We start from the raw sequence: 56705 nt of genomic DNA on the forward strand, positions 1-56705 counted from the left end.
GTGGGCGGTGGTGCTGGTGCCCGTCGTGGTCCTGGCGATGGTCGCCGGGCTGCTGGCACCGCGGCCCGGACGGGGCCGCCGCCTCGCGGTAGTGGCCGGCGTGGGCGTGCTGACCCTGCTGCTCCTGGCGGCCGTCTACTGGGAGAGCCGCGCCGCGATCGCCGCCTCGGCGGACACCGTCTACCCCGGCACCCGGGTGCTGACCGGGACGGCCGCCGCCGTGCAGTCGCTGTTCGGGGCGACCCACCTCGGGGTCCTCGCCGACGGCGTGACCGTGGTCGGGTCCAACGCGTCGGAGATCTCCTCGGCCTTCCTCGTCGCGCTCGTGCCCGCGCTCCTGCTGCTGGTGCGCGGCGTGCAGTGGCGGGTGCCCGGCCACCGCTGGGCCGTGGTCGCGGTCGCCGCCTCGACCGGGTGGTGGGCGCTCTGGACGATGCTCGACTTCGGGACCGTGGGCTCACGCCTCCCGCTCGTCAACATGGTCCCGCCGGCACGGGACGCGCAGGTGCTCGGTCACCTCGCCGTCATCCTCCTGTGCCTCGTCCTGCCGGGCGCGGCGGAGCGCGGCACCCGCACGCTCGCGGTGGTCGCGGCCGGGGCCGCCGCGCTCGTGTCCGGCTACGCCGGGTCCGTCCTGCGGGTGCAGAACCTCCCGGACATGTCGCTGGCCACCGTCTGGGTGGCTGCCGGGGGAGTGGGAGTGGTCGTCTTCCTGCTGACCCGGTGGCCCCGCCACGCGGCTGGTTACGTCCTCGGCGGAGCACTCGCGTTCTCCCTGGTGTGGGACGTCAACCCGGTGCTCGTCGGGCTCGGCGACCTGCGCGGCACCGAGGTCGCCCAGCAGATGGAGCAGGACGGGGACGCCGCCCGTGCGGACGGGGGCGTCTGGGCCTCGGACCACTACTCGGTCGACGCGCTGATGATGGCCACCGGCGTCCCGGCGTTCTCCGGGCGCCAGATGTCCGGGCCCGACCCGGAGGTCTGGGGCCGCCTCGACCCGGGCCGGGAGCACGAGGAGGTGTGGAACCGTGGCGGGGCCTACATCTGGTTCTCGTGGTCGGGCCGTGACGAGCTCGAGTGGACCAACCCGACGCCCGACGTGATCCACGTCGCCGGCTCGCCCTGCGTCGTCGCGGAGCGGCTGCCCCGGCTGACGACCGTCGTGGCCAAGCGCGAGCTCGACCTCGACTGCCTGCGTCCCGAGCGCACCTTCGACTGGGGCGGGGAGCCGCGCTGGGTCTACTCGGTCGAGGAGCGGGCCGGGCGATAGCCTGACCCCGCCATGCCCCGACAGGATCCTCCCCAGCAGCCACCCCCGGTCCAGCGCCTCCGCGTCCGCTACGCCAAGCGCGGCCGGCTGCGGTTCACCAGCCACCGCGACTTCTCCCGCGCGTTCGAGCGCGCCGTCTTCCGCGCGCGCATCCCGATGGCCTACTCGTCCGGCTTCAACCCGCACCCGCGCATCTCCTACGCCGGCGCCTCACCCACGGGGGCTGCGAGCGAGGCCGAGTACCTCGAGCTGGCCCTCGCGGAGGTGCTGGTCCCGGCCGAGGTGCACGAGCTGCTCGACGCCTCGCTCCCGCCCGGGCTCGATGTGCTGGCCGTGGTGGAGTCGCCGGGCGGCTCGCTCTCCGACCGGCTCCAGGCCAGTCGCTGGCGGATCGAGGTCGACGTACCCCGTCCCGACGCCCAGCGCGCGGTGGAGGCGTTCCTCGCCGCTCCGGAGGTCACGGTCGAGCGGATGACCAAGCGCGGTCTGCGCAGCTTCGACGCCCGCGGGGCCGTGTCGTCGCTCGCGGTCGTCGACGCGGCCGAGGGGGCACAGACGACCGTCGAGCTGGTCCTGCGGCACGGGGAGCCGGCCGTGCGGGCCGACGACATCCTCTCGGGGATGACGCGGCTCGGCGGGCTGGACCCGGCCGGTCCGGCGCTGCTGACCCGGCTCGACCAGGGTCCCTACGACGAGGCGACGGGCGAGGTGGGCGACCCCTTCGCCAGCTGAGCCTCCAGCGCCCGACGCACGGACGCCGCGACCGAGTCCCACGCCCAGGTGCTGTGGGCCTGCTCGGCGGTGGCCGACATCGTCGCGGCGTAGCGCTCGGTGTCGCGGGCGAGGTCGACCGCCTCGGCGAGGGCGCCGTCCCACTCGTGATCGCGGGCCAGCCGCCCGGTCACCCCGTCGGTGATGGCGGCGTCGAGCGACGGCGTGTGCGACGCGACCGTCCACGTGCCGACCACGGCGGCCTCGAAGAACTTCAGGTCCGACTTGCAGACGTTGAAGGCGTTGTGCTGGAGGGGCGCGACGTTGACCTCCACCTCCGCGATCGAGTGCTGCAGCTCCACGTAGTGCATGAACGGCACGAACTCGATGCGGTCGCGGAACTCCTCCAGCGGTCCGACGTCGTCGAGGAACCCGGCGATCCGGACGTCCACGTCGGGGTCGCGGGCGAGCAGGCGGGCCAGCGCGGGCGCGGCGACGGTGAAGTCGCGCACGTGCGAGGGGGTGCCGCTGAAGTAGCCGATGGTCACCGGGCCCGTGCGCCGGTAGCCGGACGACTGCTTGGCCTCGAGGAGGGTGCGGCTGTACTCCTGCTGCACGCGGTTGAGCACGTTGGGCACCACGTGGACGTGCTCGAGGGGCAGGTGGCGGGCGAGCTCGGCGCGGAGCGTCTGGTTGGTCGTGAACGCGCCCTCGCACAACCCGAGCGTGGCGTTGAGCCGCCCCATGTAGGAGAACCAGACGTCCCAGTCCAGGCTCACCGTGGCGTCGCGCCCCAGCGAGTCCATGACGAGGCCGGCGTAGGAGGTGTCGAACACGAGGTCGTCGGTGTCGAACAGGAGGGGTAGGCCGGCGCGCGCGGCCGTCGCGGCGAGGCGTCGCACGTTGCCGCCGTAGCGGTGGCGGGCGAGCACGATCGCGTCGAGCTGCGGCACGACCGGGAGCACGGACGGGATGTCGTCGTCGCTGAACCAGCCGGCGCCGACCACGCCGTCGGGGTCGCTGTTGACGGCCTCGACCACGTTGGCCACGCGGTAGCGGAAGGTGCTGGTGTCGGGCTGGCCGTAGAACCAGGCCACCTTCACGTCGCCGTCGAGCATCCGTCCCACGCGCTGCGTGACCGTGCTGTCCCACAGCACCGGCAGCGGTCCGGTGGGACGGGGGAGGTCAGCGAACATCGCCGGACCGCATCACGGCGGCGAAGCGCTCGACGAGGGCGTCGACGGTGGGGGCGAGGCTCGTCGTCCAGTCGCGTTCGATGGAGTCGGCCCGCAGGTTGGCCGCCCGCTGCTCCCGGTCGTCGGACAGCGCGAGCAGCCGCTGCATGCCCTCGAGCAGCCCGTCGACCGTGGCCGGGGCGGTGAGGATGTTGGCCGAGTAGTCGCTCAGGTCCTGCTTGCTGCCGTGGGTGTTGGTCAGCACGGGGACGCCCGCGGCGGCGAGGTCGAGCGGCGGGTAGGACGGGTGGGGCGTGTCCATCAGCACCAGCGCGGCGTCGATCGTGTGCACGAGCGCCTGGTAGTCGAGCCAGTTGAGGCCCTCGACGACGAGGGGCCTGGTGTCGCGCGGGAAGGTCAGGTCGGGCGTGCGGCGTCCGACGAGGTACAGCTCCCACTCGTCGGGGTCGAGGACGCCCTGCTCGACGGCGCGGGAGAGGACGGTGCCGCCGCGCCAGAAGAGGTTGCGGGCGTTCTCCGGGCGCGAGTAGAAGAAGAGCCGCCGCTTGCCCTCGGGCCGCGGGGCCAGGCCGGCGCCGTCGCGCGGCAGCCCGCCGGGGAAGGCCGGGGTGAGCGCGATGGCCTCCTCGGCCAGGTGCGGGTAGTTGTCGGGTGACCCGAGGTGGTCGAGCAGCCGCTGGGTGTTGACGACCACGGTGAAGCCGCGCTCGCCGAGGGTCTCGCTGCACATCAGTCGCTCGTCGCCGAAGGCGTAGAACATCCGCTCGTCCTCCTGCAGGAGGTAGAGCACCTGCTCGCGGGGGACCGTGCTGCCGAGCGTGGCGCGGGTCGTCCACCACGAGGTGGTCATGACGATCTCGTCGTCGGCGACCGCCAGCTCGGCGTCGCCCGACACCGGGACGTACGCCGTCTCCAGCGCGCCCTCGAGCCGGACGCCGGACGCCTGCTCGAGGGTGGCGACGACGCTCGGGTCCGGGGCCTCGGTACGGGTGGCGATGCGGAGGGTGGCGCCGAAGCGGTTGGCCAGCAGGATCGCGAGGATCACCGAGGTGCCGACGCCGCCGAACAGGCTGGACGGCCCCACGCTGTCGGTCAGCACGGTCACCCGCGGCGTCACCGACGTGAGGTGGGCGACCGGCAGCGGCGCGAGCTGCGCCCACTGCTGGGCGAACAGGCTGTCGAAGTAGGGCTCGCGCAGCCGGCCGCGGGGCGCGATCCGTCCCTCGTGCCGTCCGAAGCGCAGGTAGTGCAGCAGCGGGTTGGCGCCGCTCTTGGCGACGTCGACGTTCTGGCGCTGGTAGCCGGTGGTGGAGAACAGCTCGCTGGGGTCGTCGCCACGACGGGCGCCGAAGCGGAGGTAGTGGCGGACGAGGTCGGCGTCCTCGGGCAGGTCGGGGTGGAAGTGCCGGTAGTAGTCGGGGTCGAACAGGCCCGACTCGACGATCAGTGCGATGTCGTCGGCCAGGGGGTTCATGCTCCTGCCCTCCGCCCGGCCGATGCGCAGGTAGTGCACCAGCGGGTTGATCTTCGCCGCCGCCACCTCCGGGTTGCGCTGGAGGTAGGAGCGCGACGAGAAGGCCGCCGACGGATCCTTGCCGTTGAAGCCGCCGCGGGTGAGGTAGTGCTGGACCGGGTCCTTGCCCTGCTCGCGGAGCTTGGGGAGCTGCTGGAGGTAGAACTCCTCGTCGAACAGCTCGGACTCGCGCAGCAGGTCGGCGTCGCTGACCTCGCGTCGGTGGATCTTGCGCTCTGTCGTGGCCAACTCGGGCGTCCCCCTGCTGAGGATGTGGTGCGGACGTGGTGAGGATCGGACGGTGCATCCGGATGCCCGGGGAGCATATCGGCGGACCCCGGCACGCCCGGCCGCCGCGCGCCTTGGGGTCGGAGGCGGGCGGTGTGCGATACTCGCCACGTTCGACGCCCTGACCACCGTCGGGATCCGTCGAGCCGACGACGTTCTCGCCGGCCGCACCAGCGGTCGGCACCCCGGGTGGGTGGACGTCACCGGACCGCGACGCGGCCACAGGAGTCGGTGACAGCGACTCGCGTGGCCCGGCGACCGCGGCGGGTGGCGCACCGGCCGGCCGGAGACGCACCCGCGGAGGGGGTCGCCGCCACAGAAGCTTTGCGTCCCACTGATCGCCATGCGAGAGGGGCGGACGCCGTACCGGCACCGTCACGGTGCCCGAGGAGCACCACATGCTCAGTGATGACCAGCCCGACCAGCCCGAGCGCACCGAGTCCGGGTCCGCCACTCCAGAGGCGGGGAACGAGCCGACCGCGGACACCTCGCCCGCCGCGCCCGTCGTGACACGTCGTACGCGCAAGGCACCCGCCAAGAAGGCGGCTGCCGCACCGGCCGCCGCCGCCCCCGATCCTGCTCCCGCGGCCGGCGACGCCGACGAACCCGTCGTCCGCAAGACCGCCTCCCGCCGGGCGCCTGCCAAGAAGGCGCCGGCGCGCAAGAGCGCCGCGAAGAAGGCCGCCGCGACGCCTGAGCCCGACGCCGTTGAGCCCCCCGCCGTTGAGCCCCAGGCTGCCGACGTGACCGAGGACGCCCCGGCACCCGCGAAGAAGGCGACGGCGCGCAAGTCCGCCGCGAAGTCCGCCGCGAAGGCGCCTGCCAAGAAGGCGGCCGCCAAGCGGACCAGCGCCAAGAAGGCCGCCGCAGCACCCCAGCCGGAGGTCGCGGAGACCGCTCCGGCCCCCGAGTCCGACGCCGGTCACGCGGTGCTGTTCCAGGCCCCGGTCGTCACCACGACCACTCGCCGCACGCGCAAGAAGCCCGCGGCCGCCCCGGTCGAGGCCCCGGTCGAGGCCCCGGTCGAGGCCGACGAGGCCGACGAGGCCGACGAGGCGGCCTCGGAGACTCCGGCACCCGCCAAGAAGGCCGCGGCGAAGAAGTCGGCGGCGAAGAAGTCCGCCGCCGAGAAGCCTGCCAAGAAGTCCGGCCGGAAGGCCGCCCAGACGTCCGTCGCCGAGACGACCGACGCGACGGACTCCGAGGAGGACGAGGACGGCACCGCTCTCGTCGCCGACACCTCCGAGGCCCCGGACGCCGACGCCCCCGACACCTCGGAGTCGGAGGACTCCGACGGCGAGGGGGAGGGCGGCTCCGGTCGCCGTCGTCGCCGCCGCGGCGGTCGTCGTCGCCGCAAGTCCGGTGAGGGCGGCGAGGGGGAGGGCGACTCCGACACCGGGTCCGCCGACACCTCCGACGACACCGCGGAGGCCTCGACCTCCGGCCCGACGGACGGCGACTCCCAGGCGTCCGACGGCAACGGCGAGGGTTCCTCGCGCCGTCGCCGCCGTCGTCGCCGCGCCGGCGAGGAGGGCTCGTCCGACGACGGCGACCCCAACACCGTCACGCGGGTGCGCAAGACGCGCTCCGCCGAGGACCAGATCACCTCGGTCCAGGGCTCCACCCGCCTCGAGGCCAAGAAGCAGCGCCGCCGCGAGGGCCGCGAGGCCGGCCGTCGCCGGGCGCCGATCGTCAGCGAGGCCGAGTTCCTCGCCCGCCGCGAGGCGGTCGAGCGGGTGATGGTCATCCGCCAGCGCAAGGACCTCACGCAGATCGGCGTGCTCGAGGACAAGGTCCTCGTGGAGCACTACGTCGCACGCAAGTCCCAGACCTCCCTCATCGGAAACGTCTACCTCGGCCGCGTGCAGAACGTGCTCCCCTCGATGGAGGCCGCCTTCATCGACATCGGCAAGGGCCGCAACGCGGTCCTCTACGCCGGTGAGGTCAACTGGCAGTCGCTCGGCCACAAGGAGGGGCAACCGCGCAAGATCGAGTCGGTGCTCTCCAGCGGTCAGATGGTCCTCGTGCAGGTCACCAAGGACCCGGTCGGCCACAAGGGCGCCCGCCTGACCAGCCAGGTCAGCCTCGCCGGACGCTTCCTCGTCTACGTCCCGGACGGCACCACGTCCGGGATCTCCCGCAAGCTGCCCGACACCGAGCGCAGTCGCCTCAAGACGCTCCTCAAGCAGATCGTCCCCGACACCGCAGGCGTCATCGTGCGCACCGCGGCGGAGGGTGCCAGCGAGGAGGAGCTGACGCGCGATGTCGAGCGCCTCAAGGCTCGCTGGGAGGACATCGAGAAGAAGGCGACCCACAAGGGCTCCGGCCCGCAGCTGCTCTACGGCGAGCCCGACCTGACCCTGAAGGTCGTGCGCGACCTGTTCACCGAGGACTTCGCCAAGCTCGTCATCGAGGGTGACGACGCCTGGGAGACCGTCCGCGGGTACGTCGACTCGGTCGCTCCCGACCTCGGCGAGCGCCTCGAGAAGTTCGAGCGCGGCGCGACCGGCGGCGACGTCTTCGCGACCTACCGCATCGAGGAGCAGATCCAGAAGGGGCTGGACCGCAAGGTCTGGCTGCCCTCGGGAGGCTCGCTCATCATCGACCGCACCGAGGCGATGACCGTCGTCGACGTCAACACCGGCAAGTTCACCGGGTCCGGGGGCAACCTCGAGGAGACGGTCACGAAGAACAACCTCGAGGCGGCCGAGGAGATCGTGCGTCAGCTCCGGCTGCGCGACATCGGCGGCATCATCGTCGTCGACTTCATCGACATGGTGCTCGAGTCGAACCGCGACCTCGTGGTCCGCCGCCTCGTCGAGTGCCTCGGTCGCGATCGCACCCGGCACCAGGTCGCCGAGGTGACCTCGCTCGGCCTCGTCCAGATGACTCGCAAGCGCATCGGCACCGGGCTCGTGGAGGCGTTCAGCGAGAACTGCGAGCACTGCCACGGCCGCGGCGTGGTCATCAAGGACCAGCCGGTCGACCCCGACGCACGACCCGACGACGGCGAGGGCCGTCGGGGGAGCCGCAGGCGCGGTCGCCGCGGTGCGGGCAACGAGGAGCCCGGCACCGGCAACGAGGGCGGCAACGCCAAGGTTGCCGAGCCGCACCACGCCCCGTCGCACGCCCCGTCGCCCAAGGACGTCGCCGCGATGGCACGGGCCGACCGGGCGGCCGAGGAGGCGTCGAGCGAGGCTCCCGCCGAGGCGACGCCTGAGGCTCCGGCCGCGACGACCTCTGAGGCGCAGGTCGAGGCTCCGGCTGAGGCGGCGCCCGAGGCTCCGGTCGAGGCGGCGCCCGAGGCTCCGGTCGAGGCGGCGCCCGAAGCTCCGGCCGAGACGACGCCCGAGGCTCCCTCGATCGAGCCCGAGAAGCCGAAGGTGGTCACGCGCACGCGTCGCCGCTCGGCCAGCCGTCCCGCCGGCCCGCCGTCGGGCGTGGGCACCGTGCCGGCCACGGGCGTGGTCGAGCCCGGGACCGCGGGCCTCGAGGCCGGGGCCGGCACGCCGGCGGTCGACGGAGCTGCTCCGGACGACACGTCGTCCGGCGGTCCGGGCGAGGCCCCGGTCGTCGAGCACGTCCCGATCAAGAAGAAGGGCTCACGCAAGCGCTGAGCCCGCGGGAGAGGGTGGCCGACCTCGTTTTGCCCGGTCGGCACCCGATCCCGTAGTCTTGACCCTCGGTGTTCGACGCACCGATTCTGCGCGCCCGCCACGCGGCGTACTCGCCCGACCAGGCGGTGTCGTGCGCAGTCCCGAATGTTTTCTTACCTGTAGTTCGTATCGAGGAGAGTGACTCGCCGTGTACGCAGTCGTGCGCAGTGGCAGCAAGCAGCAGAAGGTTGCCGTTGGCGACGTCATCGAGATCGACGCGATGGCCGCCGCGGGCGACACCCTCACCCTTCCCGTGGTGATGGTGGTCGACGGCGACAAGGTGACCGCGACCGGCCTGGACAAGGCGAGCGTGACCGTCGAGGTGACCGGCCGCACCAAGGGCCCGAAGATCATCATCCAGAAGTACAAGAACAAGACCGGCTACAAGAAGCGCCAGGGTCACCGCCAGAAGTACACCCAGGTCAAGGTCACCGACATCTCCCTCTGAGCACTCGCTCGAGGTCGACTCTTCATTCCCAAAGGACTGGACAATGGCTCACAAGAAGGGTGCTGCGAGCACCAAGAACGGTCGTGACTCCAACGCGCAGCGCCTCGGCGTGAAGCGCTTCGGCGGCCAGGTCGTCGGCGCCGGCGAGATCATCGTCCGCCAGCGCGGCACGCACTTCCACCCGGGCACCGGCGTGGGTCGCGGCGGCGACGACACCCTCTTCGCCCTGCAGGCCGGCGCCGTCGAGTTCGGCACCCGCCGCGGTCGCAAGGTCGTCAACATCACGCCCGTCGACTGAGCTCGCGAAGTCGACACACGGGCGGGAGATTGAGGAGAGCTCGGCTCAGGTCCGAGCTTGCGAGGAGCTGAGCGACTCGTCTCGAGATCCGCCTCATCACCACTGGGCGTCCCTTCTGGGGCGCCTTTTGTGGTTTCAGCACCACCAACAGCAAGGAATCCCATGGCCATCCCCACGTTCGTCGACCAGGCCACGCTGCACCTCGCGGCGGGCCGCGGCGGCAACGGCGTCGCCTCGGTCAAGAGGGAGAAGTTCAAGCCCCTCGGCGGCCCCGACGGCGGCAACGGCGGCCAGGGCGGGTCGATCATCCTGCAGGTGGACACCAGCGTCACCACCCTCGTCGACTACCACCACAGCCCCAAGCGCCGTGCGGAGAACGGCGGTCAGGGCGCCGGTGACCACAAGAACGGCGGCAACGGCAAGGACCTGGTCCTGACCGTCCCCGACGGCACCCTGGTCAAGGACGCCGACGGCCACGTGCTCGCCGACCTCGTCGGGCACGGGACGACCCTCGTCGTCGCCCAGGGCGGCCGCGGTGGTCTCGGCAACGCCGCCCTCGCCTCCTCCAAGCGCAAGGCGCCCGGCTTCGCCCTCCTGGGTGAGCCCGGGGACGAGCTCGTCGTACGCCTCGAGCTGAAGGTCGTCGCCGACATCGGCCTCGTCGGCTTCCCGAGCGCGGGCAAGTCGTCGCTGATCGCCGCGATCTCGCGGGCCCGGCCCAAGATCGCCGACTACCCCTTCACCACCCTCATCCCCAACCTCGGCGTCGTCACCGCGGGCGAGACCACCTTCGTGGTCGCCGACGTGCCCGGCCTGATCGAGGGTGCGGCCGAGGGCCGCGGTCTCGGCCACGACTTCCTGCGCCACATCGAGCGCTGCTCCGCGCTGGTGCACGTCATCGACACCGCCTCCATCGAGCCCGGGCGCAACCCGCTCGACGACCTCGACGTGATCGAGGGCGAGCTCGCCCGCTACGGCGGCCTCGAGGACCGGCCCCGGCTGGTGGCCCTCAACAAGGTCGACGTCCCCGACGGCCAGGACATCGCGGACATGGTGGTCGAGGAGCTGCGCGGTCGCGGCCTGCGGGTCTTCGAGGTCAGCGCCGCCTCCGGAGCCGGGCTGCGCGAGCTCACCTTCGCGATGGCCGAGATCGTCGAGGCATCGCGGGAGGCCGCGCCGGCGGCCGAGGCGGAGCGCATCGTGCTGCGGCCCCGGCCCGTCGACGGCGGCGACGACTTCACGGTCGTCGCGACCGACGAGGGGTGGCGGGTGCGCGGCACCAAGCCCGAGCGCTGGGTGCGCCAGACCGACTTCAGCAACGAGGAGGCCGTGGGCTTCCTGGCCGACCGCCTCAACCGCCTGGGCGTCGAGCTCAAGCTCGCGAAGATGGGCGCCCAGGAGGGCGACGCGGTCCTGATCGGCCCCGACGACAACTCGGTGGTCTTCGACTTCAAGCCCAGCATCGAGGCCGGTGCCGAGATGCTCGGCCGACGCGGTGAGGACGAGCGGTTCCGCGAGGACCGGCCGGCCCGCGACCGGCGTCGCGACATCGCCGAGGCGATGGAGACCAAGTCGGAGGAGGAGGCCCGCGCCGACGTGGCCCGCCGTCTCGACGAGGAGCGCCGGACGAAGGGCCCCAACCGCAGCTCCGGCAGCTCCGGCGTCGGTCCGATGGCCTACGAGATCGGCAGCAAGGACGACCCCGACTGGGACGGCAGTGACGACTGACCGCTCGGCCACGCGAGGGAGCCTGGTCGACGGTGCCCGTCGCATCGTCGTCAAGGTCGGCTCGTCGTCGTTGACCACCGCCGCCGGGGGGATCGACCCGGCACGCGTACGGCAGCTGGTGGAGGTGCTCGCCGCCGCCCGCGGAGGCGGAGCCGAGGTGGTGCTCGTGTCGTCGGGGGCCATCGCTGCGGGACTCGCCCCCCTCGGGCTGAAGCGTCGCCCCCGTGGTCTCGCCGCCCAGCAGGCCGCCGCGTCGGTGGGACAGGGGCTGCTCGCGCACCGCTACCAGGAGGAGTTCGCCCGGCACGGCATCGTCACGGGCCAGGTGCTGCTCACCGTCGACGACGTCACCCGGCGCGCGCACTACCGCAACGCCCACCAGACCTTCGCCAAGCTGCTCGAGCTCGGTGTCGTGCCGATCGTCAACGAGAACGACACGGTCGCGACGTCGGAGATCCGCTTCGGTGACAACGACCGGCTGGCGGCGCTCGTCGCCCACCTCGTGCACGCCGACCTGCTGGTGCTGCTCTCCGACGTCGACGGCCTCTACGACGGCCCGCCGTCGCGCCCCGGCGCACAGCTGGTCCCGGTGGTGAGCTCCGAGGACGACCTCGAGGCGGTGACCGTGGGGTCGGCCGGTGCCGCCGGTGTCGGTACCGGCGGGATGACCACCAAGGTCGACGCGGCCCGGATCGCGACCGGTGCCGGCATCGACGTCGTGCTGACCTCCGCCGACCAGGCCGCGGCCGCGCTGTCCGGCGCGGACGTCGGCACCCACTTCGAGGCGACCGGCAAGCGCCGCCCCACCCGGCTGCTGTGGCTGGCGCACGCCACGTCGGGTCAGGGCACGCTGTCGCTCGACGAGGGGGCTGTCCGCGCGATCGTCGAGCGCCGCGCCTCGCTGCTCCCGGCCGGCATCACCGCCGTGGGCGGGGCGTTCGTCGCCGGTGACGCGGTCGACCTGGTCGACCCCGACGGCACGGTGGTGGGCCGCGGACTCGTGAACTTCGACGCCGACGAGCTGCCTGCCCTCCTCGGCCGCTCGACCCGGGAGCTGAAGCACGCGCTGGGGACGGCGTACGAGCGCGAGGTCATCCATCGCGACGACCTCGTCGTGCTCTAGGGCGGCGGGCGCTCAGCCGAAGACGCGGGGCAGTTCGAGCACGGCGGCGAGGCGCTCGGCGTACGGCGTGCGCTGGGCGGGCGTGACCCATCGCGCATCGCGACGGCCACCTGCTGCGTGAGGTCCCACACGGCGTGACCGGCCTCGGTGGGGATGCCGTAGAGGTTCTCGTGGTGCGCGCGCGGGATCACCAGCACGGCGCCGTCGTTGGCCGGCCACCACTTCGGGGAGATCCGGGCGTAGGCGTGCTCCGTCACGGCCACCACGTCGGCGGGCCGGTTGCGCTCGTCGTGCACGCCACGCTGGATGAGGCAGAAGGGACAGTCGTAGCCGGCGCGCTCGTGGGTGCGCACGGCCGACACCCTCCCACGGGTAGCGTCGGCGCATGGCCGACCAGCGCGAGCCCCTTCACCGGACTCCCGAGGAGGTGGCCGAGGACGAGCACTTCTACCGCTGGTACGGGGCGTGGGCACCGCTGGACCCGGACGGCCTGATCCGCTTCATGGCGGGCTTCGACCGGCCGTGGTGGATCGTCGGCGGCTGGTCCGTGGAGGCGTTCACCGGCCACGCCCGCGAGCACGAGGACGTGGACCTCTCGATCCTCGCCTGCGACCTCACCGCCTTCCGCGAGCACGTCGGGGACGACTGGAACCTGTGGAGCAACCACGGCGGCACACTTCGGCCCTTCAACGACCGCCACCGCGAGGTGCTCGACGTCCGGAGCCAGGTCTGGGTCCGGCGCAGTGCCGCTGACCCGTGGATCATCGACCTCGTCATCACGCCCGACCAGGACGGTCTCTGGACGAGCAAGCGCGATCCCGACCACGTGGCCCCGGTCGACGACGTGACCTGGGTGGCCGGCGACGGCGTGCGCTACCTGCGTCCCGAGGTCACCCTGCTCTACAAGGCCGCGCTGCACCGGCCCAAGGACGACCGGGACCTCGAGGTGACGTGGCCGCTCCTGGACCCGGCGCCGCGCGAGTGGCTGCGCGCGTCCGTGGGCCGGCTCTACCCCGGGCACCCCTGGCTGTCGCGGATGGCCTGAGGCCTCAGGCGGCCCTCGCCCAGGCGAGCGCCTGCGCGCTGAGCTCCGTGGTCGAGAGCCCGAGCTCGCGGCGCACGACGCCCTCGGTCTGGGACCAGGAGAAGATGCGGGCCGTGCGGAAGGTGCGGACGAGGTCCCACAGCGCGGCCTCGCCCCTCGTAGTGGCGACGTAGTCGCACACGACCGCCGCCAGGTTGTAGCTGAGGGTGGGGTCGTCCCGGTAGAAGCTCCTGGTCGGCTCGAGCGTGCGTGCGGACGCGGTGCCGAGCTGGTGGGCGGCGATCCGGCGACGCTCGTCGACGGGCACGGTCGAGCGGGCGACGTACTCCGCGACGCCCTCCATCAACCAGACCGGGGAGCGGTCGTCGGTGGGTCCCAGCGCGACGTGCGCCAGCTCGTGGCGGAACACGAGGCCGCGCGCGAGGACGTCACCGACGACGGTCGGGTTGACGGCGAACCGGTAGGCGGCGACCGGGCCGTCGGGGCGCGCCAGCACCGGGAACGCCACGCCGGCGGTCTGGTCGACGGACATGCCGCTCATCTCGGCGATGGCGGTGGTGTCGGAGGTGCCGTACGCGACGTAGCGCCCCGGCCAGTCCGGGAAGTGACGCCTGACGACCGCCGTCGCGTTGGCGAGGTCGGACATGACATAGCTGGCGTGCTCGCTGGTGTCCTCGTCGAAGACCGCGAGGATTCCTCCGGAGCGGCGCACCTCGATGTGGGCGAGGTCCCACGGAGCCGGGATCCACCCGTTCACCAGGTCGACCTGCTCGTCGCGGTCGCCGGCGAGGAGCACGTGGTCGTCGCTGTGCACGAACGTCCACACCATCTTGTCGGTGACGGGGCGGCTGTCGAAGCCGCGCAGCCGCATCGTGAAGTCGACGGGGAGCCGCAGCTCGCCGTCGTCGAAGTCGTCGGCCAGGGCGTCCTCGTCGCCGAGCTCGAAGGACACGTCCCCCACGGGGAGTCGGGCGAGGTTGTCGAACCATCGCGCCTGGGTCGCGGAGAAGGTGAGCTCGTCAGGGTCGACGGTGGCGAGGAACGCCTCCCGGTCGCCTTCCGCCAGCGCCCGCTCGCGCTCGTCCACGAGTGCGAGGGCCTCCGCGCGGAGCGTCTCGTCCGTCGCGGCCGGTGCCGCGGACCGCGCAGGGCCGCCATCTGCGGGGGAGTCGGCAGCCGGTTGGCCGCCCGCCTCGCACGCGAGGGTGGGCACCAGCAGGAGGCAGGCGAGCCAGGCCCGGGGAGCGCGCACGGGGCGAGCCTAGGTGTGAACGTGGCCACGCGGGGCGGGTTGGCGCAGCCCGGCCCCGTAGGCTTGGCAGGTCATGACCCGTCCGCTCGTCTACCTCGATCACGCCGCGACCACGCCGATGCTGCCGGTCGCGATCGAGGCGATGACGCGCCAGCTCACTGGCGTCGGCAACGCCAGCTCGCTGCACGCGTCGGGCCGCGGCGCCCGGCGGGTGGTCGAGGAGTCCCGCGAGACCATCGCTGGCGTGATCGGCGCCCGGCCGGGCGACGTCGTCTTCACCTCCGGAGGCACGGAGTCCGACAACCTCGCGCTGAAGGGGATCTTCTGGGCCCGGCGCGCCGAGGACCCCCGTCGTACGCGCATCCTCTCCACCGCCGTCGAGCACCACGCGGTGCTCGACCCGCTCCACTGGCTGGCCGAGTACGACCACGCCGAGGTGGAGCTGCTGCCCGTGTCGTCCGAGGGCGTCCTCGACGTCGGCGCCCTCCGGGAGTCCGTCGCCCGCGACCCCGGATCCGTCGCGCTGGTGTCGGTGATGTGGGCCAACAACGAGGTCGGCTCGCTGCAGCCGATCGACGAGGTGGTCGCGATCGCCGCCGAGCACGGGATCCCCGTCCACACCGACGCCGTGCAGGCGCTCGGGCAGGTGCCCGTCGACTTCGCCGCCTCGGGCGTCGACGCGCTGACCTTCACCGGCCACAAGGTCGGCGGCCCCTACGGTGTGGGGGCGCTCGTCGTACGACGCGACCTGCCCGTCAGCGCACTCGTGCACGGCGGTGGCCAGGAGCGCGACATCCGCAGTGGCACGCTCGACGTGCCCGCGATCGCCAGCCTCGCCGCGGCCGTCGAGGAGTCGGTGAAGCACCAGCACGAGCACGCGGTGCGGGTCGCCGCGCTGCGCGACGACCTGGTGCGCCGCGTCATCGAGGCCGTGCCGGACGCCCACCTGCACGGCGCGCCGGCGGGACCTCGGCGGCTCCCCGGCAACGCCCACATCGGGTTCCCCGGCTGCGAGGGCGACTCCCTGCTGATGCTGCTCGACGCCCGCGGCATCGAGTGCTCCACCGGCTCGGCCTGCTCCGCCGGCGTCCCGCAGCCGTCCCACGTGCTGCTCGCGATGGGCTGCGACCCTGACCAGGCGAGGCACTCGCTCCGCTTCTCGCTCGGCCACACCACGACCCCGGCCGACGTCGATGCCGTCGTCGAGGCCATCGGTCCGGTCGTGGAGCGTGCCCGGGCCGCCCGGGCGCGCTGAGGGGTTGGGTCGGGGATGAAGGTCGTCGCCGCCATGTCGGGCGGGGTGGACTCCGCCGTCGCCGCCGCGCGCGCCGTCGAGGCCGGGCACGACGTGACCGGCGTGCACCTTGCGCTGAGCCGCAACCCGGCGTCGTACCGCTCCGGGGCGCGGGGGTGCTGCACGATCGAGGACAGCAACGACGCGCGCCGCGCGGCCGACGTCATCGGCATCCCGTTCTACGTCTGGGACCTCTCCGACCGCTTCCACGAGGACGTCGTGGAGGACTTCATGGACGAGTACGCCGCCGGGCGCACGCCCAACCCGTGCCTGCGGTGCAACGAGAAGATCAAGTTCGCCGCCGTTCTCGACCGGGCCCTCGCGCTCGGCTTCGACGCGGTCGCGACCGGGCACTACGCGCAGCTGCGCACCGGGGCCGACGGCCTCATCGAGATGCACCGCGCCACCGACCACGCCAAGGACCAGTCCTACGTCCTCGGCGTCCTCGACCAGGAGCAGCTGCGACACTCGCTCTTCCCTCTCGGTGACACCGACAAGCCGACCGTGCGCCGCGAGGCCGAGGCACGCGGCCTGCTGGTGGCCGACAAGCCCGACTCGCACGACATCTGCTTCGTCGCCGACGGCGACAACGCCGGCTGGCTGCGCGAGAAGCTCGGCGACCGCGCTCCCAACCACGGCGGGGACATCGTCGACGCGACGACGGGGGAGACGGTCGGCAGCCACACCGGCACCTACGGCTTCACCATCGGTCAGCGCCGCGGCCTCCGGCTCGGCGTGCCCGCGGCCGACGGCAAGCCGCGGTTCGTGCTCGACATCGAGCCGGTCAGCGGCACCGTCACCGTCGGTCCGCGCGAGCGCCTGGCAGTGGACCACGTGGCCGGGGTGCGCCCGCGCTGGTGCGGCACGGTCCCGGAGCGGGTCGAGGGCACCGTGCAGCTGCGTGCTCACGGCGCCGAGCACCGGGCGGTCGTCGTCGTCTCCGGCGACCGCGTGGAGATCGACCTCCTCGACCCGGCCGAGGGCATCGCGCCCGGTCAGGCCGCGGTGATCTACGACGGCACCCGCGTCGTCGGCTCAGCCACCATCGCCTCCACGCGTGCGGTCGGGGCCCCCGCATGACGCGTGCCACCGGCGTCGGCTCGATGCCCGGAGACTCCGACCGCGCCCACGCAGAGGCGACCCGCCTCGTCCTGGGCGAGCTGCCCGACCTGCCGCACGTGCCGGAGGTGCCGGGCCGCGGTGTCACGGCCGCGATGACCGGGCGCGGTCTTGCGGTCGTCGAGGGCCTCGGTGCCGACCTGCAGCCCGCCGGGTGGCGGCTCACCGACGCCAGTGGGATCGACCACCGTCGTGCGCGCTCGCTGCTCGCGCAGGACCTCGACACGGTCGAGGAGCTGGCCCAGGACTACGAGGGGGCGTTCAAGACCCAGGTCATCGGACCGTGGACGCTGGCGGCGACGGTCGAGAAGCCGCGAGGTGACAAGGTGCTCGCCGACCACGGCGCGCGCCGGGAGCTCGCCCAGGCCCTCGCCGAGGGCGTGCGCACCCACCTCGCCGACCTGCGTCGGCGGATCCGCGGTGCCGACCGCTGGATCGTGCAGCTCGACGAGCCGGCGCTGGCCGCGGTCGTGGCCGGGCAGGTGCCGACCGCCAGCGGCTACGGCCGGCACCGCAGCGTCGACCTCCCCGAGGCCGCGGCGCACCTGGAGTGGGTGGTCTCCGCCATCGCTGACGGCGGCGGCGAGGCGTGGGTGCACTCGTGCGCCCCGCAGACGCCGTGGTCGCTCGTCGCGGGGACCGGGGTGCACGGGCTCTCCGCCGACCTCGACATGCTCGGCCCGGCCGACCTCGACACCTTTGCGGAGGCGCTGGAGTCGGGCCGCACCGCCGCGCTCGGCGTCGTACCGTCCACCGCGCCGGCCGGCGACGCCTCCGACGTGCGCACCACGGAGCGGGTGCAGCGCTGGCTCGACATGCTCGGCCTGGATCCCGACGGCGTCGGTGACCAGCTGGTCATCACGCCGACCTGCGGCCTCGCCGGGGCGACGGCGGACTGGGCGGGTCGGGCCGTACGCCTCTCGGCGAGCGTGGCGCGCAACCTCTGACCGGCCAGCGGCCGGTTAGAGGCCGGTCAGCGCTCGGCGCGCGGGACCCGGGCGGCGAGCACCTCGAGTACGGAGGTCAGCGCGACGTCGTGCCAGCGCCGGGACCCGGCCAGCATGTAGTGGCCGAGGCCGCCCATGTCGTGGAGCTCGACGCTGTCGGCGACGCTGCGCGCACGGTCGACGTAGCGGGTGGTCTCGCGGAACGACGTGATGCGGTCGCGGCGCCCGTGGGCGGCCCGGAGCGCGCGACCCGCCAGGGTGGCGACGGGGTCGTCGGCCGACCACCACGGGGCCAGACCGACCACCCCTACGACCGACGGGTCGTCGGCCGCGTGCACCGCCACCCGGGCACCCATCGAGTGTCCCAGGAGCACGACGGGCACGTCGCCGTGCGCGGACCGAAGCTCCTCGAGCGCCCACCGGGCGTCGGCCACCGGGCCGGCGCCGCCGTTCCACCCGCGCACCCGGTAGCGCGCCAGCCACACGCCGACGCCCGCCTCGTGCGCCTGGGGCGTGATCGCACGCTGCAGCCACGCGGCCCGGCGCCACGACGCGCTGGTCGTGCCGATGACCCGGTCCGACCGGGGCTTGCCCCCGTGGAGGACCAGGACCATCGCACGCGGCTCGCCCGGGACGTCGGCCGTCGTCAGGAGGGGATCGCTCACAACCCTCCTTCGAGGCGGCGGCGACGTCGGATGGGCGATCGGGCCGGACGCCCGATCAGTGGACCCCGACCCCTTCCGGCGCGGACTCCGACGCCAGCTCCTCGTGCTTGACGTCGAGGAACAGCCAGACGAGCACCGAGGCGGCGATCATCATCAGCGAGCCGACGAAGAAGGCCATCGTGGCGCCCTCGGTGAACGAGCCGAGCGAGGCCAGCTGGCCGACAGCCGCCTGGTCGAGCTGCGGTGCGGCTGCCGCGATCGAGGGCGCGATCTCGTCGGCCCGTGTCTGTGCGAAGTGCAGCGACACCGTGCTGAGCGTCGCAAGCCCCAGCGCGCCGCCCACCTGCTGCATCGTGTTGAGCACGCCCGAGCCGATGCCGGTGTCCTGCGCACGCAAGTGGTGCACGGCGACGAGGGTGAGGGGGACGAAGTTGAGCCCCATGCCGAAGGCCATCAGCACGACGAACGGCAGGATCTGGGTCCAGTAGCTGACGCCGTCACCGAGGGCGACGCCCTGCCCGCCCAGGGCGGTCGGCATCGAGGCGAGGATGGATGCCGGGTCCTCCGGGACGGTGATCCGGCTGAAGCCGTAGAGCGCGACCGCCGAGAGCAGCGTGCCGACCCCGGACAGGAAGCGCGGGTCGACGTGGCTGATCAACCGGGAGGCGGCGGTGGCCGAGATGATCATCGCGATCGAGAACGGCAGGAACGCCACGCCGGTGGTGAGCGGGGAGTAGCCCACGACGAGCTGGATGAAGAGCGAGAGGAAGAAGAACATCGCGAACATCGCCGCCGGCACGATCATCATCACGGCGAAGGCGGTCGCACGGTTCTTGCTGCGGAAGATGCGGAAGGGCATCAGCGGGTGCTCGGCACGGGACTCCACGAGCAGGAAGATGCCGAGGAGCGCCACGCCGATGACGAGGCTGGCGACCGTGGTGGTGTCGCCCCAGCCATAGCGCTCGTCGCCCGCGCGGGACAGGCCGTAGACGATCGCGAGGAGGGCACCGGTGCCGGTGATCGCGCCCGGGATGTCGAGCCACCCGGTGTGGCGCTCGGACTCGTCGAAGAAGCGCGGGGCGAAGAAGGCCGCGGCCAGCCCGATGGGGACGACGATGAGGAACGTGTAGCGCCAGCCCTCGAGGCCGAGGATCGGGTCGAGCCCGGTCAGCCAGCCGCCGAGGATCAGCCCCACGGCCGCACCGACGCCCGCCATGGCGGCGTACACCGCGAAGGCGCGGTTGCGCTCGCGCCCGGCCGGGAACGTGGTGGTGATGAGGGCGAGCGCGGCCGGCGAGGCCAGGGCGGCGCCGAGGCCCTGGAGGCCGCGGGCGCCGAGCAGCATGACCTCGTTCTGGGCGAAGCCGCCGACGAGCGAGGCGAAGGCGAACAGCAGCACGCCGACCATGAAGATGCGACGGCGGCCGTAGAGGTCGGCGAGGCGGCCCCCGAGCAGCAGGAAGCCGCCGAAGGTCAGGGCGTAGCCCGTGACGATCCACTGCAGGTTGGCCTGGTCGATGTCGAGGTCCGTGCCGATGTAGGGAAGGGCGATGTTGGCGATGGTGCTGTCGAGCACCACCATCAGCTGCGCGAGCGAGATGAGCACGAGCGCCCAGCGCAAGCGCTTGTGCTGCTCGGGGGTCACCTCGTCGGCAACCAGCGTGCTGTCGGTCATGGAGCGTCCTTCGTGGATGGTGGTGCAGGTCGAGTGGAGCAGAGGGGTCCGACAGCGGTCGCCGGACGTGGTGGGTCAGCCGGTGGGGGAGGCGGGTCCGTGGAGCGCCGCCGGGAGGATGACCTCGTCGAGCACCCGTCCGACGAGCTCGGGGGTGACGGGGTCGCCGAGCAGGAAGGCCCGGTGCAGCACGATGCCGGCGAGCGAGGGGCCGAGGATCGTGAGGTCCGCGTCGGGGTGGACCTCGCCCCGCTCGCGGGCCCGCTCGTAGATGCCCCGGGAGGCCGCGATCTTGGGCGCGATGAAATCGCGGCGGTAGATCTCGGCGAACTCCGGGTCGCGGCCCATCGCGGTGACGACCGCGGCGAGCACCGCCTGGGCCCGCGGGTCGCTGATGCCTCCGCTGCCGCAGTAGGCCGCGAGCAGGTCGCCGCGGAGGGTGCCGGTGTCGGGGGCGGTCGCGGTGGTGGTGTGGTGCTGGGTGACCGCGGCGACGACGAGCTCGGGCTTGCCCCGCCAGCGTCGGTACAGGGTGGCCTTGGACGCCTTCGCCCTGGCGGCGACGGCATCCATGGTGAGCAGGTCGTAGCCGACGTCGGCGAGCACCTCGAGGGTCGCGTCGAGGATCTCCAGCTCGCGCTCGCCCGCCACGCGGGGTCGGGTGCCGGTCTCGGTCGGGGTCACGCCTGCTCCTCGGTCCTGCGGTCATGATGAAACGGAACGGTTTCGTTCCACAACGTCAGGGTAGGCAGATGCATTCCGATGGAACAAATGTGTTTCATCCGGTCCAGACCGGAGCGTGGGGCGCGGTGTCGCACGAGACCGGCAGACTGTGCCCATGAGCACGAGCGAGCAGCCCGACCTCGAGGCCACCGCCGCGACGGTGGCCTCCGCCCCGCCCGAGGCGCGCGAGCGCCACCAGGAGCTCAGCGAGCAGGTCGACGACGCCCGCTGGCGCTACTACGTCCTCGACGACCCCACGCTGTCCGACGCCGAGTTCGACGTGCGGCTGCGCGAGCTCGAGTCGCTGGAGGAGCAGTTCCCCGAGCTGCGTACGCCCGACTCGCCCACCCAGAAGGTCGGTGGAGCGGTGTCCACCGAGTTCACCGCGGTCGACCACCTCCAGCGGATGGAGAGCCTCGACAACGCCTTCACCTTCGAGGAGCTCGGCGCCTGGCACGCACGCATCCTGCGCGAGGGCATCGAGTCGCCGGCGCTGCTGTGCGAGCTCAAGGTCGACGGCCTCGCGATCAACCTGCTCTACGAGGACGGTCGCCTCGTGCGCGCGCTGACCCGCGGCGACGGGCGCACCGGTGAGGACGTGACGCCCAACGTACGCACCATCGCGTCGGTGCCGCACCGGCTGGTCGCGAACGACGACCACCCGGTCCCGGCGCTGCTGGAGGTCCGGGGCGAGGTGTTCCTCCCGACGCAGGGCTTCGAGCGGCTCAACGCCTCCATGGCCGACGCCGGCAAGCCCATGTTCGCCAACCCGCGCAACGCCGCGGCCGGCTCGCTGCGGCAGAAGGACCCGCGGGTCACCGCCACCCGCGACCTGGGCATGGTGTGCCACGGCATCGGGGCGCGCGACGGCTTCGAGCCGACCTCGCAGAGCACGGCGTACGACGCGCTGCGGGCATGGGGCCTGCCGACCTCCGACCAGGTGAAGGTGGTCCCGACGCTGGCGGAGGTCGAGGCGTGGATCGAGCACGTGGGCGAGCACCGGCACACCATCGTCGAGCACGAGATCGACGGGCTCGTCGTCAAGGTCGACGACGTCGCGCTGCAGCGACGGCTCGGCTCGACGAGCCGTGCGCCGCGGTGGGCGATCGCCTACAAGTACCCGCCCGAGGAGGTCAACACGCTGCTGCTGTCGATCGAGGTCAACACCGGACGCACCGGCCGGGTGACCCCCTTCGGCGTCATGGAGCCCACCAAGGTGGCCGGCTCCACGGTGGAGCGGGCCACCCTCCACAACGCCCACGAGGTCCGTCGCAAGGACGTGCGCCCCGGCGACACCGTCATCCTGCGCAAGGCCGGGGACGTCATCCCCGAGATCCTGGGCCCCGTGCTGGCGCTGCGTCCCGACGACCTCCCGGAGTGGGTGATGCCCACCCACTGCCCGTCCTGCGGCACCGAGCTGGTGCAGCAGAAGGAGGGCGACAAGGACCTCCGCTGCCCCAACCACCGCAAGTGCCCGGCCCAGCTGCTCGACCGCGTCTTCCACGTCGCCGGCCGCGGTGCCTTCGACATCGAGGGACTCGGCTCGGAGGCCGCCCACGCGCTGCTCGACGCGGGCGTGATGGAGGACGAGGGCGACATCTTCGACCTCACTGCCGACAAGCTGGTCCGCACCCAGCTGTTCACCCGGGCCCCGAAGAAGGGTGAGGAGGGGCCGCAGCTCTCGGCCAACGGCCAGCGACTGCTCGACAACCTCGCCACCCGCCTCGACGTCCCGCTGTGGCGGGTCGTGGTCGCCCTGTCGATCCGCCACGTCGGTCCGACCGCCGCCCGGGCCCTGGCCACCGAGCTCGGGTCCATGGCAGCGATCCGTGACGCCTCGGAGGAGGAGCTGGCCGGCACGGAGGGTGTCGGGCCCACCATCGCCGCGTCGGTGCGCGAGTGGTTCGACGGCCCGGACGCCGACTGGCACAACGAGATCGTGCGCAAGTGGCAGGCCGCCGGGGTCCGGATGGCCGACGAGCGGGACGCGTCGGTGCCGCGCACGCTCGAGGGCCTCACGATCGTGGCCACCGGCTCGTTGCAGCACTACACCCGCGACTCGGTGAAGGAGGCGATCATCAGCCGCGGCGGCAAGGCGTCGGGGTCGGTGTCGAAGAAGACCGACTACGTCGTGGTCGGCGACAACGCCGGGTCCAAGGCCGACAAGGCCGAGCAGCTCGGCGTGCCGGTGCTCGACGAGGACCAGTTCACGGTGCTGCTGGAGAAGGGGCCCGACGCGCTGGCGTGAGGTGACAACTTTCGACCGGACCGCGGTGTCCCACCCAACGAGGTGCCGTCTCGGGCGCCCACAGCGAAAGGTCGTCACCATGTCACGCAGGGCTCGCCGGCTGGTCCCCACGCTCGCACTGGTCGCGCTCGTGACCACGCCGCTCGTCGTCCTCGGGGGCCCCGCCGGGGCCACGCCACCGAGCTGTGCCGGCCTCAAGGCCACGATCGTCGGCAACGCCCGGGCGAACTCGATCACCGGCACGCCCCAGCGCGACGTGGTCCTCGCCCGGGGCGGCAACGACACCATCCGCGGCCTCGGCGGCAACGACGTGATCTGCGGCGGTGACGGCGCCGACACGATCCTCGGCGGCGAGGGCAACGACCGCCTCTACGGCGAGACCGACCTCGTGCGGCTCGACCAGTTCGGCCGGGTCGTGAAGAAGGGCGACACCCTCTCCGGCGGCACCGGCGACGACACGATCGACCTCGGCTACGACCCGCGCCCGGCCAGCGAGGGCACCGCCGTGCGTCTCGACGGCGTCACCTACGTCAACGCCGTGGCCCCGGTGGTGGTGGACTTCCGCGCCGCAGCGACCGTCCCGATCGCCGCCGACGGCAGCGACACCGTCACCGGGTTCAACGGCGGCATCCGCCTCGTCGGCTCGCCCTTCGGCGACACCGTCAAGGGCACCAACTCCGCCGACGTCATCGCTGCGCGCGGTGGCGACGACACGATCTTCGGCCGGGGCGGCGACGACACGATCGTCGCGGACACCTCTGGCGCTCTCGGCAACGACCGGCTCTACGGCGACGCGGGCGACGACACCCTGACCGGCAGCCTCGGCTCCGACATCTTCGTCGGCGGGAGCGGCGCCGACACGTTGGGCTCGACCTCGGAGCTCCACCAGGAGTTCCGCGGCGGCAGCGGCGTCGACACCGTCACCTTCCCGATCCCCGCCGAGTCCGGCTTCTCCGCCCGGGGTCACGGCGGCCAGGACAAGCTCCGCCTGCTTCCCAACTCCAACCCGGCGATCAAGCCCACCCTGCGCCTCGACCAGACGAGGAGGACGACGGTCCGCGACCTCCCCTTCACCATCGAGGGGAAGATCAACGGCTTCAGCGACATCGTGCTCCCGGCCCGGACGCTGTCGATCTTCAAGGGCAGCAACGACTCCGAGGTCATCACCGCCCACCCCGACTACCGCGCGATGATCTACGGCCGCGGCGGGGCCGACGTGATGACCGGCTCGAGCCAGCCCGACCGGCTCGACGGTGGTCTCGGCTTCGACATCGCCCGCGGTCGTGGCGGCAACGACACCTGCAAGGCGGCCGAGAAGCGATCCAGCTGCTGAGCTCCCCACCCAGCGCGTCTGCTTCCCCCGTGACCGCGGACGGGGGCACCATGCCTCCATGGCGCGCACCAGCAGGCTGCTCGTGCTCGCAGTGGCCTGGGCGGTGCCGGTCTGCTGGACCGTCCTCGCGCTGCTGGCCGGCCCGTCCGACGGCACCAGCCTCTCCTCGAGGCTCGTGCCGTCGGCGGACTCCGGCTGGGGTGACACCGTGCGGGTCGCGACCACCTACGGGGAGACCCCGCTCCGGCCGGGCGACGAGGTGCAGGCCGTCGACGGGCGCTCCCCGGCACAGTGGGTCGCCGACGCGGACGGCGTACGGCGGCAAGTGGGCGACATCGTGCGCTACGAGGTACGCCGCACCGGTGCCGGCCTCGACCTGATCCAGCAGGTCGACGTCACGCTGCACCGCTACCCGTTCGCCGCGGCCGCGCGGAGCGCCCCGCACGTGGTCCTCCTGCCGGTCCTGCTGCTCGCGGTGGGGTCACTGGTCTTCTGGACCAGGCCGTCAGCCGCTGCCGCCCGGGCGTTCCTGGTGGCGACCGCGCTGCTGCCGGCCGCGACCACGTCCACCCCGCTCGGACTCGGGGTCATCGACCTCGCCGGCGCCCGCGGCGCCTGGCCCCAGCTCGTGGGCGAGGCGGTGGCCGCCGTCGGGTTGGTGGCCCTCCTGCTCTCGGTCGCGCTCCTGACCCGAGCGGCCGCCCGCGACCGGTGGGTGACCATCGCGCTCCTGGCCGTGCCTGTGCTGGCGTACGCCGTCTGGCTGGGCGTGCGCCTCGGGAGTGCGGGCTCGGCCCTGGAGCGGCTGTCGCTGTGGGCGACCGTCTTCGCGCCCGTCCTGTGGGCCGCCGTCCCGGTCCTGCTCGTGGTCGCCACCCTCGCGTACCTGAGGGCTCGGGACCGGACCGACGTGCTCGCCACCCGGCTCGCGCTCCTCGGTGTCGGTGCCGGCGTCGCTGCCTGGCTCGTCCTCGGCCCGGCACCTGCCCTGCTCACCGGTGCGCCGCTCCTGCGCCAGGACCTGCTCGTCCTGCTCGGAGGAGCGCTCGCCCTGGCCGGCATCGCGGCCGCCGCCGGCCACTACCACCTCGCCGAGATCGAGCCGCGGGTCCGCCGCGGGCTCGTGCAGGCCCTCGTGTTGGTGGTCGTCGCAGCCGCCTTCGTCGGCATGGTGCGGGCGGTGGACGCCGCGGCGGACATCTCCGTCGGCTCGATGCTGGCCGGCGGCCTGCTGGCGCTGCTGCTGCTGCCGGCTGCCGTCGCGGTGCAGCGGACGGTGCGACGGGTGGTCTACGGCGACCGCGAGTTCCCGCACCGGGTCGTCTCGGACCTGCGCCGGCTCGACGCGCTGACCGCACCGGAGGACGCGCTGCGGGAGGCCCTCGAGCTGCTCGCGCGCCGCCTCCACCTCTCGTTCGCGGCCGTCGACGTGCTGGCCACGCCCACCTCCGGTCCGGTCGCGGCGTCCATCGGCGCTCCCCTCGGCACGCCCGCCACTGTCGACCTGTCCGTCGGGGGCACGACCGTGGGCCGCCTCCGGCTCGAGGTGGACGCAGGCCACGACCCCTTCGGGCCCGGCGACCGGCGGTTGCTGGAGGACGTGGGCACCCAGGTGGGCGCGCTGGTCCAGGCGGTCACGGCCAACCGTGAGCTCCAGGTGTCCCGGCAGCGGCTGGTCGCCGCCCGGGAGGAGGAGCGACGCAGGCTCAGGCGCGACCTGCACGACGGCCTCGGGCCGTCGCTCGCCTCGCTCGCGATGCGCCTCGAGGCCGCCACGGACCTCATCGAGGACGACCCCGAGCAGGCGGCCGACCTCGTCGGGCGGCTCTCCGACCAGGCCCGCGAGGGCATCGGCGAGGTGCGGCGGCTGGTGGAGGGCCTTCGTCCGCCTGCGCTGGACCAGCTCGGCCTGGTCTCGGCACTGCGGCACCGGGCGGCCGAGCACGGCGCCGGGGTGGGCACGGTGCCGTGGACGGTCGAGGCCGCCGACGACATCGAGCCGCTCCCGGCGGCGGTGGAGGTCGCGGCCTACCGCATCGTCGTCGAGGCCGTCACCAACGCGCAGCGCCACAGCGGCGCCGACCGGTGCGTCGTACGCCTGTCCCGCGACGCCGGCGACCTGCGCATCGAGGTTTCCGACACGGGGTCGGGACTGGCAGCAGACCGCCGTCCGGGTGTAGGCCTGTCCTCGATGCGGGAGCGGGCCGAGGAGCTCGGAGGCACGTTCGAGGCCGGCGACCGCCCCGGTGGCGGCACGGTGGTCCGGGTGCGGCTGCCGCTGCAGCAGGGTTGACTCCGGCAGGGTCGAGGAGTCCGAGGACAGTCAGGAGGAGCCGATGGACGGCTACCGGGTGTTGATCGCCGACGACCACGACGAGTTCCGGCGTGGGCTGGAGGCCCTGCTCGCCGCGACGCCCGACGTGGAGGTGGTGGGCACGGCCTCGGACGGCGCGATGGCGATCGCGCTGGCGCTCGACCTCCAGCCGGACGTGGTGCTCATGGACCTGCACATGCCGCGGGTCAACGGCATCGACGCCACCGCGCAGATCGTCGGCTCGTCCCCCCACATCGGCGTGCTCGTGCTGACGATGATGGAGGACGAGGAGTCGGTGTTCGCCGCCGTGCGCGCAGGCGCCCGCGGCTACCTCCTCAAGGGCGCGCGGCGCGGTGAGATCACCCGGGCGGTGCAGGCCGTCGGCGCGGGCGAGGTGATCTTCGGGCCCGGCATCGCCGACCGGGTGATGGCGTACTTCGCCGGCGCCCGCAGCCGGCCGGTCGCCGACGCCTTCCCCGACCTCACCGAGCGTGAGCGGGTCGTGCTCGGACTCATCGCCGAGGGCAAGGAGAACGGCGAGATCGCCCGGCAGCTGGGCCTGTCGATCAAGACCGTGCGCAACCACGCGAGCAACATCTTCACCAAGCTGCAGGTGGCCCACCGGGCGCAGGCGATCGTCAAGGCCCGGGAGGCGGGGCTGGGCTGAGGCGGGGCTGAGTGGCGGATCAGCCCTCGTCGCGGCAGCCGCCCTGCAGCCGCGCGTCGCCCCTGGCGTCGTCGCCGACGGCCCGCGCCTGGGCCAGGTCGGGGAGGACGACGTCGGCGCCGCCCACCACGGCGAACGTGCCCGTGATGATGCAGCCCTCCGTGCGACCCGGTTCGACGGTGGTGAGCGCCTGGACCAGCCGGTAGACCTCCGACGGTGACATGTCGGTCTGGAGGCCGCCGATCGCGGAGAGGGCGACCCCCTCCATGAAGCCTGGTTCGTCCTCGACGCTCCGGAGCCGCTCCAGTGTCCCGAGGAGCAGCCGCTGGTGGTTGGCCACGCGCTCGAAGTCGCTTCCGTCGGGGAGCGTGTCGCGGGTGCGGGCGTAGGAGAGGGACTGGTCGGCGTCGAAGGTGTTGCGACCGCGCTGCACCCGGACGTCGCCGTCCTCGGAGGTGAACGCCGTCGGGGAGTCCACCTGCACGTCGCCGACGGCGCCCATCATCGAGAGGAACCCCTCGAACCCGGTCACCAGGACCACGTCGGCCTCGATGCCGAGCAGCTCGTCCACCTCGCGGGCCACCCCCTCGGGCCCCTCGTCGCGCAGGGCGGTGTTGAGGCGGGCGCTGCCGTTGCTCATCTCGACGTAGAGGTCGCGGGGCAGGCCGATGGCGAGGGCCCGACCGGTGTCGAGGTTCACCCCGACCAGCTGGATCGCGTCGGTGAGGCCGGCCATCACGTCGTCGCCGGCGGCGGCCTCGGAGCCGAGGGCGAGGACCCAGACGACCCCGTCACCCGCGTCGACCGCCTTGGCGGTGCCGATGGTCGTCAGGTTGATGGTCGTCGGGTGGACGGAGCCGGACGGCACGACGAGCGCTATGCCGGCGAGGAGCGCCAGCCGTGCGGCAGTGCGCCGGAGCCACCTCATGAGCCGCCCCCCTCCGCCTCGGCGGACGACTCGTCGCCGTTGTCGAACCTGACGTCGTAGCCGAAGACCGACCAGGTGCCTTCGTCGGCGTCGAGCAGGAAGCGTCCGTCGAGCGTCAGCGGTCGCGTCGAGCCGTCCTCCATGGTGGCCTCGAAGGCGAAGTGCACGGTGGCGGTCGCGCCGTGGACCTCGCCGGCCTGGTCGAGGAACGACAGCCGGGCGTCGAGCTCGGTGGCGCGCATGTCGGTCGCGTCTCGCGCGGTCGCTGCGGTGAGGTAGTCGATGTGCCGGGTCGCCTTGCGTGCGGCCACGCTGGTGAAGTCCTCGAAGGCCCGGACGAAGTCCTGCCGGGGGAACTCACCGAGGAAACCCTCGAGGACGTAGTCGGACAGCACCTCGCCGACGGCCCCCTCGATCTCGGTCCGCGTCGTCTCGTCGAGGCGCTCGCCCCCGGTGACGGTCTGCACGCGCAGCGCGGCGGACTCAGGGGTCGGCGTCTCCTCGTCGTCGGGCGGGCCGCCGTCGGAGCAGCCGGCGGCGAGCACCGCGACCGCCGCCGCGACGCCGAGGCGTGCGGTCCGCCCGACGCGGTGGCGAGTGTGGCCCATGGCGATCATCATGGCCGACGCAGCCTGCGCTGTCTCAGCTCGCCGGGACCGTGTTGACGGGGGAGAGGTCGAACTGCGCGACGTTGTCGCGGGCCGGGTGCCGCGCCCCGACCGGGCCCCGGGCGAACTCGGTGACCAGCGTGCCGGTCACCGTCCGGGTGAACTCCCGCGTGGCGGCACCGAGCGGCCGCTCGCACCGGTCGACCATCGCGCAGCCCCAGCGCAGCGTGCCCGCGGCGAAGACCCCGGCCCCCGAGCCGGCCGTGTAGTAGACCGACTGCGTCGTGGTGGTGACGCCCCGGCACGAGTACGGCGAGTGGCTGAGCACCTGCAGCGGCCGCGGCAGCCGCTCGTCCGGGTAGACCCGGTCGGCCTCCGGTCCGACGAGGCCGTGGACGTGGGTGCCGCGACGTACGCCGGTCCCGCGGAAGCCCCACCAGCCCGGGGAGGCGATGACGTAGTCGGTGTCCACCGGGTAGCACTCGTACTGCATGCCCAGCAGGTCGTGCTCGGGACGGGGCACGGGCGGCTCGCGGAACAGCGCGGTGGCGTCGACCGAGCCCTGCGCGTACAGCGGGTCGAGGTGGGCGGAGTGGCGGTAGCCGACGACGACGCGGGCAGGACCCTCGGCGCTCGGCTCCAGTCGGATCCGCCAGTACATCGTGTTCGCGCCGAGGAAGGCCAGGTTGACCCCGGCGTCGCGGGCGCTGAGGACGACCTCGCGCATGGTGTTGGTCCAGTACTCGTCGTGGCCCATCGAGACGTAGCCGCGTGCGCCGGCCAGGGCTCCCGGCGAGGTGTGGAGGTCGACGTTGGTGAAGTACGACAGCGGGACGCCGGACTGCTCGGCGCGGAGGACGATCGGGATCGCAGCGGTGCGGTAGTCGTTGGCCCCGGTCGCCCCGTTGTAGGGCCGGTCGAAGCTCACCGCGTGGCTCGGGGCGTCGCCGTTGGCGCCGGCGTACAGGCTGTAGCCGCCCCACTCGTTGTAGGCCTGCCACGTCGTGACGGGTGCGACGAGCGCGACGGTGCCCTCCGCGGACTCCGAGGTGACGACGTAGGGCACCTGGGTCTCCCAGCCGGTGTCGGTGCGCAGCCGGAAGACGTAGAAGCCGGGCGTCCACGTGGAGGTGTCGACGGTGAGGTCACGCGTCCACGGCGCGACCACGGTGCGTCGCTCGTACGACGACCAGCGGGGGGCCGGCTGCTGACGGCCGCGGCGGAAGCCTGACTCCCACACGAAGGCGCCGGTGCCGCCCTGGTAGGACCCGATCCGGAACGCTGCCGCCTCCCAGCCGCCCTCGGTCGTGGAGACCTTCAGCCCCACCCGCGTGCCCGGCACCCCGCTCGCGTGCGTGGTGTAGGCCGCGACCTCGCCCCGGAACGACGTCTTGCTCACCCGCCAGTCCTCCGTGCCGGGGGGCTCGGGCGCGGGCTCCGGCTCCGGCGCCTCCGTGGCCTCCTCGTCCAGGCCGGCGTCCGCCTGGGCCCGCGGCAGGCCGATCGCGGCCCCGCTGTCAGCGCCCGCGTCCCGTCCGTCCCGTGCTCCGTTCCGCGCTCCGGTCCCCCCGCCGGGCGCGCACCCCGTGGCCAGCACCGTGAGCACCACCAGGGCCACCGTCATCTGTCGCGTCAGCTTCGCCATGGTGACGACGCTCGTGGGGAGGCACTTCCCGGCACATGGGGCGCCGATCCCGGGCGGTCGGGACGTTGCGGACCACGGTCCCGACCGGGGGCGGGCGCGGCCGGGGCGGGGACCTAGGATCAACCCCATGCCCGAGATCTCCAGGGACGAGGTGGCCCACCTGGCCATGCTCGCCCGCATCGACCTCTCCGACGCCGAGCTCGACCACCTGGCGCCCCAGCTGAGCGTCATCCTGGAGTCGGTGGCCTCCATCAACGGGGTCGCAGGCGACGACGTGCCGCCGACCTCCCACGCCCTGCCGTTGACCAACGTCTTCCGCGAGGACGTCGTCGTGCCGGGCCTGACGGCCGAGGAGGCGCTGGCCGGCGCCCCCGCCGTCGAGGACCAGCGCTTCTCCGTCCCGCGGATCCTGGGCGAGGAGGCCTGATGAGCGACGTCACCCGCAGCACCGCTGCCGCGCTCGCCGAGGGCCTCGCCGAGGGCGATCTCACCTCCGTCGCGCTCACCGAGGCACACCTCGACCGCATCGACGCCGTCGACGGGGCGGTCCACGCCTTCCTGCACGTCGACCGTGACGGCGCCCTCGCCGAGGCCGCCGAGTCCGACGCCCGCCGGGCCCGCGGCGAGGCACGCGGCCCGCTCGACGGCGTACCGGTCGCGGTCAAGGACGTGCTCGCCACCCGTGGCCTGCCGACCACCTGCGGCTCGAAGATCCTCGAGGGGTGGGTCCCGCCCTACGACGCGACCGTCGTGTCGCGGCTGCGCGAGGCCGGCCTGCCGATCCTCGGCAAGACCAACATGGACGAGTTCGCGATGGGCTCCTCCACCGAGCACTCCGCCTACGGCCCCACCCGCAACCCGTGGGACCTCGACCGGATCCCCGGGGGGTCCGGAGGTGGCTCGGCCGCCGCCGTCGCGGCCTTCGAGGCGCCCCTCGCCATCGGCACCGACACCGGCGGCTCGATCCGCCAGCCCGGCGCCGTGACCGGCACCGTCGGTGTGAAGCCGACCTACGGCGGCGTCTCGCGCTACGGCCTGGTGGCGCTCGCCAACAGTCTCGACCAGGCGGGTCCGGTCACCCGGACGGTGCTCGACGCGGCGATGCTGCACGACGTGATCGGCGGGCACGACCCGCGCGACTCCACGTCCATCCAGCAGGACTGGCCGTCCTTCACCGAGGCGGCGCGCGCCGGCTCGGCCGGCGACATGACCGGCGTCAAGGTGGGCGTCATCACCGAGCTCGCCGGCGAGGGATGGCAGCCCGGCGTCATGACGCGCTTCCAGGAGTCTGTCGACCTGCTGGTCAAGGCAGGCGCCGAGGTCGTCGAGGTGTCGTGCCCGTCCTTCGTGCACGCCCTCGCCACCTACTACCTCATCCTCCCGGCCGAGGCGTCGAGCAACCTCGCGAAGTTCGACGCGATGCGCTACGGCCTCCGGGTGACCCCCGAGGGCGACCCGAGCGCCGAGGAGGTGATGCGGGCCACCCGCGACGCCGGCTTCGGCGACGAGGTCAAGCGCCGCATCATCCTCGGCACCTACGCCCTGTCCAGCGGCTACTACGACGCCTACTACGGCCAGGCCCAGAAGATCCGCACGCTCATCAGCCGCGACTTCGACGCCGCCTTCGCCGACGTCGACGTGCTGGTCTCGCCGACCGCCCCCACCACGGCCTTCAAGCTGGGGGAGAAGCTCGACGACCCGATGGCGATGTACCTCAACGACCTCGCCACCATCCCTGCCAACCTCGCCGGCGTGCCCGGGATCTCGGTCCCCAACGGCCTCGCCGACGAGGACGGCCTCCCCAGCGGCTTCCAGGTGCTGGCCCCCGCCCTGGCCGACGACCGCGTCTACCGCGTGGGTGCCGCCCTCGAGGCCCTGTACGCCGACCAGTGGGGCGGCCCGCTGCTCGACAAGGCACCCGAACTGGAGACCGAGCGATGACCGCCCAGACGAACGACACAGCCCTGATGCCCTTCGACGACGTCCTCGCGGCCTACGACCCGGCCCTCGGGCTCGAGGTCCACGTCGAGCTCAACACCGCCTCGAAGATGTTCTGCGGCTGCCCGGCCGTGTTCGGCGGCGAGCCCAACGCGGGCGTGTGCCCGACCTGCCTCGGCCTGCCCGGCGCGATGCCGGTGGTCAACGGCAAGGCCGTCGAGTCGGCCATCCGCATCGGCCTCGCGCTCAACTGCGAGATCGCCGAGTGGTGCCGGTTCGCCCGGAAGAACTACTTCTACCCGGACATGCCGAAGAACTTCCAGACGTCGCAGTACGACGAGCCGATCTGCTTCGACGGATACATGGACGTCGACGTTGATGGTGAGATCTACCGGGTCGAGATCGAGCGCGCCCACATGGAGGAGGACACCGGCAAGTCGCTGCACGTCGGCGGCTCCACCGGCCGCATCCACGGCGCCGACCACTCGCTGGTCGACTACAACCGGGCCGGCATCCCGCTCATCGAGATCGTCACCCGACCCATCCTCGGCGCCGGCGAGAAGGCGCCCGAGGTCGCGAAGGCCTACGTCGCGCAGCTGCGCGAGCTGATCGTCGCCCTCGGCGTCTCCGAGGCCCGGATGGACCAGGGCAACCTGCGTGCCGACGTCAACCTGTCGCTCTCGCCCAAGGGCAGCGGCACCCTCGGCACCCGCACCGAGACCAAGAACGTCAACTCGTTCCGCTCCGTCGAGCGGGCCGTGCGCTTCGAGATGCAGCGCCATGCCGCGATCCTGAGTGGGGGTGGCTCGATCCTGCAGGAGACGCGCCACTGGCACGAGGACACCGGGATCACCACGAGCGGCCGCGTGAAGTCCGACGCGGAGGACTACCGCTACTTCCCCGAGCCGGACCTGGTGCCGGTCGCGCCGAGCCGCGAGTGGGTCGAGGAGCTGCGCGGCACGCTGCCGGAGAACCCGACCGTACGTCGTGCGCGGCTGCAGGCAGAGTGGGGCTTCAGCGACCTCGAGATGCGCGACACCATCGGCGCGGGAGCCCTCGGCCTGGTGGTGGAGACGATCGCCGCGGGCGCCGCCCCGCAGGCCGCCCGGAAGTGGTGGCTCGGCGAGCTCGCCCGGCGCAGCAACGAGGACGGCGTGGACCTCGTCGACCTGCCGATCACGCCGGCCGACGTCGCCCGCGTCCAGGCGCTGGTCGACGAGAAGGTCGTCAACGACAAGCTGGCCCGTCAGGTCCTCGAGGGCGTCCTCGCCGGTGAGGGCACGCCCGACGAGGTCGTGGAGAAGCGCGGCCTCGCGGTCGTCTCCGACGACGGTGCGCTGGGTGCGGCCGTCGACAACGCCATCGCCGCGAACCCCGACGTGGCCGACAAGATCCGCGACGGCAAGGTCGCCGCTGCGGGAGCCCTCATCGGCGCCGTGATGAAGGAGATGCGCGGCCAGGCCGACGCCGGCAGGGTCCGGGAGCTGATCCTCGAAAAACTCGCGGTCTAGACAACTTGTTAGTGTGCTGGCGAGTCCCACTGGTCACATCGCCAACCAAGACGCTCGCAGCATCGGGGGACGTGGTCGGCCGCATCATGCGGTCCGGACGGCCTCGGCGAGTGGAAAGGAAGTCATGCACCATCGCATTCGACCCATCCGATCAGCAGCGGTCGTCCTGTCGACCGTCGCCCTGGGCGCCGGAGTGCTCGCCGCTCCGCCGGCCACGGCGGACGTCTCGTCCGCCCTCCGGGCTGCCAAGGCAGGCGTGAAGACCGACAGCACGCCATCCAACGTCGCGGCCGACTGGATCACCGACGAGCTTGCCAACGGGCTGATGGTCGGCTCGAACGGACCCGACTACGGGCTGACTCTCGACACCGGCCTCGCGCTGCACAGCGTCCCGGGTCACGAGGCCGGCGTCGCGGCGATCAACGCCGCGTTCAAGCCGCGCGTCGACGAGTACGTCGGCGACGGCACCAAGGAGTCGTACGCCGGGGCGCTCGGCAAGGCCGCCGCGTTCATCCGCGCCGCGGGCGAGAACCCGATCGACTACGGCGGCAAGAACCTGCTGGCGCGCCTCGAGCAGCGCACGGCCGACGTGCCGGCGGACCCGGCCGCCGAGCCGCAGGCCGCGGCCATCGCCGGCCGGATCTTCGACAAGTCGGAGTTCGGCAACTACGCCAACGTCGTGGGGCAGTCCTACGCCGTGCGTGAGCTGTCACTCGCCCGGTCGACCGAGGCGGGCGCGGCACGCGACTTCCTGCTGAAGCAGCAGTGCGCGTCGGGCTACTTCCGACTCAACTTCGAGAAGGCCAACGTCCCCAACCAGTCGTGCACCGAGGGCGCGCCCGGCAGCGAGCTCGACCCGGACGCCACCGCGCTCGCGATGATCAACCTGATCGAGTCGCACGACAACTCTCCGGCGGTCAAGGCCGCCCTCGACAAGGCCAGCGCCTGGCTGGTCGACCGGCAGCGCAACAGCGGTGCCATCCGCAGCTCTGGCGCCGACGCGCAGATCAACACCAACACCACCGCCCTCGGTGGCTACGCCCTCGGCCTGATGCGCCAGTCCGACGCAGCGCAGAAGGCGGCGCTCTGGGTCCGCAAGAACCAGCCCGTCGACAAGTACAAGTGCCGTACGGCGCTGACCAAGGACACCGGTGCCGTCGCCTTCCGCAAGGACCGGTCCAAGGCAAGCAAGGCCACCGGCATCCCTGCCGAGGGTCGCGACGAGTGGCGCCGTGCCACCGCCCAGGCGATCCTCGGCCTGCAGTTCGCCCCGGCGAGCAAGGACAGGTTCCGCATCGAGTCCGTGCGCAAGCAGGCCCGTGCCGGCGAGCGCGTCCAGTTCCGCGTCTACGGGCTGGCGCCCGGCGAGAGCGCCTGCATGCAGGTCAAGGGTGACTTCCTTCGCGTCAAGGGCAAGACGAAGGGCACCAAGATCGTGCGCAAGCTCCGCCTGCCGACCGGCAACCAGCGTCGTGTGGGTCTCGTGAAGACCTCGGACGACGAGGCGCGTACGTGGATCCGGGTCCGCAACTGATCCACCAGCTCCACCCGTCACACCACGGTCGGCCCGGCGTCTCGCGACGCCGGGCCGACGTGCGTTCGGACTCCGGACGGGGTTAGGCTGCGCACGCCGCACCCGACCGGGTCGGCACCACACACGCCCGAGCTGGGGAAAGCCGGTCCGAAACCGGCGCTGACCCGCAACCGTGGGCACGGGAGCGATCCCGTGCGAGCCGGAACACCTGCCTCGACGCGTCTTGATCACCATCGCTGTCGAGGAATGCAGCGGGGGCGGACCGGTGCATGCCGCTTCCCTCGTTGTTGCAGCGAGGGAAGGAACCATGAAGCTCTCCGCGTCGAGGACCGCCCTGTCGGGCCTCGCTCTCACCGTCGCCGCCACCGCGCTCGGCCAGCCCCTGCTCGCCCCCGCGGCAAGCGCTGCCACGGACGCGCCGGCCACGAGCGCCGCGCGCGCTGGCACCGGGTGGCTCGCCACCCAGCTCACCAACGGCGTCATCCACAACGACACCTACGACTTCGACGACCTCGGCATGACGATGGACATCGGCCTGAGCATGGACGAGGTCGGCGGCGACCAGGCCATGGTCCGCCAGATCCGCTCGTCGCTCTCGAGCCGCGTCGAGGAGTACGTCACCGGTGGTCAGTACGGCGACCCGAGCTTCCGCCTCGCGGGCGAGCTCGCCAAGTCGCTCGTCTTCGCGCAGGTCTCCGGCGCCGATCCGCGGACCTACGGCGGGTACGACCTCGTCGCCGAGGTGGAGAAGACCGTGACGGCCTCGGGCCCCAGCGCCGGACGCGTCGTCAACTACTCGCCTGCCCCCGGGTGGGACGACTACGCCAACACCTTCAGCCAGGCGCTCGCCGTGCGCGGGCTGTCGGTGGCCGGGTCCGACAAGGCCGCCGCGGCGACCGGCTTCCTGCTCGAGCAGCAGTGCTCCTCCGGATACTTCCGCACCTTCTTCACCGCCGACGCGTCCGCGGCGGGCCAGTCGTGCGTCGAGGGGACCGACCCGACCGACACCGACACGACGGCGTACGTCGTCAACCAGCTCGCTGCGACCACGCCGCGCTCCGCTGCCGTGGACGCCGCGCTCGCCCGGGCGGTCGCCTGGCTCGGCGCGACCCAGAAGGCCGACGGCTCCTTCGTCGGCAGCCCCTTCACCCCGGACCCCAACACCAACAGCACCGGGCTCGCGGCCAGCGCGCTCGCCGCCGCCGGGACCTGCGAGCAGGCCGGCCGCGCCGCCGAGTGGGTCTCCTCCCTCCAGGTCGGGCCCCAGCCCTCGACCTCGCCGCTCGCCGGCGAGGAGGGCGCCCTCGCCTACGACCGGGGGGCGATGGACAGTGCCTCCGCCAACGGCATCGGCGCGGCCCGCGACCAGTGGTGGCGCGCGACCGTGCAGGCGGTCGCCGGCCTCACCCACGCCCGCGGCTCGGCGACGGCGCTCGCGGTGACCTCCACCGGCAGCGAGCCCGGAAGCACCGCGACCCTGTCCGCGACCGGCGGCACCGTGGGCGACCGCTTCTGCCTCACCGGTCCCGGCATCGACGGCAGCCGCACGGTCGTCGTCGGCGCCGACCGCGTCCTCGAGGCCCCGGTCACGCTTCCCGCTGCAGCCGGGCCCGCGACGTACACCCTGACCGGCCACGACGGCGCGACCACCCACACCGTCGCCGTCCGCTCCGCGGCCCAGCCCGCACAGCCCGCACAGCCCGCACAGGCTGCCCAGCCCGACGCCGCGCGCGGCTCGGTCGTGGGCGTGCGCCTCGTCGGCCCGGCCGGCTTCCGCAAGGCCGGTAGCAAGGTCGCCCTCGAGGTCATCGGCGCTGCCCCCGGTGCACGGTTCGTGCTGCGCGGCCCCGGCCTCGCCGACACCACGATCGTGGCGGGTTCCGACGGTGCGCTGACCCGCACGGTCACCCTGCCGAAGGCGACGACGACCGCGGCCTACGTGCTGCTTGGCTCTGACGGCCAGGTCGCCGACGGCACCCGGGTGCTGGGCAAGCGCAGGCTGAAGGTCTCCGCGCTCGCCAGCGACGGTCCCCGCACGCGTGTGCTGGTCCGGCGTCTCGTCGCGGGCGAGAAGGTGCGACTCGTCGTCGCCGGCCGCGTGCTCGCCAAGGGCCGCGCGAACAGCAAGGGCCGCTTCCTCACGCGCGTCGCGCTGCCGGACGGCCGGGCGAAGGTGCGGGTGCGCGCCGTCGGCCAGTTCCCGGACCTGCGCTCCGGCTCGACGCGGGTGACCCTGCGATGACGGCCTACGCCGCGCGCCGTGTGCTCGTCGCGCTGCTGCTGGTGGCCGCCCCGGGGTTCGTCCTCGGGTCGGCCCCGGCGGCCGGCGCCGCCACGTGTGCGTCCTCGGGCGGCGTCAGCGTCGTCGTCGACTACCGCGAGCTCGGCGGCAGCATGGTCACGGCCTGCGCCGCCGACGGAGGTGGCCAGAGCGCCGCGGCGATCTTCGCCTCGGTCGGCGTCGACATCACCTACGCGACCCGGCAGGCCGGGTTCGTGTGCCGCGTCAACGGCGTCCCGACCAGCGACCCGTGCGTCAACACCTCGCCCGCGAACGCCTACTGGGGGCTGTGGTGGGCCGACGGGTCGAAGGCGTCGTGGACCTACGCGTCCTACGGCGTCGGCTCGCTCACCGTGCCGGCGGGCGGTTCGGTCGGGTGGTCGTGGCAGCAGGACCGCACGACCTCGACGAGCGTCCCGCCCAGCGTCGCCCCGCCGGTGACGAAGACGACGGCCACGCCGACGCCGACGCCCACCCCGACGGCGACCTCATCCCCGTCGCAGACCACCTCGCCGACCGCCTCGCCCAGCTCGGGCGGCACCGGGTCCGGCGGGTCGGGCAGCGGGTCCGGCGGGTCGGGCAGCGGGTCGGGCAGCGGCTCCGAGCCCAGCAGCCCGTCGTCCCCCTCCGGCGGGAGCGGCTCGGGTGGCTCAGGGTCCAGCCAGACCTCCAGCCCATCGTCCAGCCCGTCGACTCCCTCGTCCTCGTCGTCCCCGTCGGCATCCGCCTCCACCTCGGCGTCCGCCGAGCCGTCAAAATCGCCAGTGGGCGGTGAGTCTCCTGGAGACTCACGGCGCGCAGCCGCCGCGGGCGGGGCCGACGGCGACCGGGAGAGCAGCGCCGGAAAGGGCTCCAAGAAGGGCTCGGACGACGATGGGTCTCCCAGCGACTCACCGTCCAGTGCCGGGGGCGACCCCTCCGGTTCGACCTCTGAGTCTCCTGCGGACTCAGCGTCGAGCGCGTCCTCCGAGGCGGTCGACCCGCAGGCGGACAGCCCCGCCCGGGTGCCGGCCGCCCTCACCTGGGGCGTGCTCGGGCTGCTCGTGGTCGCGATCGCGGTCAGCGCGGTCGTCGCGCGTCGTAGACGGGGGGTCTGACGCGTCGTGACCGGACCGGCGGCCCTGCCGCGTGACCTGCACCCGATCGCCTGGTGGTCCTGGGCGATCGGGCTGGCCACCGCGGCGTCGTTCACCACCAACCCGCTGTTGCTGCTCCTCATCATGGGGTCGGCGACGGTGGTGGTGATGGCACGTCGGTCCGGTCACCCCTTCGGCCGGTCGTTCCGGCTCTACGCCATGCTGGCCGCGTTCACGGTGGTCATCCGCGTGGTCTTCCGCATCATCTTCGGCGGCCAGGAGGTCGGCCACGTGCTGCTCGACCTGCCCGAGATCCCGCTGCCCGACTGGGCGGCCGGCATCCGGCTGCTCGGGCCGGTGACCAGCGAGGCCCTGCTGGCCGGGTTGTACGACGGCCTGCGGCTCGCCGCGGTCATCCTGTGCGTGGGGGCCGCGAACTCCCTCGCCAACCCCAAGCGCCTGCTCGCCTCGGTGCCGCCGGCGCTCTACGAGATCGGGACCGCCCTCGTCGTCGCGGTGACGATCTTCCCGCAGCTCGCCGACAGCGCCCGCCGGGTCCGTGCCGCCCAGGCACTGCGCGGCGGCGCCACCTCGGGCGTCGGGCGCCTGCGCCGCTTCCTCGTGCCCGTCCTCGAGGACGCGCTCGAGCGGTCGCTGTCGCTCGCCGCCGGGATGGACACCCGCGGCTACGGCCGGTCCGGCGGCGCGACCGTCCGGGAGCGGTGGGTGACCGGCTCGCTGCTGCTCCTGGCCCTGACCGGCATCTGCGTCGGGACCTACGCCTGGCTCGACCCGACCGCCCCGCAGGTGCTGGCGCTCCCCATGCTCGGCGTCGGCGTCTCGGTGGCCGTCGTCGGGCTCGTCAGCGCCGGCCGCCGGGTGCAGCGCACCCGCTACCGCCCTGATGCGTGGCGCGGTGCGGAGCTCTTCACCGTCGGCGTCGGCGTCGCGGTCGCCGTGCTCGGCTGGTACGTCGGCCGCACCCAGGCGATCGTCGCCTACCCGGGTGTCGACGTCATGCCCTACCTCTCGCCCCTCGCCCTCGCGCTCGGCGTGCTCGGCGCACTGCCTGCCGTCGCGACGCCGGTGCCCGCCAGCGCACCGGTCCGCCAGGAGGTGGCCGCATGAGCGGGCACGGCGTGATCGCGCTGCGCGACATCGGCTTCCGCTACGACGAGCACCAGGTGCTCGCCGGGGTCGACCTCTCCCTCGACGAGGGGGAGCTCGTGCTCGTCTCCGGTCGCACGGGTGTCGGCAAGTCCACGCTCCTCGGCATCGTCACCGGGCTGGTGCCGCGCTTCACCGGCGGAGTGCTCACCGGCGACGTGCTGCTCGACGGGCGGAGCATCGTGGACCAGCCGCCGCGCGAGCGCGCCCACCTCGTCGGCTACGTCGGACAGGACCCGCTGGCCGGGTTCGTCGCCGACACGGTCGAGGAGGAGCTCGCCTACGGCATGGAGCAGCTCGGGACCGCCCCGGAGACGATGCGGCGCCGGGTCGAGGAGACCCTCGACCTGCTCGGCATCGCCGACCTGCGGGCGCGCGACCTACGCACCCTCTCCGGCGGGCAGCAGCAGCGGGTCGCGATCGGGGCGGTGCTGACCGCCCACCCCCGCGTGCTGGTGCTCGACGAGCCCACCTCGGCACTGGACCCGACTGCAGCCGAGGACGTGCTCGCCACGATCACCCGACTGGTCCACGACCTCGGACTGACGGTGCTCCTCGCCGAGCACCGGCTCGAGCGGGTGGTCCCGTTCGCGGACCGCATCTGCCTCGTCACCGGTGACGGCGGCATCCGGGTGGACGACCCGCACACGGTCCTCGTCGACTCGCCCGTCGCTCCGCCGCTCGTCGAGCTGGGCCGTCTCGCCGGCTGGGAGCCGCTGCCCCTCACCGTGCGCGACGCGCGCCGCCGGGCCCGTTCGTTGCCCGAGATCGCCCCGCCCGAGCCGACGCCCGACCTCGCGGCCGAACCGCTGCTCGCCGCGCGTGGGGTGACGGTGGTGCACGGCTCGCACGTCGCCGTCCGTCAGGTCGACCTCACCCTGTCCTCGGGCCGGGTCACCGTGCTCATGGGCCGCAACGGCTCGGGCAAGTCCAGCCTGATCTGGGCGCTGCAGGGCTCCGGCAAGCGGCGCTCCGGGACGGTGAACGTCGCGGGCGACGACCCGGCCGACCTCGCGCCCGCCCAGCGGCGTACGCACGTGGGCCTCGTGCCGCAGACCGCCGCCGACCTGCTCTACCTCGAGACCGTCGCGGAGGAGTGCGCCGCCGCCGACGCCGGCGCCGAGATCGAGCCCGGGACCTGCCGCGGCCTCCTCGACCGGCTCGCCCCGGGCATCGACGAGACCATCCACCCGCGCGACCTGTCCGAGGGGCAGCGACTCGCCCTGGCGCTCTCGATCGTGCTCACCGCCCGACCGCCGGTGGTGCTCCTCGACGAGCCGACCCGCGGCCTCGACTACGCCGGCAAGGCCGAGCTGGCGCGCATCGTCGCCGACCTCGCCGCCGACGACCACGCCGTCCTCCTGGCCACGCACGACGTCGAGTTCGCCGCCCACGTGGCCGACGAGGTGGTCGTGATGGCCGAGGGCGAGGTCGTGTCCAGCGGCACGCCGCGCCGGGTGCTGGCCGAGTCGCCGTCCTTCGCCCCGCAGGTCACCAAGGTCCTCGGACCGCCGTGGCTGGTCGTCGAGGAGGTCGCCGCGGCGATGGGCGCCCGCGCGGGAGGCGGGCGCCCATGAGCATCCTCGAACGCACCCGCTCGAGCGCCCGGCCCGGCGCGCAGCTGCCGGTCGCCCTGCCGATCGGCCCGCGCACGGCGGCCGTGCTGGTCCTCGCGTCCCTCGCCGGCCTGATGATGCTGTGCTGGCCGCTGCTGCTCGAGGCACGGCCCGGCGACAGGGTCGAGCCCCCGTTCCTCTTCCTCGCGCTGCTGCCGCTGGTCATGGTGGTCGTGCTGGCCGAGATGGGCGAGGGCGGCATGGACTCGCGCGTGCTGGCCGTGCTCGGCGTCCTGTCCGCCATCAACGCGGTGATGCGCGGGCTCGGTGCCGGGACGGCCGGCATCGAGATGGTGTTCTTCCTCCTCGTGCTCGGTGGCCGCGTCTTCGGCGCCGGGTTCGGCTTCGCCCTCGGCTGCACGTCACTGTTCGCCTCGGCCTTGCTCACCGCGGGTGTCGGACCATGGCTGCCGTTCCAGATGGTCTGCGCGGCCTGGGTCGGTATGGGGGCGGGCCTGCTGCCCCGTCGCATCACCGGCCGCGCCGAGATCACCATGCTTGTCGTCTACGCGGTGGTTGCGTCCTACCTCTACGGCCTGCTGATGAACCTGAGCTTCTGGCCCTTCGCGCTCGGCATCGCGGTGCCGGGGCACGAGGGCTCACTGGCCTACGTCGCCGGGGCGCCGGTGCTGGAGAACGCGCACCGCTTCCTCGTCTACACGCTCCTCACCTCGACCGGCGGCTGGGACACCGGGCGCGCGATCACCACCGGGATCGCGATCGTGGTGCTCGGCCCGGCGATCCTCACCACGCTGCGCCGGGCGGCCCGCCGCGCCGTCGTACATCCCGCCTGACCGGTCGCGCCCGGGGCGTCAGGGGCGGACGCGGAGGATGCGGTCGTCGGCCGGAGCCGGCTCGCCGCGCCCGTCGCGGTTGGACGTCGTCAGCCAGAGCAGTCCGTCCGGCGCGGCGGCGACGGTGCGCAGCCGCCCGTAGTCCTCGGTGAAGAACGCCCGCGGTTTCGACGCCTGACCCTTCCCGGAGACGGTGATGCGCCACAGTCGCTGCCCGCGCAGGCCCGCCATCCACAGGTGGCCGTCGGCGAACGCCAGCCCGCTCGGCGACGCCTGGTCGACCGGCCAGACCAGCTGCGGATCGACGTACGACGCGTCCCCGCCGGCGCCCTCGACGCGGGGCCAGCCGTAGTTGCCGCCCTTCTCGACCAGGTTCAGCTCGTCCCACTCCGAGTCGCCGAACTCCGAGGCCCACAGGCGCCCCTCGTCGTCCCACGCCAGGCCTTGCACGTTGCGGTGGCCGAGCGACCAGACCGGGGACCCGGGGTCGGGGTTGCCGGGCGCGGGCCGGCCGTCGGTCGTGATCCGGAGGATCTTCCCGGCCAGGCTCTGCGGGTCCTGGGCCAGCTCGGGGTCGCCGGTCTCGCCGGTCGTCACGTAGAGGTGGCCGTCGGGGCCGAAGGCGATCCGGCCTCCGTCGTGGATGAAACCTGCCGGGATCCCGTCGAGGACGACCGTCGTCCGGCCGAGGCGGCTGCCGTCGAGCTCGGCCCGGACCACCCGGTTGTCGGTGCCGGTGGTCAGGTAGAGGTAGAGGGTCCGGTCGGTGTCGAAGTCGGGGGAGACGGCGACGCCGAGGAGTCCGGCCTCGCCTTGAGGGACGGAGCCCGGGACCGTTCCCAGCGGCGTCACCGCACCGTCCCTGCCGACGCGGAGGACCCGTCCGGAGATGCGCTCGGTCACGACCGCCCGGCCGTCGGGGAGGAAGTCCACGCCCCACGGCACCTCGAGACCCTCGACGAGGGTGTCGGCCACCTGGGGCGGGCCGCCACGGTCGGGGGAGGCGGATGGCGACTCCGCGTCGGTCTCGGGGCTGTCGCTGGGCGTCGGCTGGCTCGGCAGGTCGGTGGGTTGCGTGACCCGCGGGATCGGTTCCTCGTCGGGGCTCGAGCAGCCCGAGGCGCCGAGGAGGAGGGCGAGCGAGAGGAGGGGCGGACCGAGGACCAGTCGAGGTCTCACGCGGCCCGCTGTCATGTCGCCAGTGTGCCGTGCGCCGCCGAATGGTCGTCGTCGTGGTGCCCGGGCGGCTCGCTCGGGTTCGCACCCGAGCGGGTCGCGCCGATGGACGCGACGACGACGCAGGCGATGGCGAGCCACTGCAGCGGCGACAGGTGCTCCTGGAGGACGACGATCGCGGCGAGCGCGGCGGCGGCCGGCTCGAGGCTCATCAGGATGCCGAAGACCGCGGGCCGCAGGCTGCGCAGCGCAACGAGCTCGCAGCTGTAGGGGATGACGGAGCTGAGCAGTCCCACGAGCGCACCGATCAGCAGCACGCGGCCGTCCCACAGCGACGTACCCGCCGTGAGCAGCGCCGGCAGCGTCATCGCGATCGCCGCCACGATGCTCGCCACCGCGAGCCCGTCGAACCCGGACCACCGCCGGCCGGTGCTGGCGCTGAGCAGGATGTACGCCGCCCAGGCCGCGCCCGCGAGGAGGGCGTACGCGACACCGGCCGGGTCCAGCCCCGTGCGCTGGAAGCCGAGGAAGGCGACCCCGACGCCTGCCAGCAGCACCCACACGAGGTCGCGGGCGCGCCGGGAACCGAGGACGGCGAGGGTCAACGGACCGATGAACTCGATCGTCACCGCGATGCCGAGCGGGATCCGGGAGAAGGACTGGTAGATCGCCCAGTTCATCGTGGCGAGGCTGGCGCCGAAGGCGAGCACCACCAGCCAGTCGCGCCGGGTCCGGCCGCTGAGCCGTGGCCGCGCGACGGCCGCGAGCACGAGCGCACTGGTCGCCAGCCGCAGCCACACCATGGCGGTGGGGGAGATCTCGCCGAACAGCCCCTTCGCGATCGCGGCGCCGAGCTGGACCGACAGGATGCCAACGAGGACCAGCCCGACGGGGCCGAGCAGGGTCTGGCTCGGTCGCTGGATCACCGGGCCAGCCTATTCAGCCCGCTGTGCCCTTCTCGAAGCTGCCCTCCTCGAGGCTGTCCAGTGCACGGCGGGCGTGGCGTCCCTCGGCGGCGAAGTAGTCGAGGCCCCAGTCGGCGACCAGGGACGGGAACCGGAAGGGTTCCCCCGGTCGGTCCGCGCCGCGGAGGGCCTCGCGGACCTGGCCGAGGTCGGCGATGGCGCTGTCGAGCTCGTCGAGGTAGTCGAGCAGCATCCGCCGGGTCTGCTCGGGCTCGCTGGCGTGACCGATGAGCAGCCGGAGCAGCACGGTGTGCTTGAGGACGGGGAAGCCGGCCGGCGTCTGGTCCATCCACTCCCGCAGCGCCTGCTTCCCGGCGTCGGTGATGGCGTACGTCGTCACCTCGCGGCCGCCGTCCGCGCGGGCGTCGGCCCGCACCAGTCCGAGCCCGGTGAGCCGCCGCAGCTCGGTGTAGATCTGGCTCATCGCGGGGGAGACCCAGTAGAAGCGCAGCGTCACATCGGCGCGCTGCTTGACCTCGTACCCCGTCAGCTCGTCGCCGAACGTGAGGAGGCCGAGGATCGCATAACCCGTCACCGGGACGTCTTGACTCATCGTTCTCCGAGAGTAGTGTTCCTAATCGGAATAGTCATGCTCCCTCGACGTCCAGGAGGCCCCGATGTCGCGCACGCTGCTCATGGTCGGCACCCGCAAGGGCATGTGGCTCGGGACGTCCGACGAGGACCGGACCTCGTGGGACTGGACGGGGCCCCACTTCCCGATGGAGGAGGTGTACTCCGTCATGGTCGATACTCGTGGCAGCGCGCCCCGGTTGCTCGCCGGCGCCTCGTCGAGCTGGCTCGGGCCACAGGTCTGGCGCTCCGATGACCTCGGTGCCACGTGGGACGAGACGCCCAACGGAGCCGCCCGCTTCCCCGAGGACACCGGCGCCACGCTGGCCCGGGTGTGGCAGCTGCAGCCGGGCCCGTCGGCCGACGGGGGTGACGGCGTGGTCTGGGCCGGGACCGAGCCCGGCGCGGTCTTCCGCTCCGAGGACCGGGGCGAGACCTTCTCGCTCGTCCGGGGCTTGTGGGACCACCCCCACCGCCCGGAGTGGAACGAGGGCTTCGGCGGTCAGGCCTTCCACACGATCCTGCCCCACCCCTCCGACCCCTCACGCGTGCTTGCTGCGCTGTCCACGGGTGGCGTCTACGTCACCGAGGACGGCGGGTCCTCGTGGCGGGCGTCGAACACCGGGGTGAAGGCGGAGTTCTTCCCCGGTGAGCGCAACTACCCCGAGTTCGGCCAGTGCGTGCACAAGGTGGCGCGGGACGCAGTGGACCCCGATCGGCTCTACCTCCAGAACCATGGCGGCGTCTACCGCTCCGACGACGGGGGCGCCTCCTGGCAGGACATCGCCCCGGGCCTGCCGACCGAGTTCGGCTTCGCGATGGTGGCCCACCCCCGCCGTGCGGACACGGCGTACAACTTCCCCATCACGGGGGCCGAGGCCCGCTGGCCCGTCGACGGCAAGGCACGGGTCTACCGCACCACCGACGCCGGGTCGTCCTGGGAGCCGCTGGGCGAGGGGATCCTGCCCGACGGCTACTACACGGCCGTCATGCGCGACGCGCTGTGTGCCGACGACCACGACCGACCGGGGCTCTACTTCGGCGGCCGCAACGGCGGGGTCTGGGCCTCGCCCGACGAGGGCGCGTCGTGGCAGGAGATCCACAAGGACCTCCCGGACGTGCTCGTGGTCCGCGCCGCGAAGCTCTCGTGAACCGGATCGGCTGAGGACCAGACTCCCGTCATGGCCGACTTCTCGCTCTCGCGGAGCACCACCATCCAGGCGCCGCCGGACCGCATCCACGCGCTGGTCGACGACTTCCGGGAGTGGCAGAAGTGGTCGCCCTGGGAGGGGGTGGACCCCGACCTCGACCGCGAGTACTCGGGCCCGGATCACGGCGTCGGATCGACCTACCACTGGTCCGGCAACAAGAAAGCCGGCGAGGGCGAGATGCGGATCACCGGGTCGACGCCGACCTCGCTCGTCGCGGACCTCGAGTTCCTCAAGCCGTTCAAGGCGTCCAACGTCATGAGCTTCGCGCTGGCGCCGGACGGCGACGCCACCGACGTCACGTGGACGATCACCGGTCGTCGCAACGCGATGATGTCCCTGATGGGAAAGCTGTTCTTCGACAAGTCGATCGGCAAGGACTTCGAGCGCGGCCTTGCCGCCCTCAAGCGCGAGTCCGAGCACACCGCCTGACCGGGCCGGACTCTTGCCCGTGAGTCTCTGAGGGACTCACGTCCTCGACCCGTCCTGCGCCCCCGCCAGCGGAGACTCTTGCCGGTGAGTCTGTGAGCGACTCGCCGGCAAGGGCGCGGCTCCGGAGCCGGCGTGCGTGCCCCCGGCGAAACGGGGCGACCGTCGGGGCCCCTAAGTGTCCACAGGCGGCCGAATCCAAGGTCACCAGAGGCGTCTGTGGATGACGGCTGCCTCGATGTCGGCGTCCGGGTCTGTGCTGGAGGTACGAGGTGCCCGACAGCGGGTGCCGGGGCAGCAGAAGACGGGTGGACCCGATGGAAGACGTGAATGGGGCGGGCGAAGGTGGCGAGCAGCTCGCGGCCGAGGAGATCGATCGCGCGTCCTGGGACTCGATGGCGAACTGGACGCAGGCCGAGCGGGACTACTGGTTCATGGGACCGTTCGACGGCGGGATGCCCGGCATGATCCGCCGGATCAGGAGGATCCTGGACGTCTCGCAGCGGGGTCTTGCGGCGCTCCTGAAGGTGTCCCAGTCGGTGGTGGCGCGTTGGGAGACCGGGCGCACGAGCCCGCGATCGTGCGTGGTGGAGCAGCTGCTGCGGATGGCCCGGCTGCGGGCGACCGTCCGCGACGAGCAGGGCGAGGAGGTGGGCCCGATGCGTGCCGACGGGGCCAGGACCCACGCCGGCAGCCGGTATCCCGCTCACGTCGACCTGCGGGCGACGGGGTGGTGGGTGCCGCGCCGGTTGCGGTCGATGACCTCGGTCGAGGCGTTCGCCTGGCGTGACCGGTCGAGGAGGGTCGGCGACCCGGCCATCCGCTACCAGGCCTCGCCCTTCTGGAAGGCGGTTGAGCGGGAGCTGTACGGCATCCCGGACGACCATCCTGCGGTGCACCAGCTCGTCGCCGAGGTGCGGTACCTCGACGAGCGTCGGGTGGAGCGCTGCCGCCCGCGCGCCGCGTGAGACCGCCGCGTGAGACCGCCGCCGGATCGACATGAGACACGACGCGGCGACACCAGGCGTGCCCACTAACCTGCAGGCATGACCCACGCAGCCGACGGACCCGACATCAAGCCTCGCAGCCGCGACGTCACCGACGGGCTCGAGAAGGCTGCGGCCCGGGGCATGCTCCGGGCGGTCGGCATGGGCGACGACGACTGGGAGAAGCCCCAGATCGGCGTCGCGTCGAGCTGGAACGAGATCACCCCCTGCAACCTCTCGCTCGACCGGCTCGCCAAGGCCGTGAAGAACGGCGTGCACGCCGCAGGAGGGTTCCCGCTCGAGTTCGGCACCATCTCGGTCTCCGACGGCATCTCGATGGGCCACGAGGGCATGCACTTCTCGCTCGTCAGCCGTGAGGTCATCGCCGACTCGGTCGAGACCGTGATGATGGCCGAGCGTCTCGACGGATCGGTCCTGTTGGCCGGGTGCGACAAGTCGCTCCCCGGGATGCTGATGGCCGCCGCGCGGCTCGACCTGGCCAGCGTCTTCCTCTACGCCGGGACGATCATGCCGGGCCAGGTCGACGGCAAGGACGTCACCATCATCGACGCCTTCGAGGCCGTGGGCGCCTGCCTGGCCGGCAAGATCAGCCGCGAGAAGGTCGACGAGATCGAGCGCGCGATCTGTCCCGGCGAGGGCGCCTGCGGTGGGGCGTACACCGCCAACACGATGGCCAGCGTCGCCGAGGCGCTGGGCATGTCCCTGCCGGGCAGCTCGAGCCCGCCGGCGGTCGACCGTCGCCGCGACGGCTTCGCGCACAAGTCCGGGGAAGCCGTGGTCAACATGCTGCGACAGGGGATCACCGCCCGCCAGATCATGACGCGGCCGGCCTTCGAGAACGCGATCGCGATGGCGATGGCGCTCGGCGGCTCGACCAACGCCGTCCTCCACCTGCTGGCCATCGCGCGCGAGGCCGAGGTCGACCTGACCCTGGACGACTTCACCCGCATCGGCCGCACGGTCCCGCACCTGGCCGACATGAAGCCGTTCGGCCGCTTCGTGTGGACCGACTTCGACCGCGTCGGCGGGATCCCGGTGCTGCTGCGGGCCCTGCTCGACGCCGGCCACCTCCACGGTGACGTCCTCACCTGCACCGGAAAGACGATGGCGGAGAACCTCGCCGGCCTCGACCCCAAGCCGCTCGACGGCGAGATCCTGCGCCAGCTCGACCGGCCGATCCACGCCACCGGCGGGCTGACCATCCTCAAGGGCACGCTGGCGCCCGAGGGCGCGGTGGTCAAGAGCGCTGGCTTCGACGACTCCACCTTCACCGGCACCGCCCGGGTCTTCGACGGCGAGCGCAAGGCGCTCGACGCCCTGGCCGAGGGTGCCATCGCCGCCGGCGACGTCGTCGTCATCCGCTACGAGGGCCCGAAGGGCGGTCCGGGGATGCGCGAGATGCTCGCCATCACCGGGGCCATCAAGGGCGCCGGCCTCGGCAAGGACGTCCTGCTGATCACCGACGGCCGGTTCTCGGGCGGCACGACCGGTTTGTGCGTCGGCCACATCGCCCCCGAGGCCAGCGACGGCGGTCCCATCGCGTTCCTCCGCGACGGCGACCAGATCACCCTCGACGTGGCCAACATGACCCTCGACGTGCACGTCGACGAGGCCGAGCTCGCCGCGCGCGCCGAGGGCTGGGAGCCCCTGCCGCCGAAGTACACCCGCGGCGTGCTGGGGAAGTACCGCAAGGTCGTCCAGAGCGCCGCCCACGGGGCGGTCTGCTACTGACCGACGGCCGGGCCCACCGCGCGGACCGGTCGGGGATAGGTTGCCGTGGTGACCTCCTCCATCCAGCAGGGCGCGGCAGAGCTCGACGCAGCCGACCCGCTCGCCCGGTTCCGCGACCGCTTCGTCGGGGCGGCCAGCGACCTCGTCTACTTCGACGGCAACTCCCTCGGCCGCCCCGTCGCCGCGACGGCGGACCGGCTGACCGAGTTCGTCGAGAAGGAGTGGGGCGGACGGCTGATCCGCGGCTGGGACGAGCAGTGGATGGACCTGCCGACGACCCTCGGCGACGACCTGGCGCGCGTGTGCCTCGGTGCGGCCGCCGGCCAGACCGCGATCGGCGACTCCACCACGGTGTGGCTCTACAAGCTGATGCGCGCGGCGGTCGACCACGCCGTGCGGACCGACCCGGACCGCACCGAGCTCGTCATCGACACCGACAACTTCCCCACCGACCGCTACGTCGCAGAGGGCATCGCCGCCGAGCGCGGACTGACCCTGCGCTGGATCGAGGTCGACACGTCCGAGGGCGTCACCGCCGACCAGCTCCGCGAGGCCGTCGGCGAGCGCACCGCGCTCGTCGTGCTCAACCACGTCGCCTACCGCTCCGCCTGGCTGGCCGACGCGCCCGAGCTCACCCGGATCTGCCACGACGCGGGCGCGCTGGTCCTCTGGGACCTGTGCCACTCCGCCGGTGCGGTCCCGGTCGCCCTGGACGAGTGGGACGCCGACCTGGCCGTCGGCTGCACCTACAAGTACCTCAACGGCGGCCCCGGGTCGCCGGCCTTCGGCTACGTCAACGCCCGCCTCCAGGACCGGCTGACCCAGCCGATCCAGGGGTGGATGGGCCACGCCGACCCGTTCCTGATGGGGCCGGGCTACACGCCCGCGCCGGGCATGCGCCGGTTCATCTCGGGCACCCCGCCGATCCTCGGCATGGTCGCCATGCAGGACATGCTGGCGCTGGTCGAGGAGGCCGGAATCGAGGCGATCCGGGCCAAGTCCGTCGCCCTGACGTCGTACGCCGTCGAGCTCGCCGACGCGACGCTGCCCGAGGTCACGCTCGCCTCCCCGCGCGACCCCGAGCGGCGTGGCGGTCACGTGACGCTCCACCACGACCGGATGCGTGAGGTCACCGCGCTGCTGTGGGAGCGCGACGTGATCCCGGACTACCGCGACCCGGGCGGCCTGCGGCTGGGGCTCTCGCCGTTGTCGACGTCGTTCGACGAGGTCGAGCGCGGCATGGCGGCCGTCGCGGAGGCGCTGCGATGACCGGGCCGGTGGGGGTGCGGCTCTCGGCGACCCGGACCCGGACGACCAACGAGCACGGCCAGCCCCTGGGCCGTCCGGTCGAGTGGGCGGGTGCGACGGCACCGACGAAGGACAGGGTCCTCGAGGGCAGAGGCGTCCGGCTCGAGCCGATCGGTCCGCAGCACGTCGACGACCTGTTCCGCGCGCTGTGCCGCCAGGACGACGACCCGGTCTGGACCTACCTGTCCTGGGACCGTCCGCGCGACCGCGACCAGCTGGCGACGATCGTCGAGCAGGCGGCCGCCGACCCCGGCCGGGTGACCTACGCGGTCGTCCCCGTCGAGACGGACCGGGCGGCCGGGTTCTGCTCGCTCATGCGCATCGACGAGGAGATGGGCTCGATCGAGGTGGGCGCGATCGCCTACGGCCGCCAGCTCCAGCGCAGCCGCGCCGCGACCGAGGCGATGGCGCTGCTCATGCGGCACGCGTTCGACGACCTCGGCTTCCGCCGCTACGAGTGGAAGTGCGACAGCCTCAACGGCGCCTCGCGGCGCGCCGCGCTCCGGCTCGGCTTCGTCTGGGAGGGCCGGTTCCGCAACGCGCTCGTCTACAAGGGCCGCAACCGCGACACCGACTGGTTCTCGATCACCGACCGCGAGTGGCCGCGGGTGCGGCAGGCCCTCGACGACTGGCTCGACGACGGCAACTTCGACGACACGGGTCGTCAGCGCGCCCGTCTGGCCGCTCGCCCGCCGCAGGCCGCAGCACCGGACAAGGAGCAGTGACATGGACCAGCGCGTCAGCTTCATCACCCTCGTCGTGACCGACCTCGACGTGACCCGACGCTTCTACGTCGACGGGCTCGGCTGGGAGCCGGCGATCGACGTGCCGGGGGAGGTGCTGATGTTCGAGGTCGCCGACAAGGTCGTGCTGAGCCTGTGGACCGAGAGCGGCTTCGTCGCCGAGGTCGGGCAGGCGCCGGCACGCGGCGGCGTACCGCCGGTCACGCTGTCGCACAACCTCGCCACCACCCAGGGCGTCGACACGGTCCTCGAGCAGGCCCGCGCCGCCGGGGCCTCGCAGGTCGGGGAGGCGAGCGAGCGCGACTGGGGCGGCTACTCCGGCTACTTCGCGGACCCCGACGGCTTCCGGTGGGAAGTGGCCTACAACCCGGGCGAGATCGGGCAGTCTGTGCTTCCGTGAGCGCACCGAGCAGCGAGAGCACCGGAGAGAGTCCCGGCCACGTCGTCCCCGGCTGGGACGACTACTTCCTCGGCATCGCCGACGCCGTCGCCGCGCGCGCCAAGTGCACGCGTCGACGGGTGGGGGCGGTCCTCACGATCGACCACCGGATCATCGCCACCGGCTACAACGGCGCCGCGCCCGGGGAGGACGACTGCCTGGGCGGGGCGTGCCCACGCGGCCAGCTCGGGTACGACGACGTGCCGGGGCTCGGCGACTACGACCGGCCCGGCACTCCCGGGTTCTGCATCGCCATCCACGCCGAGGTCAACGCCCTGCTGTTCGCGACGCGCGACACCAAGGGCGCTACGGCGTACATCACCGACCCGCCCTGCCCCGGCTGCCGCAAGGCGCTCGCCGCGGCCGGCGTCGTGCGTGCCGTCTGGCCCGACGGGGAGCACGACCGCGTCGGGCTCACCGCCTGGGGCTGACCCAGACCAGCTCGCCCGACTCCCACATCGCCAGGGCCACCGGCACCAGGCTCGACATCGCCTCGGACTGGCTCAGCCCGGCGAGGTCCTCGGCGTGCTCGGCCCCATAGGCCTGCCCAGCGGCGTTGTTGCTCTCGTCCACGCTCGAGTCGCGGCGGTTGGGGGTGCCCGCCTCCTGCGCGGCCGCGAGAGCGCGGGCGGGCTCCAGCCCGAACCGTGCGGTCAGCGTCGCCTGCCACATGAAGTGCCGCATCGCGTTGGTGCGTCCCGGGACGCCGCGGCCGTGGGTCGCGGCTGCCCGTAGGGCGGCCTGCGAGATGCGCAGCACCTCGAAGGCCTCCGACGGCTCCAGGCCGGCCCTGGTCGCGCCGGCGTAGAGCCGCGGCACCCCGGTGCCCGCATGGATGGCCTGCTGCACGACGTCGCCGAAACCCATGGACACAGACTGTCAGAATCAAGTCATGGCTCCGCCGATCCGCTTCCCCCGCCCCCTCCGACCGGGTGACCGCGTCGCGGTGACCGCGCCGTCCGCCGGTGTCGTGGGTCCCTCGGCGGCTCGCATCGAGTTCTGCCTGGACTGGCTGCGCGGTCGGGGGTACGACGTCGTGGAGGGGGAGTGCCTCCACGGCGGCGGCCTCACCTCGGCCCCGGCCGAGCAGCGGGCTGCCGAGCTGACCCGCATGCTCGCCGACCCCGACATCCACTGCGTCGTCCCGCCCTGGGGCGGCGAGACCGCCATCGACATGGTCGACCTGCTCGACTGGGACGCGCTCGCCGACGCCGAGCCGACGTGGCTCGTGGGCTACTCCGACCTCTCGACCCTGCTCGTGCCGATCACCACCCGCCTCGGCTGGGCCACCCTCCACGGGGACAACCTCGCGGACACGCCGTACGCCGTCCCCGACGGGCTGCTGCACTGGCTCGACCTGGCCGGCGGTCCCGGGCCCTTCATGCAGCGCGACTCCGGCCTGGTCGCCACCTGGGTGCGCTTCGAGGAGGACCCCCAGGCCACCGCGTGGAAGCACGTCGGCGAGGGGGGCTGGGAGGTCCAGGGCGGCGGCGCGCTCGACGTCACCGGCCGCCTCATCGGTGGCTGCACCGAGACGGTCGCCAACCTCGCCGGCACGCCGTACGGCGACGTCCGGGCGTGGGCCGAGGCGCTGGACGGGCCGACGATCGTCTACGTCGAGGCCTGCGAGGAGCACGCCGTCAACACCTGCCGCTACCTGCACTCCCTCCGGCTGGCCGGGTGGTTCGACCGGGCGGCCGCCGTGCTGGTCGGCCGTACCAACGCCCCCGACCACCCGGAGATGACGCAGCGCGAGGCGGTGCTCGACGCCCTCGGCCGGCTCGACCTGCCGATCGTGTGGGACCTCGAGATCGGCCACGTGCCGCCGCACCTGCCGCTGGTCAACGGGGCGCTCGCCCGGGTCGTCGTCGACGGGGACACCCGGGAGATCACCCAGACGCTGGCCTGAGGGGGTGGCCCGCTGTCGGTGGACGGTGGCAGGGTCGTGGCATGAGCGATGCGACGACCGACCCGAAGGCGCGACTCAGCCACGACCAGATCCTCGAGGCCGGTCTCGACGACTGGCGCAAGGTCCTCGACCGCCTCAAGGCACGCTTCCGCACCGGCGACTTCGCGACCGGTGTCACGCTGGTCGACCGGATCGGCGCGGCCGCCGACGAGGCGAACCACCACCCCGACGTCCAGCTGACCTATCCCGAGGTCATCGTCACCCTGAGCAGCCACGACGTCGGCGGCATCACCAGCCGCGACATCGAGCTGGCCCGCCGGATCAGCGGCTTCGCGGCCGACCTGGGCGCCGAGGCCGACACCTCCGGGCTGACCGAGCTGGAGCCCGGTCTCGACACCTCCGCCGGCGACCGGCTCGGCGCGTTCTACGCAGCGCTCCTCGGCGGCGAGGCCGGACCGGGCGGGCTCCGGGACCCGAGCGGGCAGGTGCCCGGCGTGTGGTTCCAGGAGCCCAGCAACGAGGGCTCGGAGCTGCCTCCCCAGGAGCCCGAGCAGCGCTGGCACTTCGACGTCTGGGTGCCCCACGACGAGGGCCAGCGGCGCCTCGAGGCCGTCCTCGCGGCCGGTGGCCGGCTGGTCAGCGACGCCGAGGCGCCGTCGTACTGGGTCATCGAAGACCCCGACGGCAACCGCTCCTGCATCTGCACGCCGCTCGACCGCGGCTGACGAGGCGCGCCCAAGAGGCCACATCGCGAGACTCCTGTTCCAGATACTGGGACGCCTGTCACACTTGCTTGACGCCGGACCACCCCGGCGACGACGGTTGTCACATGCGCACCGAGATTCTTGTACGCACGCGACGCGTGAGCTGAGGCCGACCGGCCAACGCACGCGCGTCACCCCTCGTCGCCCACCGGGCCGAGGGGTTTTTTCATGGGCTCACCGCTGGACCGCAGACGCAGGAGAGAGAAGGACATGACGGAGCAGGGCGCACAGGGAAGCGGGTCGGTCACGGGCGCACAGAGCCTGGTGACGTCCCTCGAGGCGGCCGGTGTCACCGACATCTTCGGCATCCCCGGCGGCGCGATCCTCCCGGCCTACGACCCGCTGATGGACTCGACGCGCATCCGCCACATCCTGGTGCGCCACGAGCAGGGCGCCGGCCACGCCGCCCAGGGGTACGCCGCCGCCACCGGCCGGGTGGGCGTCTGCATGGCGACCTCCGGTCCCGGCGCGACCAACCTGGTCACGCCGCTCGCCGACGCCCACATGGACTCGGTGCCGATGGTGGCCGTGACCGGGCAGGTCGGGGCCTCGATGATCGGCACCGACGCCTTCCAGGAGGCCGACATCCGCGGCATCACGATGCCGATCACCAAGCACAACTTCCTGGTCACCGACCCCGCCGACATCCCGCACACGATCGCCGAGGCCTTCCACATCGCCTCCACCGGTCGCCCGGGCCCGGTGCTCGTCGACGTGGCCAAGTCGGCCCTGCAGGCGCAGACCACCTTCGCCTGGCCCGACGAGCTGCACCTCCCCGGCTACCGACCGGTGACGACGCCGCACGCCAAGCAGATCAAGGAGGCCGTGCGCCTGATCCGCGAGGCCCGGCGCCCCGTCCTCTACGTCGGCGGCGGCGTCATCCGCGCCCGGGCGCACCGCGAGCTCGCCCAGCTGGCGGCGCTGACCGGCATCCCGGTCGTCACCACGCTCATGGCGCGCGGCGCGTTCCCCGACAGCAACCCCCAGCACCTCGGGATGCCCGGCATGCACGGCACGGTCGCCGCGGTCGCCGGCCTGCAGAAGAGCGACCTGATCATCAGCCTCGGTGCGCGCTTCGACGACCGGGTGACCGGCAACCTCGACTCCTTCGCCCCCGGCGCGCTGGTGATCCACGCCGACATCGACCCGGCCGAGATCGGCAAGAACCGCCACGCCGACGTGCCGATCGTCGGTGACTGCAAGGAGGTCATCGCCCAGCTCGTCGCGCTGCTGCAGGCCGAGGGCGCCGACGGCGACTACGAGGCGTGGATCTCGTTCCTCGCCGGGGTCAAGAAGCGCTACGCGCTCGGCTACGACGCGCCGACCGACGGCTCGCTCGCCCCCCAGTACGTCCTCGAGCGGCTCAGCCACATCGCCGGCTCCGACTCGATCTACGTCGCGGGCGTCGGCCAGCACCAGATGTGGGCGGCCCAGTTCGTGGGCTACGAGAAGCCCAACACCTGGATCAACTCCGGCGGCCTCGGCACGATGGGCTTCTCCGTCCCGGCCGCCATGGGCGCCAAGGTCGGGATGCCCGACACCACGGTGTGGGCCATCGACGGCGACGGCTGCTTCCAGATGACCAACCAGGAGCTCGCCACCTGCGCGATCAACGACATCCCGATCAAGGTCGCGATCATCAACAACGAGTCGCTCGGCATGGTGCGGCAGTGGCAGACGCTCTTCTACAACGAGCGCTACTCCAACACCGACCTGCACTCCAAGCGCATCCCCGACTTCGTCAAGCTCGCCGACGCCTACGGCTGCGTGGGCCTGGCCTGCGAGTCGCCGGACGACGTGGACGCCACGATCGACAAGGCGATGGCGATCGACGACCAGCCGGTC

The 56705-nt window shown here is 72.9% G+C and carries 49 protein-coding genes and 1 riboswitch (2 of these 50 only partly in view); of the genes, 35 read left to right on the forward strand and 14 right to left on the reverse strand.

Annotated features, from left to right (window positions below; all coding sequences use genetic code 11):
- Positions 1-1270, forward strand: partial view of a hypothetical protein gene (locus HOO61_RS12225; protein ID WP_172259004.1) — the 3' portion only. Its footprint begins 680 nt before the window's first position; the window shows 1270 of its 1950 coding nt (coding positions 681-1950); the start codon falls outside the window, past its left edge; the stop codon is at positions 1268-1270.
- Between the two features lie 12 nt (positions 1271-1282).
- Positions 1283-2002, forward strand: coding sequence for a TIGR03936 family radical SAM-associated protein (locus HOO61_RS12230; RefSeq protein ID WP_172259005.1), 720 nt, complete (start codon positions 1283-1285; stop codon positions 2000-2002).
- Here HOO61_RS12230 and HOO61_RS12235 read toward each other — a convergent pair.
- Together HOO61_RS12235 and HOO61_RS12240 are read right to left on the reverse strand one after the other, a co-directional pair.
- On the reverse strand, positions 1957-3177 hold the full coding sequence (locus HOO61_RS12235) for a glycosyltransferase (RefSeq protein WP_172259006.1): 1221 nt from the start codon (positions 3175-3177) through the stop codon (positions 1957-1959). The genes HOO61_RS12230 and HOO61_RS12235 overlap by 46 nt on opposite strands.
- Positions 3167-4939, reverse strand: a complete 1773-nt coding sequence (locus tag HOO61_RS12240) for a glycosyltransferase (RefSeq protein ID WP_172259007.1) — start codon at positions 4937-4939, stop codon at positions 3167-3169. The genes HOO61_RS12235 and HOO61_RS12240 overlap by 11 nt, the downstream gene beginning before the upstream one ends.
- A gap of 437 nt (positions 4940-5376) precedes the next feature.
- Here HOO61_RS12240 and HOO61_RS12245 point away from each other — a divergent pair, with 437 nt between their 5' ends.
- The 5 genes from HOO61_RS12245 (at position 5377) to proB (ending at position 12231) form a co-directional block, all read left to right on the forward strand.
- Positions 5377-8595 carry an Rne/Rng family ribonuclease gene (locus tag HOO61_RS12245; RefSeq protein WP_172259008.1) on the forward strand — a complete coding sequence of 1073 codons (3219 nt, stop codon included), beginning with the start codon at positions 5377-5379 and terminating at the stop codon, positions 8593-8595.
- Between the two features lie 187 nt (positions 8596-8782).
- Entirely contained in the window at positions 8783-9082 is a 300-nt protein-coding gene (gene rplU, locus HOO61_RS12250) for a 50S ribosomal protein L21 (protein ID WP_056908626.1), read from the forward strand.
- A gap of 43 nt (positions 9083-9125) precedes the next feature.
- On the forward strand, positions 9126-9380 hold the full coding sequence (gene rpmA, locus HOO61_RS12255; RefSeq protein ID WP_056908627.1) for a 50S ribosomal protein L27: 255 nt from the start codon (positions 9126-9128) through the stop codon (positions 9378-9380).
- A gap of 162 nt (positions 9381-9542) precedes the next feature.
- Positions 9543-11108, forward strand: a complete 1566-nt coding sequence (gene obgE, locus HOO61_RS12260) for a GTPase ObgE (RefSeq protein WP_216658881.1) — start codon at positions 9543-9545, stop codon at positions 11106-11108.
- A complete protein-coding gene (gene proB, locus HOO61_RS12265; protein WP_172259009.1) occupies positions 11098-12231 on the forward strand; it encodes a glutamate 5-kinase in 1134 nt (377 codons plus the stop codon). The genes obgE and proB overlap by 11 nt, the downstream gene beginning before the upstream one ends.
- Here the strand turns inward: proB and HOO61_RS12270 are convergent.
- Positions 12228-12584, reverse strand: a complete 357-nt coding sequence (locus tag HOO61_RS12270) for an HIT family protein (RefSeq protein ID WP_172259010.1) — start codon at positions 12582-12584, stop codon at positions 12228-12230. The two genes, proB and HOO61_RS12270, sit on opposite strands and share 4 nt — an antisense overlap.
- 32 nt (positions 12585-12616) lie before the next feature.
- On the opposite strand from HOO61_RS12270, the gene HOO61_RS12275 reads away from it, so the two are divergent.
- Entirely contained in the window at positions 12617-13276 is a 660-nt protein-coding gene (locus HOO61_RS12275; protein WP_172259011.1) for a hypothetical protein, read from the forward strand.
- 4 nt (positions 13277-13280) lie between these two features.
- Here HOO61_RS12275 and HOO61_RS12280 read toward each other — a convergent pair whose 3' ends face one another.
- Positions 13281-14528, reverse strand: a complete 1248-nt coding sequence (locus HOO61_RS12280; protein ID WP_172259012.1) for a hypothetical protein — start codon at positions 14526-14528, stop codon at positions 13281-13283.
- Positions 14529-14601: 73 nt separating this feature from the next.
- On the opposite strand from HOO61_RS12280, the gene HOO61_RS12285 reads away from it, so the two are divergent.
- The 3 genes from HOO61_RS12285 to HOO61_RS12295 are packed head-to-tail and all read left to right on the forward strand — an operon-like array spanning position 14602 to position 17888.
- Positions 14602-15783 carry a cysteine desulfurase family protein gene (locus HOO61_RS12285; RefSeq protein ID WP_172259013.1) on the forward strand — a complete coding sequence of 394 codons (1182 nt, stop codon included), beginning with the start codon at positions 14602-14604 and terminating at the stop codon, positions 15781-15783.
- Positions 15784-15798: 15 nt separating this feature from the next.
- Entirely contained in the window at positions 15799-16902 is a 1104-nt protein-coding gene (gene mnmA, locus HOO61_RS12290) for a tRNA 2-thiouridine(34) synthase MnmA (protein WP_172259014.1), read from the forward strand.
- Positions 16899-17888, forward strand: coding sequence for a methionine synthase (locus tag HOO61_RS12295; RefSeq protein ID WP_172259015.1), 990 nt, complete (start codon positions 16899-16901; stop codon positions 17886-17888). Before mnmA ends, HOO61_RS12295 begins: the two co-directional genes overlap by 4 nt.
- A gap of 26 nt (positions 17889-17914) precedes the next feature.
- On the opposite strand, the gene HOO61_RS12300 is transcribed toward HOO61_RS12295, so the two are convergent.
- From HOO61_RS12300 to HOO61_RS12310, 3 genes are all read right to left on the reverse strand, one after another.
- Positions 17915-18553: an alpha/beta hydrolase gene (locus tag HOO61_RS12300; protein ID WP_367650140.1), complete on the reverse strand. Its 639-nt coding sequence runs from the start codon at positions 18551-18553 to the stop codon at positions 17915-17917.
- A 55-nt stretch (positions 18554-18608) separates the two neighbouring features.
- Positions 18609-20228: an MFS transporter gene (locus tag HOO61_RS12305; RefSeq protein ID WP_172259016.1), complete on the reverse strand. Its 1620-nt coding sequence runs from the start codon at positions 20226-20228 to the stop codon at positions 18609-18611.
- A 75-nt stretch (positions 20229-20303) separates the two neighbouring features.
- Positions 20304-20912 (reverse strand): TetR/AcrR family transcriptional regulator, encoded by a 609-nt coding sequence (locus HOO61_RS12310; protein ID WP_172259017.1) that lies wholly within the window; start codon positions 20910-20912, stop codon positions 20304-20306.
- Positions 20913-21066: 154 nt separating this feature from the next.
- On the opposite strand from HOO61_RS12310, the gene ligA reads away from it, so the two are divergent.
- From ligA to HOO61_RS12330, 4 genes are all read left to right on the forward strand, one after another.
- A complete protein-coding gene (ligA, locus tag HOO61_RS12315) occupies positions 21067-23199 on the forward strand; it encodes an NAD-dependent DNA ligase LigA (RefSeq protein ID WP_172259018.1) in 2133 nt (710 codons plus the stop codon).
- A 79-nt stretch (positions 23200-23278) separates the two neighbouring features.
- Entirely contained in the window at positions 23279-24532 is a 1254-nt protein-coding gene (locus HOO61_RS12320) for a calcium-binding protein (RefSeq protein ID WP_172259019.1), read from the forward strand.
- A gap of 58 nt (positions 24533-24590) precedes the next feature.
- Positions 24591-26825 carry a sensor histidine kinase gene (locus HOO61_RS12325; RefSeq protein WP_172259020.1) on the forward strand — a complete coding sequence of 745 codons (2235 nt, stop codon included), beginning with the start codon at positions 24591-24593 and terminating at the stop codon, positions 26823-26825.
- Between the two features lie 43 nt (positions 26826-26868).
- Positions 26869-27513, forward strand: a complete 645-nt coding sequence (locus HOO61_RS12330) for a response regulator transcription factor (RefSeq protein WP_172259021.1) — start codon at positions 26869-26871, stop codon at positions 27511-27513.
- 19 nt (positions 27514-27532) lie between these two features.
- Here HOO61_RS12330 and HOO61_RS12335 read toward each other — a convergent pair whose 3' ends face one another.
- Genes HOO61_RS12335 through HOO61_RS12345 form a run of 3 tightly spaced genes read right to left on the reverse strand, consistent with a single transcriptional unit; the run spans position 27533 to position 30694 of the window.
- On the reverse strand, positions 27533-28441 hold the full coding sequence (locus tag HOO61_RS12335) for an LCP family protein (RefSeq protein ID WP_172259022.1): 909 nt from the start codon (positions 28439-28441) through the stop codon (positions 27533-27535).
- Positions 28438-29049 (reverse strand): hypothetical protein, encoded by a 612-nt coding sequence (locus tag HOO61_RS12340; RefSeq protein WP_172259023.1) that lies wholly within the window; start codon positions 29047-29049, stop codon positions 28438-28440. The genes HOO61_RS12335 and HOO61_RS12340 overlap by 4 nt, the downstream gene beginning before the upstream one ends.
- A 34-nt stretch (positions 29050-29083) precedes the next feature.
- Positions 29084-30694, reverse strand: coding sequence for a N,N-dimethylformamidase beta subunit family domain-containing protein (locus HOO61_RS12345; RefSeq protein ID WP_172259024.1), 1611 nt, complete (start codon positions 30692-30694; stop codon positions 29084-29086).
- A 127-nt stretch (positions 30695-30821) separates the two neighbouring features.
- Between HOO61_RS12345 and gatC the strand changes: the two genes are divergently transcribed.
- The 9 genes from gatC (at position 30822) to HOO61_RS12390 (ending at position 42611) form a co-directional block, all read left to right on the forward strand.
- The gene (gene gatC / locus HOO61_RS12350; RefSeq protein ID WP_172259025.1) at positions 30822-31121 is read left to right on the forward strand and encodes an Asp-tRNA(Asn)/Glu-tRNA(Gln) amidotransferase subunit GatC; all 300 of its coding nucleotides are present in this window, start codon (positions 30822-30824) and stop codon (positions 31119-31121) included.
- Entirely contained in the window at positions 31121-32635 is a 1515-nt protein-coding gene (gene gatA / locus HOO61_RS12355) for an Asp-tRNA(Asn)/Glu-tRNA(Gln) amidotransferase subunit GatA (RefSeq protein WP_172259026.1), read from the forward strand. Before gatC ends, gatA begins: the two co-directional genes overlap by 1 nt.
- Positions 32632-34143, forward strand: coding sequence for an Asp-tRNA(Asn)/Glu-tRNA(Gln) amidotransferase subunit GatB (gene gatB / locus HOO61_RS12360; RefSeq protein WP_172259027.1), 1512 nt, complete (start codon positions 32632-32634; stop codon positions 34141-34143). The genes gatA and gatB overlap by 4 nt, the downstream gene beginning before the upstream one ends.
- A 124-nt stretch (positions 34144-34267) precedes the next feature.
- Positions 34268-35677 carry a prenyltransferase/squalene oxidase repeat-containing protein gene (locus HOO61_RS12365; protein ID WP_172259028.1) on the forward strand — a complete coding sequence of 470 codons (1410 nt, stop codon included), beginning with the start codon at positions 34268-34270 and terminating at the stop codon, positions 35675-35677.
- Between the two features lie 91 nt (positions 35678-35768).
- Positions 35769-35908, forward strand: a riboswitch (cobalamin riboswitch).
- A gap of 76 nt (positions 35909-35984) precedes the next feature.
- Entirely contained in the window at positions 35985-37919 is a 1935-nt protein-coding gene (locus HOO61_RS12370) for a hypothetical protein (protein ID WP_172259029.1), read from the forward strand.
- The gene (locus HOO61_RS12375; RefSeq protein WP_172259030.1) at positions 37916-39055 is read left to right on the forward strand and encodes a hypothetical protein; all 1140 of its coding nucleotides are present in this window, start codon (positions 37916-37918) and stop codon (positions 39053-39055) included. Before HOO61_RS12370 ends, HOO61_RS12375 begins: the two co-directional genes overlap by 4 nt.
- A gap of 6 nt (positions 39056-39061) precedes the next feature.
- Positions 39062-40162 carry a CbiQ family ECF transporter T component gene (locus HOO61_RS12380; RefSeq protein WP_172259031.1) on the forward strand — a complete coding sequence of 367 codons (1101 nt, stop codon included), beginning with the start codon at positions 39062-39064 and terminating at the stop codon, positions 40160-40162.
- Entirely contained in the window at positions 40159-41778 is a 1620-nt protein-coding gene (locus tag HOO61_RS12385) for an ABC transporter ATP-binding protein (protein WP_172259032.1), read from the forward strand. The genes HOO61_RS12380 and HOO61_RS12385 overlap by 4 nt, the downstream gene beginning before the upstream one ends.
- The gene (locus HOO61_RS12390; RefSeq protein WP_172259033.1) at positions 41775-42611 is read left to right on the forward strand and encodes an ECF transporter S component; all 837 of its coding nucleotides are present in this window, start codon (positions 41775-41777) and stop codon (positions 42609-42611) included. Before HOO61_RS12385 ends, HOO61_RS12390 begins: the two co-directional genes overlap by 4 nt.
- Positions 42612-42629: 18 nt before the next feature.
- On the opposite strand, the gene HOO61_RS12395 is transcribed toward HOO61_RS12390, so the two are convergent.
- From HOO61_RS12395 to HOO61_RS12405, 3 genes are read right to left on the reverse strand one after another with little or no spacing between them, the layout of a single operon-like run.
- Entirely contained in the window at positions 42630-43805 is a 1176-nt protein-coding gene (locus tag HOO61_RS12395; RefSeq protein ID WP_172259034.1) for a sorbosone dehydrogenase family protein, read from the reverse strand.
- The gene (locus HOO61_RS12400) at positions 43802-44713 is read right to left on the reverse strand and encodes a DMT family transporter (protein WP_367650141.1); all 912 of its coding nucleotides are present in this window, start codon (positions 44711-44713) and stop codon (positions 43802-43804) included. Before HOO61_RS12400 ends, HOO61_RS12395 begins: the two co-directional genes overlap by 4 nt.
- 13 nt (positions 44714-44726) lie before the next feature.
- On the reverse strand, positions 44727-45305 hold the full coding sequence (locus tag HOO61_RS12405) for a PadR family transcriptional regulator (RefSeq protein WP_172259035.1): 579 nt from the start codon (positions 45303-45305) through the stop codon (positions 44727-44729).
- 64 nt (positions 45306-45369) lie between these two features.
- Here HOO61_RS12405 and HOO61_RS12410 point away from each other — a divergent pair, with 64 nt between their 5' ends.
- From HOO61_RS12410 to HOO61_RS12445, 8 genes are all read left to right on the forward strand, one after another.
- Positions 45370-46473, forward strand: a complete 1104-nt coding sequence (locus tag HOO61_RS12410) for an exo-alpha-sialidase (protein ID WP_172259036.1) — start codon at positions 45370-45372, stop codon at positions 46471-46473.
- Positions 46474-46503: 30 nt separating this feature from the next.
- A complete protein-coding gene (locus tag HOO61_RS12415) occupies positions 46504-46962 on the forward strand; it encodes an SRPBCC family protein (RefSeq protein ID WP_172259037.1) in 459 nt (152 codons plus the stop codon).
- 314 nt (positions 46963-47276) lie between these two features.
- Positions 47277-47927 (forward strand): helix-turn-helix transcriptional regulator, encoded by a 651-nt coding sequence (locus HOO61_RS12420; protein WP_172259038.1) that lies wholly within the window; start codon positions 47277-47279, stop codon positions 47925-47927.
- Between the two features lie 78 nt (positions 47928-48005).
- Positions 48006-49697, forward strand: coding sequence for a dihydroxy-acid dehydratase (gene ilvD / locus HOO61_RS12425; protein ID WP_172259039.1), 1692 nt, complete (start codon positions 48006-48008; stop codon positions 49695-49697).
- A gap of 48 nt (positions 49698-49745) precedes the next feature.
- Positions 49746-50966: a kynureninase gene (locus HOO61_RS12430; RefSeq protein ID WP_367650142.1), complete on the forward strand. Its 1221-nt coding sequence runs from the start codon at positions 49746-49748 to the stop codon at positions 50964-50966.
- A complete protein-coding gene (locus tag HOO61_RS12435; protein WP_172259041.1) occupies positions 50963-51730 on the forward strand; it encodes a GNAT family N-acetyltransferase in 768 nt (255 codons plus the stop codon). Before HOO61_RS12430 ends, HOO61_RS12435 begins: the two co-directional genes overlap by 4 nt.
- Before the next feature lies 1 nt (position 51731).
- Positions 51732-52148 carry a VOC family protein gene (locus HOO61_RS12440; protein WP_172259042.1) on the forward strand — a complete coding sequence of 139 codons (417 nt, stop codon included), beginning with the start codon at positions 51732-51734 and terminating at the stop codon, positions 52146-52148.
- On the forward strand, positions 52145-52618 hold the full coding sequence (locus HOO61_RS12445; protein WP_172259043.1) for a deaminase: 474 nt from the start codon (positions 52145-52147) through the stop codon (positions 52616-52618). Before HOO61_RS12440 ends, HOO61_RS12445 begins: the two co-directional genes overlap by 4 nt.
- Here the strand turns inward: HOO61_RS12445 and HOO61_RS12450 are convergent.
- Positions 52602-53054 (reverse strand): hypothetical protein, encoded by a 453-nt coding sequence (locus tag HOO61_RS12450; protein ID WP_172259044.1) that lies wholly within the window; start codon positions 53052-53054, stop codon positions 52602-52604. The genes HOO61_RS12445 and HOO61_RS12450 overlap by 17 nt on opposite strands.
- A 25-nt stretch (positions 53055-53079) precedes the next feature.
- Here HOO61_RS12450 and HOO61_RS12455 point away from each other — a divergent pair, with 25 nt between their 5' ends.
- The 3 genes from HOO61_RS12455 to HOO61_RS12465 all read left to right on the forward strand — a co-directional run.
- Positions 53080-54096 carry a S66 peptidase family protein gene (locus tag HOO61_RS12455; RefSeq protein ID WP_172259045.1) on the forward strand — a complete coding sequence of 339 codons (1017 nt, stop codon included), beginning with the start codon at positions 53080-53082 and terminating at the stop codon, positions 54094-54096.
- Positions 54097-54137: 41 nt separating this feature from the next.
- Positions 54138-54821 (forward strand): 4a-hydroxytetrahydrobiopterin dehydratase, encoded by a 684-nt coding sequence (locus HOO61_RS12460; RefSeq protein WP_172259046.1) that lies wholly within the window; start codon positions 54138-54140, stop codon positions 54819-54821.
- A gap of 249 nt (positions 54822-55070) precedes the next feature.
- Positions 55071-56705 carry the 5' portion of an acetolactate synthase large subunit gene (locus HOO61_RS12465; protein WP_172259047.1) on the forward strand. Its footprint extends 141 nt past the window's final position, so only the first 1635 of its 1776 coding nucleotides appear in the window; the start codon lies at positions 55071-55073; the stop codon falls past the right edge of the window.

Source organism: Nocardioides sp. zg-1230, from assembly GCF_013155335.1.
Taxonomy (GTDB): domain Bacteria; phylum Actinomycetota; class Actinomycetes; order Propionibacteriales; family Nocardioidaceae; genus Nocardioides.

Excerpts from the sequence above, each read along its gene's own strand:
- HOO61_RS12230 (WP_172259005.1), top strand. The coding sequence starts at position 1,283 with ATGCCCCGACAGGATCCTCCCCAGCAGCCACCCCCGGTCCAGCGCCTC.
- HOO61_RS12235 (WP_172259006.1), bottom strand. The coding sequence starts at position 3,177 with ATGTTCGCTGACCTCCCCCGTCCCACCGGACCGCTGCCGGTGCTGTGG.
- HOO61_RS12245 (WP_172259008.1), top strand. The coding sequence starts at position 5,377 with ATGCTCAGTGATGACCAGCCCGACCAGCCCGAGCGCACCGAGTCCGGG.
- rpmA (WP_056908627.1), top strand. The coding sequence starts at position 9,126 with ATGGCTCACAAGAAGGGTGCTGCGAGCACCAAGAACGGTCGTGACTCC.
- obgE (WP_216658881.1), top strand. The coding sequence starts at position 9,543 with ATGGCCATCCCCACGTTCGTCGACCAGGCCACGCTGCACCTCGCGGCG.
- HOO61_RS12275 (WP_172259011.1), top strand. The coding sequence starts at position 12,617 with ATGGCCGACCAGCGCGAGCCCCTTCACCGGACTCCCGAGGAGGTGGCC.
- HOO61_RS12285 (WP_172259013.1), top strand. The coding sequence starts at position 14,602 with ATGACCCGTCCGCTCGTCTACCTCGATCACGCCGCGACCACGCCGATG.
- mnmA (WP_172259014.1), top strand. The coding sequence starts at position 15,799 with ATGAAGGTCGTCGCCGCCATGTCGGGCGGGGTGGACTCCGCCGTCGCC.
- HOO61_RS12295 (WP_172259015.1), top strand. The coding sequence starts at position 16,899 with ATGACGCGTGCCACCGGCGTCGGCTCGATGCCCGGAGACTCCGACCGC.
- HOO61_RS12305 (WP_172259016.1), bottom strand. The coding sequence starts at position 20,228 with ATGACCGACAGCACGCTGGTTGCCGACGAGGTGACCCCCGAGCAGCAC.
- ligA (WP_172259018.1), top strand. The coding sequence starts at position 21,067 with ATGAGCACGAGCGAGCAGCCCGACCTCGAGGCCACCGCCGCGACGGTG.
- HOO61_RS12320 (WP_172259019.1), top strand. The coding sequence starts at position 23,279 with ATGTCACGCAGGGCTCGCCGGCTGGTCCCCACGCTCGCACTGGTCGCG.
- HOO61_RS12325 (WP_172259020.1), top strand. The coding sequence starts at position 24,591 with ATGGCGCGCACCAGCAGGCTGCTCGTGCTCGCAGTGGCCTGGGCGGTG.
- HOO61_RS12330 (WP_172259021.1), top strand. The coding sequence starts at position 26,869 with ATGGACGGCTACCGGGTGTTGATCGCCGACGACCACGACGAGTTCCGG.
- HOO61_RS12335 (WP_172259022.1), bottom strand. The coding sequence starts at position 28,441 with ATGAGGTGGCTCCGGCGCACTGCCGCACGGCTGGCGCTCCTCGCCGGC.
- HOO61_RS12340 (WP_172259023.1), bottom strand. The coding sequence starts at position 29,049 with ATGGGCCACACTCGCCACCGCGTCGGGCGGACCGCACGCCTCGGCGTC.
- HOO61_RS12345 (WP_172259024.1), bottom strand. The coding sequence starts at position 30,694 with ATGGCGAAGCTGACGCGACAGATGACGGTGGCCCTGGTGGTGCTCACG.
- gatC (WP_172259025.1), top strand. The coding sequence starts at position 30,822 with ATGCCCGAGATCTCCAGGGACGAGGTGGCCCACCTGGCCATGCTCGCC.
- gatA (WP_172259026.1), top strand. The coding sequence starts at position 31,121 with ATGAGCGACGTCACCCGCAGCACCGCTGCCGCGCTCGCCGAGGGCCTC.
- gatB (WP_172259027.1), top strand. The coding sequence starts at position 32,632 with ATGACCGCCCAGACGAACGACACAGCCCTGATGCCCTTCGACGACGTC.
- HOO61_RS12365 (WP_172259028.1), top strand. The coding sequence starts at position 34,268 with ATGCACCATCGCATTCGACCCATCCGATCAGCAGCGGTCGTCCTGTCG.
- HOO61_RS12370 (WP_172259029.1), top strand. The coding sequence starts at position 35,985 with ATGAAGCTCTCCGCGTCGAGGACCGCCCTGTCGGGCCTCGCTCTCACC.
- HOO61_RS12375 (WP_172259030.1), top strand. The coding sequence starts at position 37,916 with ATGACGGCCTACGCCGCGCGCCGTGTGCTCGTCGCGCTGCTGCTGGTG.
- HOO61_RS12385 (WP_172259032.1), top strand. The coding sequence starts at position 40,159 with ATGAGCGGGCACGGCGTGATCGCGCTGCGCGACATCGGCTTCCGCTAC.
- HOO61_RS12390 (WP_172259033.1), top strand. The coding sequence starts at position 41,775 with ATGAGCATCCTCGAACGCACCCGCTCGAGCGCCCGGCCCGGCGCGCAG.
- HOO61_RS12395 (WP_172259034.1), bottom strand. The coding sequence starts at position 43,805 with ATGACAGCGGGCCGCGTGAGACCTCGACTGGTCCTCGGTCCGCCCCTC.
- HOO61_RS12405 (WP_172259035.1), bottom strand. The coding sequence starts at position 45,305 with ATGAGTCAAGACGTCCCGGTGACGGGTTATGCGATCCTCGGCCTCCTC.
- HOO61_RS12410 (WP_172259036.1), top strand. The coding sequence starts at position 45,370 with ATGTCGCGCACGCTGCTCATGGTCGGCACCCGCAAGGGCATGTGGCTC.
- HOO61_RS12415 (WP_172259037.1), top strand. The coding sequence starts at position 46,504 with ATGGCCGACTTCTCGCTCTCGCGGAGCACCACCATCCAGGCGCCGCCG.
- HOO61_RS12420 (WP_172259038.1), top strand. The coding sequence starts at position 47,277 with ATGGAAGACGTGAATGGGGCGGGCGAAGGTGGCGAGCAGCTCGCGGCC.
- ilvD (WP_172259039.1), top strand. The coding sequence starts at position 48,006 with ATGACCCACGCAGCCGACGGACCCGACATCAAGCCTCGCAGCCGCGAC.
- HOO61_RS12435 (WP_172259041.1), top strand. The coding sequence starts at position 50,963 with ATGACCGGGCCGGTGGGGGTGCGGCTCTCGGCGACCCGGACCCGGACG.
- HOO61_RS12440 (WP_172259042.1), top strand. The coding sequence starts at position 51,732 with ATGGACCAGCGCGTCAGCTTCATCACCCTCGTCGTGACCGACCTCGAC.
- HOO61_RS12450 (WP_172259044.1), bottom strand. The coding sequence starts at position 53,054 with ATGGGTTTCGGCGACGTCGTGCAGCAGGCCATCCATGCGGGCACCGGG.
- HOO61_RS12455 (WP_172259045.1), top strand. The coding sequence starts at position 53,080 with ATGGCTCCGCCGATCCGCTTCCCCCGCCCCCTCCGACCGGGTGACCGC.
- HOO61_RS12460 (WP_172259046.1), top strand. The coding sequence starts at position 54,138 with ATGAGCGATGCGACGACCGACCCGAAGGCGCGACTCAGCCACGACCAG.